At 64.9% G+C, this 57,671-nt stretch carries 45 protein-coding genes (2 of these 45 running past the window's edge); 32 read left to right on the top strand and 13 right to left on the bottom strand.

Annotation, left to right across the window (positions count from 1 at the left end):
- From WDO72_00760 to WDO72_00710, 11 genes are all read left to right on the top strand, one after another.
- Window positions 1-162 carry the end of an undecaprenyl-phosphate glucose phosphotransferase gene (locus WDO72_00760; protein ID MEJ0084187.1) on the top strand. 1,269 nt of this gene lie to the left of the window's left edge, so 162 of the gene's 1,431 nt are visible here — the last part of the coding sequence; its start codon lies beyond the left edge, outside the window; it ends in the stop codon at window positions 160-162.
- A gap of 135 nt (window positions 163-297) precedes the next feature.
- A complete protein-coding gene (locus WDO72_00755; protein MEJ0084186.1) occupies window positions 298-1,494 on the top strand; it encodes an O-antigen ligase family protein in 1,197 nt (398 codons plus the stop codon).
- Window positions 1,491-2,651 carry a glycosyltransferase family 4 protein gene (locus tag WDO72_00750; protein MEJ0084185.1) on the top strand — a complete coding sequence of 387 codons (1,161 nt, stop codon included), beginning with the start codon at window positions 1,491-1,493 and terminating at the stop codon, window positions 2,649-2,651. The genes WDO72_00755 and WDO72_00750 overlap by 4 nt, the downstream gene beginning before the upstream one ends.
- A complete protein-coding gene (locus tag WDO72_00745; GenBank protein MEJ0084184.1) occupies window positions 2,648-3,847 on the top strand; it encodes a glycosyltransferase in 1,200 nt (399 codons plus the stop codon). The genes WDO72_00750 and WDO72_00745 overlap by 4 nt, the downstream gene beginning before the upstream one ends.
- Window positions 3,844-5,004: a glycosyltransferase family 4 protein gene (locus WDO72_00740; GenBank protein ID MEJ0084183.1), complete on the top strand. Its 1,161-nt coding sequence runs from the start codon at window positions 3,844-3,846 to the stop codon at window positions 5,002-5,004. The genes WDO72_00745 and WDO72_00740 overlap by 4 nt, the downstream gene beginning before the upstream one ends.
- Complete coding sequence (locus WDO72_00735; GenBank protein ID MEJ0084182.1) at window positions 5,001-6,386, top strand: hypothetical protein; 1,386 nt, start codon at window positions 5,001-5,003, stop codon at window positions 6,384-6,386. Before WDO72_00740 ends, WDO72_00735 begins: the two co-directional genes overlap by 4 nt.
- An 11-nt stretch (window positions 6,387-6,397) precedes the next feature.
- Window positions 6,398-8,392 carry an alginate lyase family protein gene (locus tag WDO72_00730; protein ID MEJ0084181.1) on the top strand — a complete coding sequence of 665 codons (1,995 nt, stop codon included), beginning with the start codon at window positions 6,398-6,400 and terminating at the stop codon, window positions 8,390-8,392.
- Entirely contained in the window at window positions 8,382-10,532 is a 2,151-nt protein-coding gene (locus tag WDO72_00725) for a glycogen debranching N-terminal domain-containing protein (protein ID MEJ0084180.1), read from the top strand. The genes WDO72_00730 and WDO72_00725 overlap by 11 nt, the downstream gene beginning before the upstream one ends.
- A gap of 117 nt (window positions 10,533-10,649) precedes the next feature.
- Window positions 10,650-12,296, top strand: a complete 1,647-nt coding sequence (locus tag WDO72_00720) for a M28 family metallopeptidase (protein MEJ0084179.1) — start codon at window positions 10,650-10,652, stop codon at window positions 12,294-12,296.
- A 449-nt stretch (window positions 12,297-12,745) separates the two neighbouring features.
- On the top strand, window positions 12,746-18,241 hold the full coding sequence (locus WDO72_00715; GenBank protein ID MEJ0084178.1) for a HAMP domain-containing protein: 5,496 nt from the start codon (window positions 12,746-12,748) through the stop codon (window positions 18,239-18,241).
- 13 nt (window positions 18,242-18,254) lie between these two features.
- The gene (locus WDO72_00710; GenBank protein ID MEJ0084177.1) at window positions 18,255-19,982 is read left to right on the top strand and encodes a response regulator; all 1,728 of its coding nucleotides are present in this window, start codon (window positions 18,255-18,257) and stop codon (window positions 19,980-19,982) included.
- Window positions 19,983-20,006: 24 nt separating this feature from the next.
- Here WDO72_00710 and WDO72_00705 read toward each other — a convergent pair whose 3' ends face one another.
- Window positions 20,007-20,657 carry a transposase gene (locus WDO72_00705; GenBank protein MEJ0084176.1) on the bottom strand — a complete coding sequence of 217 codons (651 nt, stop codon included), beginning with the start codon at window positions 20,655-20,657 and terminating at the stop codon, window positions 20,007-20,009.
- A gap of 228 nt (window positions 20,658-20,885) precedes the next feature.
- On the opposite strand from WDO72_00705, the gene WDO72_00700 reads away from it, so the two are divergent.
- Both WDO72_00700 and WDO72_00695 read left to right on the top strand, forming a co-directional pair.
- Window positions 20,886-21,758, top strand: a complete 873-nt coding sequence (locus WDO72_00700) for a DUF2235 domain-containing protein (GenBank protein ID MEJ0084175.1) — start codon at window positions 20,886-20,888, stop codon at window positions 21,756-21,758.
- Entirely contained in the window at window positions 21,755-24,217 is a 2,463-nt protein-coding gene (locus WDO72_00695; GenBank protein MEJ0084174.1) for a hypothetical protein, read from the top strand. The genes WDO72_00700 and WDO72_00695 overlap by 4 nt, the downstream gene beginning before the upstream one ends.
- A 16-nt stretch (window positions 24,218-24,233) precedes the next feature.
- Here the strand turns inward: WDO72_00695 and WDO72_00690 are convergent, their stop codons facing one another.
- On the bottom strand, window positions 24,234-24,911 hold the full coding sequence (locus tag WDO72_00690) for a glutathione S-transferase N-terminal domain-containing protein (GenBank protein ID MEJ0084173.1): 678 nt from the start codon (window positions 24,909-24,911) through the stop codon (window positions 24,234-24,236).
- 79 nt (window positions 24,912-24,990) lie between these two features.
- Between WDO72_00690 and WDO72_00685 the strand changes: the two genes are divergently transcribed.
- The 5 genes from WDO72_00685 to WDO72_00665 all read left to right on the top strand — a co-directional run bounded on the left by WDO72_00685 (window position 24,991) and on the right by WDO72_00665 (window position 27,764).
- On the top strand, window positions 24,991-25,818 hold the full coding sequence (locus tag WDO72_00685; GenBank protein ID MEJ0084172.1) for a hypothetical protein: 828 nt from the start codon (window positions 24,991-24,993) through the stop codon (window positions 25,816-25,818).
- The gene (locus tag WDO72_00680; protein ID MEJ0084171.1) at window positions 25,815-26,303 is read left to right on the top strand and encodes an ATP-binding protein; all 489 of its coding nucleotides are present in this window, start codon (window positions 25,815-25,817) and stop codon (window positions 26,301-26,303) included. The genes WDO72_00685 and WDO72_00680 overlap by 4 nt, the downstream gene beginning before the upstream one ends.
- A gap of 262 nt (window positions 26,304-26,565) precedes the next feature.
- Window positions 26,566-26,727 (top strand): DUF1328 domain-containing protein, encoded by a 162-nt coding sequence (locus WDO72_00675; protein MEJ0084170.1) that lies wholly within the window; start codon window positions 26,566-26,568, stop codon window positions 26,725-26,727.
- A 9-nt stretch (window positions 26,728-26,736) separates the two neighbouring features.
- Window positions 26,737-27,285 carry a BON domain-containing protein gene (locus WDO72_00670; GenBank protein ID MEJ0084169.1) on the top strand — a complete coding sequence of 183 codons (549 nt, stop codon included), beginning with the start codon at window positions 26,737-26,739 and terminating at the stop codon, window positions 27,283-27,285.
- A gap of 173 nt (window positions 27,286-27,458) precedes the next feature.
- Complete coding sequence (locus WDO72_00665; protein ID MEJ0084168.1) at window positions 27,459-27,764, top strand: hypothetical protein; 306 nt, start codon at window positions 27,459-27,461, stop codon at window positions 27,762-27,764.
- Between the two features lie 112 nt (window positions 27,765-27,876).
- Here the strand turns inward: WDO72_00665 and WDO72_00660 are convergent, their stop codons facing one another.
- Window positions 27,877-29,130 (bottom strand): phospholipase D-like domain-containing protein, encoded by a 1,254-nt coding sequence (locus WDO72_00660; GenBank protein ID MEJ0084167.1) that lies wholly within the window; start codon window positions 29,128-29,130, stop codon window positions 27,877-27,879.
- A 385-nt stretch (window positions 29,131-29,515) separates the two neighbouring features.
- Here WDO72_00660 and WDO72_00655 point away from each other — a divergent pair, with 385 nt between their 5' ends.
- Genes WDO72_00655 through WDO72_00635 form a run of 5 tightly spaced genes read left to right on the top strand, consistent with a single transcriptional unit; the run spans window position 29,516 to window position 31,908 of the window.
- Window positions 29,516-29,854, top strand: a complete 339-nt coding sequence (locus WDO72_00655; GenBank protein MEJ0084166.1) for a DUF883 family protein — start codon at window positions 29,516-29,518, stop codon at window positions 29,852-29,854.
- Window positions 29,851-30,339, top strand: a complete 489-nt coding sequence (locus WDO72_00650) for a hypothetical protein (protein ID MEJ0084165.1) — start codon at window positions 29,851-29,853, stop codon at window positions 30,337-30,339. The genes WDO72_00655 and WDO72_00650 overlap by 4 nt, the downstream gene beginning before the upstream one ends.
- Window positions 30,323-30,565, top strand: a complete 243-nt coding sequence (locus WDO72_00645) for a hypothetical protein (protein ID MEJ0084164.1) — start codon at window positions 30,323-30,325, stop codon at window positions 30,563-30,565. The genes WDO72_00650 and WDO72_00645 overlap by 17 nt, the downstream gene beginning before the upstream one ends.
- Complete coding sequence (locus WDO72_00640; protein ID MEJ0084163.1) at window positions 30,562-31,137, top strand: ferritin-like domain-containing protein; 576 nt, start codon at window positions 30,562-30,564, stop codon at window positions 31,135-31,137. Before WDO72_00645 ends, WDO72_00640 begins: the two co-directional genes overlap by 4 nt.
- A 39-nt stretch (window positions 31,138-31,176) precedes the next feature.
- The gene (locus WDO72_00635; GenBank protein ID MEJ0084162.1) at window positions 31,177-31,908 is read left to right on the top strand and encodes a histidine kinase; all 732 of its coding nucleotides are present in this window, start codon (window positions 31,177-31,179) and stop codon (window positions 31,906-31,908) included.
- Here the strand turns inward: WDO72_00635 and WDO72_00630 are convergent.
- The 3 genes from WDO72_00630 to WDO72_00620 form a co-directional block, all read right to left on the bottom strand.
- Window positions 31,868-32,350, bottom strand: coding sequence for a response regulator (locus WDO72_00630; GenBank protein MEJ0084161.1), 483 nt, complete (start codon window positions 32,348-32,350; stop codon window positions 31,868-31,870). The two genes, WDO72_00635 and WDO72_00630, sit on opposite strands and share 41 nt — an antisense overlap.
- 27 nt (window positions 32,351-32,377) lie before the next feature.
- Window positions 32,378-33,016: a response regulator transcription factor gene (locus WDO72_00625; protein ID MEJ0084160.1), complete on the bottom strand. Its 639-nt coding sequence runs from the start codon at window positions 33,014-33,016 to the stop codon at window positions 32,378-32,380.
- Window positions 33,017-33,161: 145 nt separating this feature from the next.
- Window positions 33,162-33,815, bottom strand: a complete 654-nt coding sequence (locus tag WDO72_00620) for a superoxide dismutase (protein ID MEJ0084159.1) — start codon at window positions 33,813-33,815, stop codon at window positions 33,162-33,164.
- A 314-nt stretch (window positions 33,816-34,129) separates the two neighbouring features.
- On the opposite strand from WDO72_00620, the gene WDO72_00615 reads away from it, so the two are divergent.
- Entirely contained in the window at window positions 34,130-34,687 is a 558-nt protein-coding gene (locus WDO72_00615) for a porin family protein (GenBank protein MEJ0084158.1), read from the top strand.
- Between the two features lie 77 nt (window positions 34,688-34,764).
- Here the strand turns inward: WDO72_00615 and WDO72_00610 are convergent, their stop codons facing one another.
- Window positions 34,765-35,139 (bottom strand): response regulator transcription factor, encoded by a 375-nt coding sequence (locus tag WDO72_00610; GenBank protein MEJ0084157.1) that lies wholly within the window; start codon window positions 35,137-35,139, stop codon window positions 34,765-34,767.
- A gap of 100 nt (window positions 35,140-35,239) precedes the next feature.
- A complete protein-coding gene (locus WDO72_00605) occupies window positions 35,240-35,428 on the bottom strand; it encodes a hypothetical protein (protein ID MEJ0084156.1) in 189 nt (62 codons plus the stop codon).
- 181 nt (window positions 35,429-35,609) lie between these two features.
- Here WDO72_00605 and WDO72_00600 point away from each other — a divergent pair, with 181 nt between their 5' ends.
- The gene (locus tag WDO72_00600; protein MEJ0084155.1) at window positions 35,610-35,873 is read left to right on the top strand and encodes a hypothetical protein; all 264 of its coding nucleotides are present in this window, start codon (window positions 35,610-35,612) and stop codon (window positions 35,871-35,873) included.
- 57 nt (window positions 35,874-35,930) lie between these two features.
- Here WDO72_00600 and WDO72_00595 read toward each other — a convergent pair whose 3' ends face one another.
- The 4 genes from WDO72_00595 to WDO72_00580 form a co-directional block, all read right to left on the bottom strand.
- Complete coding sequence (locus WDO72_00595; GenBank protein ID MEJ0084154.1) at window positions 35,931-36,785, bottom strand: alpha/beta hydrolase; 855 nt, start codon at window positions 36,783-36,785, stop codon at window positions 35,931-35,933.
- Between the two features lie 25 nt (window positions 36,786-36,810).
- Window positions 36,811-39,228, bottom strand: a complete 2,418-nt coding sequence (gene pbpC / locus WDO72_00590; protein MEJ0084153.1) for a penicillin-binding protein 1C — start codon at window positions 39,226-39,228, stop codon at window positions 36,811-36,813.
- 3 nt (window positions 39,229-39,231) lie between these two features.
- Window positions 39,232-44,925 carry an MG2 domain-containing protein gene (locus WDO72_00585; protein MEJ0084152.1) on the bottom strand — a complete coding sequence of 1,898 codons (5,694 nt, stop codon included), beginning with the start codon at window positions 44,923-44,925 and terminating at the stop codon, window positions 39,232-39,234.
- Between the two features lie 340 nt (window positions 44,926-45,265).
- Window positions 45,266-46,048, bottom strand: coding sequence for an ROK family protein (locus WDO72_00580; GenBank protein ID MEJ0084151.1), 783 nt, complete (start codon window positions 46,046-46,048; stop codon window positions 45,266-45,268).
- A 204-nt stretch (window positions 46,049-46,252) separates the two neighbouring features.
- On the opposite strand from WDO72_00580, the gene WDO72_00575 reads away from it, so the two are divergent.
- From WDO72_00575 to WDO72_00550, 6 genes are read left to right on the top strand one after another with little or no spacing between them, the layout of a single operon-like run.
- Window positions 46,253-48,724 carry a glycogen/starch/alpha-glucan phosphorylase gene (locus WDO72_00575; GenBank protein ID MEJ0084150.1) on the top strand — a complete coding sequence of 824 codons (2,472 nt, stop codon included), beginning with the start codon at window positions 46,253-46,255 and terminating at the stop codon, window positions 48,722-48,724.
- 10 nt (window positions 48,725-48,734) lie between these two features.
- Window positions 48,735-50,957: a 1,4-alpha-glucan branching protein GlgB gene (glgB, locus tag WDO72_00570; protein ID MEJ0084149.1), complete on the top strand. Its 2,223-nt coding sequence runs from the start codon at window positions 48,735-48,737 to the stop codon at window positions 50,955-50,957.
- Window positions 50,954-53,023, top strand: coding sequence for a glycogen debranching protein GlgX (gene glgX / locus WDO72_00565; GenBank protein ID MEJ0084148.1), 2,070 nt, complete (start codon window positions 50,954-50,956; stop codon window positions 53,021-53,023). The genes glgB and glgX overlap by 4 nt, the downstream gene beginning before the upstream one ends.
- On the top strand, window positions 53,013-55,211 hold the full coding sequence (gene malQ / locus WDO72_00560) for a 4-alpha-glucanotransferase (GenBank protein MEJ0084147.1): 2,199 nt from the start codon (window positions 53,013-53,015) through the stop codon (window positions 55,209-55,211). The genes glgX and malQ overlap by 11 nt, the downstream gene beginning before the upstream one ends.
- Window positions 55,212-55,221: 10 nt before the next feature.
- Window positions 55,222-55,989 carry a 3'(2'),5'-bisphosphate nucleotidase CysQ gene (gene cysQ / locus WDO72_00555; GenBank protein ID MEJ0084146.1) on the top strand — a complete coding sequence of 256 codons (768 nt, stop codon included), beginning with the start codon at window positions 55,222-55,224 and terminating at the stop codon, window positions 55,987-55,989.
- Window positions 55,989-56,894, top strand: a complete 906-nt coding sequence (locus WDO72_00550; protein MEJ0084145.1) for a DMT family transporter — start codon at window positions 55,989-55,991, stop codon at window positions 56,892-56,894. The genes cysQ and WDO72_00550 overlap by 1 nt, the downstream gene beginning before the upstream one ends.
- A gap of 22 nt (window positions 56,895-56,916) precedes the next feature.
- On the opposite strand, the gene WDO72_00545 is transcribed toward WDO72_00550, so the two are convergent.
- The gene (locus tag WDO72_00545) at window positions 56,917-57,552 is read right to left on the bottom strand and encodes a hypothetical protein (GenBank protein MEJ0084144.1); all 636 of its coding nucleotides are present in this window, start codon (window positions 57,550-57,552) and stop codon (window positions 56,917-56,919) included.
- Between the two features lie 34 nt (window positions 57,553-57,586).
- Between WDO72_00545 and WDO72_00540 the strand changes: the two genes are divergently transcribed.
- A protein-coding gene (locus tag WDO72_00540; GenBank protein MEJ0084143.1) for a CoA-acylating methylmalonate-semialdehyde dehydrogenase crosses the window boundary here: on the top strand, window positions 57,587-57,671 show its beginning. It continues 1,439 nt past the right edge of the window; only the first 85 of its 1,524 coding nucleotides appear in the window; it begins with the start codon at window positions 57,587-57,589; its stop codon lies beyond the right edge, outside the window.

Below are 57,671 nucleotides of genomic sequence, written 5' to 3'. Positions count from 1 at the left end.
GCGCAGGTGCGGGGTTGCCGCGGTGAGACCACACGCGTCGAGGACATGGAAGCGCGCGTCGTGTTCGATCTCGAATACATGCGCAACTGGTCGCCGCTGCTGGATCTGCAGATTCTCGTGGCCACGGCCTTCGCCGTGATCAAGACGGATCGGGCGTACTGATGAATCGTTTGCAAGAAGGAATTTCGTCTGGCGACTCTGCTCGGTATCACTTCGTTCTTCCTGCTCGCGACCCAGGTACTGCGCTGGGATCTCACGATCACCACCGGCCTGTCCGCGAAGAATCTCGTCATCTACATGGTCGCGACTTTTCTCGCGCTGCGCCTGGTGATCGCGCGCAGCTCCATCGTCGCGGCGGGACAGATGCAGACCGCATTCCTGATCCAGATCGCCTACGCGATCTTCACCTGGCTGATCGCGGCGCTGGTGATCAAGTACCAGGGTTATGACCTGGTAGACAGCGGGATCAAGCTCAAGGGCAGCCTGATCGACTACTACATCTTTTTCCTCGTGTTCCTGTTCGGCGTGCAGAGCGTCGAGGACGGCACGAAGGTCATCAAGTGGATGTTGCTCGGTGTGATCTTCGCCAATGCCGCCACGGTGTTGGACGCCAGCGGCCTCATCGATCTGGGATACAAGGAACGCATCGACGGCCGCACCCAGGGCGCGTTGGGCGAGTCCAACCAGTACGCCGCGTACATCATCCTCTTCATCCCCGCCATGGTCGCCGCCGCGGTTGGTGCGCGCGGCCTGGTGCGGCTGTTCTGGGTCGGCGGCGTGTTCTCGTGTGCCGCGGCGTTGATGATGACGGCTTCGCGCGGCGGCTTCGTCGGTCTGCTCGTCGCCATCGCGGCCGGCGCCTATCTATACCGGCATCTCGTGTCGTACAACCGCATCGCCGGCTGGGTGCTCGGGTCGCTGGCGTTGTTCGTCATCGCGATGAGCCTGTCGAAGTACGGCGGCCTGCTCACCGAACGGGTGTTCGGCCAGAGCGGCAACATCGACGCCAACGAGGCGACGTCCGGCCGCACGGAGATCTGGGCCAACCTGTTCGAAACGATGTTCCACGCGCCGATCACGTTCATCACCGGTTTCGGCTGGGACGTGTACTGGTCGTTCCCGTTCCGCTTCTCGCCGCACAACCATTATTTCTCGCTGTGGTTCAACCTCGGCCTGGTCGGGCTGTTCACCGGCGCCTACCTACTGTTCTCGGCGATCGGCCGCGCGCGGCGTGCCAGCCTCGAGGCGGAGCCCGCGATCCGCCGGCAGCTCATCGCCTTCGTATTGGGAGGCACGGCGGTGTGTGTCGCCGTCTGCTTCGTCGAATTGCACGAACCCTGGATCTCCTTCTGGATGTACACCGGCGTCGTCATGCGGCTGATCTCGTGCGCGCAGGAAAGACCGGTGCCCTTGCCTGTACCAGACAGGCGTTCCATCCGGCCCGCGCTTCCACGCGACGCCTATGGCTGGGTCGGCGCGCAGGGGCGCAGATGAACACGAAAGTTCGCAAGGTTTGCATCGTCGGGCTGGATTCATACGGCATGTTGTCCGGCGACGGGTTGAAATACGTCGGCGGCGAGGCGGTGCAGCACGTGCTGCTGGCGCGCGCCTGGCGCGATCTCGGCCACGAAGTCTCGATGATAGTTTTCGACGAAGGCCCGCAGATGCGGCGCGAGATCGACGGCATCAAGGTCATTCCGGCGTACGCGCGTCAGGCGGGAATCCCCGGCCTGCGGTTTTTCCATCCGCGCGCGAGCAAGCTGGTGGCCGCGCTGTTCGCGGTCGACGCGGATGTGTACTACCAGTCACCGGCCGGAGCCAACACGGGCATCACGGCGTGGTTCTGCCGGATGACGGGCAAGAACTTCATCTTCCGTGTCGCGTCGGATTCCGACTGCGAGAAGGAGCACGGCCGGATCCGCTTCGGCCGCGACCGTATGTTGTACGACTTCGGACTCAAACGTGCCGACCTGGTGGCCGCGCAGACGGAATTCCAGGCGCAGCTGCTGCGCGAGCATCACGCGCTCGAATGCCCGGTCATCAACATGATGGTCGAGCCGCCGCAACGCGGCGCCGCTCCTGCGCGCAAGGACATCGACGTTCTGTGGGTCAGCAATCTGCGCGCGCTCAAGCGGCCGGAACTCGCGCTCGAGCTGGCGCGCCAATTGCCCGATATCGGGTTCACGCTGGCCGGCGGGCCGATGCCCGGTGGACAGACTTATTTCGATGACGTCGCCGCGGCCGCGGCGCGCCTGCCGAACGTGCGCATGCTGGGCGCGGTGAAATATGCCGACACTGGCGCGTTGTTCGACCGCGCGCGCGTGTTCCTCAACACCTCGAGTATCGAAGGGTTCCCCAACACCTTCCTGCAGGCGTGGATTCGCGGCGTGCCGGTGGTGAGCTTCTTCGACCCGGACGGCATGGTGCATCGGCTGCAACTCGGCCGCATCGCGACCTCGGTCGACGACATGCGCGAGGCGCTGCGCGGCCTGCTCGACGTGGACGTCTATCGCGAAACCGTCGGCCGGCGCGCGCGCGACTTCGCGTGCCGCGAATACACCAGCGGCGTCGCGGTGCGTTATCTCGAACTACTCGATGCCAGGCTCGAACGGCCGCAGGTTGGCGCCACCCACGGAGGAACGATTCAATGAACATTCGCGCGGTCGCGGACGCAGGCATATCCGGCCTCACGCCGGTGAAGACGGGCGTGGCGAACATGACGACACGACCCGATGGCCTGTTCCTGCTCAACAATCTCGGCGTCGGCGGATCGGAGCGCAAGATCGTGCGGCTCGCCAATCGCCTCAAGGATGAAGGCGTACACGTCTCGCTGGTTTCGCTCAATGGTCCTTACACCATCGAGCAGGGCATCCGGCGCGACGTGCCGCTGCGCAAGCTCGAGCGCCAGGGAAAGTTTTCCCTGCGGGCGCTGTGGCGGCTGCGCGAGATCATCGTGCGCGAGCGGCCCGCCACCGTGGTCGCGGTCAATCTCTACCAGGCGCTGTACGTGACGTTGGCTACGCTGCTGCTGCCGTACCGGCCGCGCACGGTGGCCCTGGTGAATACGTCGACCTTCCGCGGCCACCGGTTCATGAAGCGGCTGTACCAGGCGGTGCTGAGCCGGTTCAACCTCACGGTGCATGGCTCGGATGCGCAGCGGCACTTCTGGTTGAAACCGGATCGGCGCGCGGCGGACAACTCGACGGTCATCTACAACGGCGTCGATTCCGATCACTTCGAGCCCACCGGTTCGTTCGAGGCGGCGAAACGCCTGCGCGCCTCGCTCGGGCTCAAGCCCGATTCCTTTCTCATGGGCACCGTGGGCCGCCTCGCGCCGGAGAAGAACCAGGACGTGCTGTTGACGTCGTTGCGCCACCTGCGCCTGGCACGTGTCGACGCGCACCTCGTGCTGGCCGGCGGCGGGCCGTTGCGTGAAATGCTGCGGCGGCGCGCGCACGACCTGGCCATCGCCGACCGCGTGCACTTCATCGGCGAGATCGACGATGTGCGGCCGGTGCTGGCGGCGCTCGACGTGTTCGTATTGCCCTCGGTGGCGGTCGAATCGTTCTCGAACGCGGCGCTCGAAGCGATGTCCATGGGACGCCCGGTGATCCTGTCGAACATCGGCGGCGCGCGCGAAATGATCCAGGACGGGGTGGAAGGCTACGTCGTCTCGCACACCGAGCTGGCCGCGCGATTGCCGGCCCTTCTTTCCGCGCTGTATGCAGACCAACGCAAGCGGCAACTGATGGGGCGGGCGGCGCGCGCCCGCGCGGTCAGCTGCTTTTCAGTGCCGGCCATGGTCGCGGGCTACCGCGGCCTGCTCAATCACGGAGATTTGCAATGACCGCCAACCCCGGCACACCCGCCCGACACGTCAAGCCGTTCCCGGCGCGGCTCGCACCGATGCCGCCCGACGGCCGCGTGAAGGTGCTGCAGTTCGGTCCCAGCCTGTCGGTGAAGGGCGGCGTGACGTCGGTCGCGCAGCTCATCCTCGACTATCTACCGCCGTACGTATCGCTCGAACACATCCCGACGATGGAGGAGGGTTCCACCATCGCGAAGTATTCGACCTTCGCGCGCGCGCTGCAGATCCTGCGCCGCTCGCTCGAATCGCTCGAGCCGACCATCGTGCACATCCACATGGCGTCGCGCGGCAGCGCGCTGCGCAAGCTGATCCTCGCCGAGATGGTGGCGCGGGCCGGGCGGCCCCTGATCCTGCATGCGCATGGCTCGGAGTTCGACGGCTTTCACCGCAAGCTGCCGGCGGCGGTGCGCCGCAATGTCAATCGCTCGCTGCAGCGCGCGAACGTGTTCCTGACGTTGTCTTCGCAGTGGCGCGATTTTTATATCAACGAGTGCGAGCTGTCGCCCTCGCAGGTGGTGGTGTTGCCGAATCCGGTGCGGCTGCCCGCGGACGTGCCCGACCGTTCGGGTCGCACACAGCCCGTGCAGTTCCTGCACCTGGGCCGCCTCGGCGACCGCAAGGGCGGCTACGACCTCGTGAATGCCTTCGCGGGCCTGCCCGAGGCCCTGCGCAATCGTGCGCGCCTCGTGATGGCGGGCGACGGGGACGTCGAGGGAATGCGCAAGCTGGCCGCGCCGCTCGGTGACCGGGTGGTCGTGTATTCGTGGATCGAACGCGCCGAACGCGATCGCCTGCTCGCGCAGAGCGACGTGTTCGCATTGCCGTCGCGCGCCGAAGGCGTGCCGATGGCCTTGCTCGAGGCGATGGCCAACGGGCTGCCGTCGATCACCACGCCGGTGGGCGGCATTCCCGACGTGTTCACCGACGGCCAGGAAGGCGCGCTGGTGACGCCGGGCAATGTCGAGCAGATCCGCGCGGCGATGGTCCAGATGATCGCGCAGGATGACGCGCGGCTCGCGGCCGGCCGCGCCGCGCGCGAACGCGCGCGGCAGTTCGACGTGCACGTGTACGCGCGCCGGCTGGCCGACATCTATCAACGAATCGCCCCGGTGGCGGAGATGAAGGAAATCGCATGAGCGCGGCGCTGGCTTTCGTCGACCGTCTGAAACGACACGTGGTGGGCGAGAGTCTCGTGCGGCGCAACCCGTTCTACTATGAACGGTCGCGCCGGCTGCTGGATCGGCTCGCCGCCGAAGGCCTGGAAGAACGCCGTGCCTTCTCCCGTCAGCAACTCGCGCGCACCTTGAGCCTGGCGCGCGCCACCGACTACGGCGCGAGCGTGCGCGGCAGCGACGACATCAACAGCTGGCCGTTGCTCGACAAGGAGCTGTTGCGCAATCGGCTGCAGGCCTTCACCACCGGCGCGGACTGGTTGTCGGCCTCGGCCAATACCGGCGGCACCTCGGGCGTGCCCTTGAAGCTGGTGCGGTCGTTCGAAGGCATCGTGTTCGAGCAGGCGGTGCTCGATCGCATGATGAACCTGGTCAGCGTGCATCCGCGCAACACTCGCACCGCGCTGCTGCGCGGCGACAACGTGATCGATCCGCGGATTCTCGACAGCCCGGACGGGATCAGCGCCGATGGCGGCCGGCAACGCATCTACTGCGCACACTCGGTGTCGCCGCAGAATGTCGACCGGCTGGTCGATTCGCTGGAGAAGTTTGCGCCGCAACTGCTGTGCGCATATCCGAGCGCGCTCGAAAATCTCTGCCGGCTGCTGCAGGAACGCGGCCGCACGCTCAAGGTCGGCTCGGTCACGACCTCATCCGAAGTGTTGCGGCCCGCCTCCTGGAAAATGGCCAGCGAGACGCTGGGATGCCGCCTGGTCGACTACTACGGCCAGGCGGAACGCTGCGCCTTTGCTTACGCCAGCGCGCCGCGCGAGTACCGCTTCATGCCGGGATACTCCCACGTGGAATTCAAGCCGCACGATTCCAGCATATTGCCGATGGGCAGCAACGAGCGCCTGTACGAGATCATCGGCACCACGTTCTGGAATACATTGATGCCGCTGGTGCGTTATCGCACCGGCGACCTCATCATGCTGCCGGCGGACTGGGGCAAGGCGGAGCTCGAACAGCTGGCGCTCGGGCTGCGCACCTTCCGCGGCGTGCTCGGCCGCGAGCAGGAAATTCTCGTCACTCCGCGGGCGATCCGCCTGACCGGATTCGACCGGCTGCCGCATGAAGTGGATCACGTGTTGCGCCTGCAGGTGGTGCAGGACACATTGCACTCGGCCCGCATCATGGTCATCCCCGCGCCGGGTTTCGGTACCGAAGAGGCCGGCAAACTACTCGAGAATGCGCGCTCGCGCGTGCCCGAGGACATCCACCTGACGGTCGAGATCGCCACCTGGCTCAAGCGCACGCCGCGCGGCAAGACGCCGCTGCTCGTGCACCAGCCAGCGGTCCATGAGGCATTGCGCCGCGCGGGCGTGGAGCCCGCGACGACGCTCTGAGCGCGGCGCCCATGCAGCAACCCGCCTGGTACCTCCGGCGCTTGAGGCGCATGTCGGGCGCCGAGGTCGTGCACCGGCTGGCGCGCGGCGTGCGCACCGTGTCCTCCCAGTTCACGTCGAGCTCCCTGCCGCCGCGCGACGCGCTCGCCACCGATTTCCGTTTTCTGCCGCCGTTCATCGCCTTGTCGCCGGATGTATTGCTCGCCGCGGCCGATCGCGTGCTCGCGGGCCGGTATTCGCTGTTCGATCTCGACGATTGCGAGCTCGGCGATCCGCCGCAGTGGAATCGCGACCCGCTGACTCACCGCGTCGCGGGCGTGCGACGGGCGAATGCGATCGACTATCGCGACGAGCGCGAAGTCGGAAACATCAAGTATCTGTGGGAGGCAAACCGACATCTGCATTTGGCGACATTGGCGCAGGCCCATGCGCTTACCGGAGACTCGCGCTATGCGTTTTGCATTCAGCGGCAGGTCGATTCGTGGATAGAGCAGTGCCCCGTGGGCCGCGGGCCCAACTGGGTGAGTTCGCTCGAGCTCGGAATCCGGCTCATCAACTGGAGTTTCGCCTGGCAGCTGCTCGGCGGCTCGCGCGCGAAACTGTTCGCGACCCCGGAGGGCGCGGCTTTTCGCGATCGCTGGTTGCACTCGGTGTACGAACAGACCCGCATGGTGGCCGGCAACCTGTCGCGCTTCTCGTCGGCCAACAATCACCTGATCGGCGAAGCCGCCGGCATCTACATCGCCGCCTCGACCTGGCCGCTGTGGCCCCAGATGCATGTCTGGGGCGAACGGTGCCGCGAGATCCTCGAAGTGGAATGCCACAAGCAGAACGCGCCCGATGGCGGCAACCGCGAGCAGGCGTTCGCTTACCAGATCTTCGTGCTCGACTTCCTGTTGATCGCCGGGCTCGCGGCGCGCGCGCGCGGCGAGGATTTCTCGCCTGTCTACTGGCGGCGGCTCGAACAGATGGTTGATTTCCTTGCCTCCATGACCAGTTATGCGGGCCGCCTGCCCATGATCGGCGACGGTGACGACGGGCAGGTGGTGCGAGTCGCGCCCGAGCCGGGCTTCTCGCCGCACGGATCGTTGCTCGCCACCGGCGCGGTGCTTTTCGACCGGCCGGATCTGGCCGTGAAAGCCGGCGCGCTCGACGGCAAGACCGCCACCTTGTTAGGCGTGGAGGCGGTACGCCGCCTCGCGCACCTGCGGCAACGCGGCCGCGCCGGTTTCCGGCCGCAGACGCAGTTCTCCGAATCGGGGTACTACCTGCTCGGTACTGCATTCGAGACGCCGGACGAAGTGCGGCTGCTGGTCGACGCGGGGCCGCTCGGCTACCTGAGTCTCGCCGCGCACGGGCATGCCGACGCGTTGGCCTTCACGCTCGAGATCGGCGACAAGGAGATCCTGATCGATCCGGGCACATACTCCTATCACACCGATCCGGCGTGGCGGCGCTACTTCCGCAGCACGCTGGCGCACAACACCGTCGGCATCGACGGCGAAGACCAGTCGCAGCAGGCCGGCAATTTCATGTGGAGCGAACACGCGCGCGCGCGCTGCATCGAGTTCCAGGCCGGCGCGGGGCGGCAGCGTTTCGTCGGCGAACACTACGGCTATGAGCGGCTGGCGGATCCGGTGGTTCACCGCCGCGAGATCGTATTCGACTCGGACGAACAATCGATCGAGGTGAACGACCGGCTGCGTTGCAGCGGCGAACACAGCGCCCGGCGCGCCTGGCACTTCGCGGAGAACTGCCAGGTCGAACCGGCCGACGGCGGACTCAAAGTCACGCAGGGCACGACCCAGTTGTATTTCGAGTCGCTCGATGAGCTGCAACGCGTCGAGATTCATCGCGGCGGGAGCCCCGAGCAGGGCGGGTGGATCTCGCGCCACTTCGGCCGCAAGGTGCCTTGCACCACCGTCCTGTGGTACTCCCGCGTGCGCGGCGATACCGCGCTGCGGACCCGTATCACCTTCACGAGGTCGCGTTTCAGTGGCGTCTGAACACGCAGTCTCACAGGGCACGGCGCACCAGGTCGTCACTGCGGACGTACAGGGCAACGACAAGCAGCTGACGCTCAAACACGACGACTGCTTCGGGCTGTTCAATGAAATCGGCGACATCGATGCCGAGGCGCGCACGGAAGCCGGGTTGTACCGTGCCGGCGTGCGGCATCTGTCGCGATTGACGCTCACCGTCAATTCGTTCCGGCCCTTGCTGCTCGCGGCCTCGCCGCGCGAAGACAATGTGTTGCTGACCGTGAACCTCACCAACCCCGACGTGCGCGGCGAGGGCGGCCGCGTCGTCCTGCCGCGCGGCACGTTGTACATCACGCGCACGCGTTTCATCTGGAACGGGGTCTGCCACGAGAAGATCAGGGTGCGCAACTTCGCGTTGACCAGCATCAACGTCGAGCTCGCGATCCGCTTCGGCTCGGACTTCGAGAACATCATCGACGTGCGTGCGCAGCGCCGCATCGACGCCGGCCGCGGGCGTTTCGAGCGCGTCGAACGCGACAGCGTGACGCAGGGTTATCTGGGCGCCGACGAGGTGGTGCGCGAGACCGTGGTCGACTGCCACACGCCGCCGGATTCCATTTCGTCCGACGCGCTGCGCTACAAGCTGCAGATCGGCAGCCGCGGCGAGAAGACCATCGCGATCGCCATCGGCTGCCGCTCCGCCAGCAATCCGGTGCAGATTGCGAGTTACGCACGTTCACTGGCCGCGGCCGAAGAACTGGCGCGCACCGAGAGCCGCCCGAAGACGCAGATCGATTCGACCGACACGCTGTTCAACCAGTGGCTGCAACGCTCGACCGCCGACATCGGCATGATGCTGACGGCCACACCGCACGGCCGCATTCCCGCTGCCGGACTGCCGTGGCTCGATGCCGCCTTCGGCCGCGACGCCATCCTCACGGCACTGCAGACCCTGTGGGCCTGGCCACAGATCGCGCGCGACGTATTGCGGCACCTCGCGGCCACCCAGAGCGCCGACAGTTTTCCGGCCAACGGCGCCGAACCAGGCAAGATCCTCAACGAGGCGCGCGGCGGCGACATCGCGCCCAACTATTTCGGCGTCGACACCACGCCCTTGTTCGTATTGCTGGCGAGCGCGTACTACGCCCGCACCGCGGATCTGGATTTCATCGCCGAACTGTGGCCGGCGATCTCGTCCGCGTTGAGCTGGATCGACGTGTACGGCGACATCGACGGGGACGGCTTCGTCGAATCGCGGCCGGCGCGCGCCGGACACCCGGCGCAAACCGGCTGGAAGAGCTCGGCCGATGCCGTCTTCCATGCCGACGGGCGCGTGGCCACCGGACCGCTGGCGTTGTGCGAAGTGCAGGGCTACGTGTACGGCGCGAAGCTTGGCGCGGCGCGCATCGCGCGTTCGCTCGGCGAGATGCCGCGCGCGATCGCGCTGGTCGAAGCCGCGCAGGAACTGCAGGCGAAGTTCAACGCGGCGTTCTGGTGCCCCGACATCGAGACCTTCGCGCCGGCGCTCGACGGCGAGAAGCTGCGTTGCTGCGTGCGTACCTCGAACCCGGGGCATTGCCTGTATACCGGCATCGCACACGCCGAGCGCGGGCGGCAGGTGATCGCGAGCCTCGGAGACGAGCAGATGTTCTCGGGCTGGGGCGTGCGCACGGTGGCCGAGAGCGAGCTGCGTTTCAACCCGATGTCGTATCACAACGGCTCGATCTGGCCGCACGACAACGCGTTGCTCGCCGCCGGCGCCGCGCGTTATGACGACAAGACCTTCGCCTTGCGCGTGTTGACCGCGCAGTTCGACGCGGCGCGGCAGTTCGATCTGCTGCGTCTGCCCGAGCTGATGTGCGGCTTCCGGCGGCGCGGGCGTGAAGCACCGCTGCAGTTTCCGGTGGCCTGTTCGCCGCAGTCGGTGTCGGCGGCCGCGCCATTCCTGCTGCTGCAGAGTGTGCTCGGGATATCGATCGATGCGCTCGACCGGCAGATCGTGCTGGCGCATCCGGTGGTGCCCGAGGGGTTCGACGAGATTCGCGTCAGGAATCTCGAAGTGGGTGAGGCGTCGGTGGACTTCACCGTGCGGCGCAATGGCGGCTCCGTGAGTGTCAGCGTGGAACGCCGCGAAGGAAAGCTGGATCTCGTGATTCGCAGTTGAAGCGCTGCTTTTGCAGCGGCGCGCGTGTGCGGTCGGGCGCGAGGCAGGATCGGATTGGCGCAGCGGTGTTGCGTCGGGCTTGCCCGCCAGCGGCAACTCGCCGATGATCGGCCGCCTATGCGTACTCTTACCTTGTTAGTCAGCGCCACCACCGTGCTCGTTTGCGGCACCGTCGCGGCCCAATCCACCGAGCCGGCGTTTTCAGCGGACCGCGTTCGCGCCCACGTGGCCTTCCTCGCCGACGATCTGCTCGAGGGCCGGGATACCGGCAGCCGCGGCAACGAGATCGCCGCGCGGTACGTGGCAAACCAGTTCGCCAGTTTCGGTCTGAAGCCGGGCGGCGAGAACGGCACCTGGTATCAACGGGTCACGTTCCAGCAAACGAAGCGCACGGCAGATGCGGGGTCGATCACCATCAGCGGACCCGCGGGCGAGAAGAATTTTCCGCACGCAGGAGACGTGCTGGTCGGGCTCAACGGCCGTGAACCGAAGCTCGATATTTCTGCGCCGCTGGTATTCGTGGGCTACGGCGTCGAAGACGCGCGCTTCAAACTAGACGATTACCGCGGGCTCGACGTGAAGGGCAAGATCGTCGTCGTCCTGCGCGGCTTCCCGAAAGGCCTGCCGAGTGAAGAAGGCGCGCACATGGCAGCGAACAAGGACAAGGTGGCCGAGAAACACGGCGCCATCGGCATGTTGGCCGTGAGCACGCTGCAGGCCGAGAAGACCACTCCCTGGAAAGTGGCGCTGCAATACGCCAGCGATCCGGATTTCAGCTGGGTCGGTCCCGACGGTGTGGTGTTCTCGGAAGCGCCGGCAATCCGCATCGGCGGGTTGCTCAACGGCCCTGCTGCGGAAGCGGTTTTCGCCGACAGCGGCCACACGTTCGCGGCGATCCGCAAGGAAGCCGACAAGAAGCTGGCCTCGCCGCGCGGCTTCGCGCTCAAGACACGAGTTCAGATCAGGAGTGTGAGCACCTCGGAGCGCGTGACCAGCCCGAACGTCATCGCCATCCTGCCCGGCTCGGATTCCAAGCTCGCCTCGCAGTACGTGGTGCTGTCCGCGCATCTCGATCATCTCGGCATCAAGGTCGTGGCGGGCGACGACAAGACCGATGGCGATCACATCTATAACGGCGCGCTCGACAACGCGGCCGGCATCGCCACCCTGCTGGAAGTGGCGCGCGCGGCCGCCGCCGCGCCGGACAAGCCTCGCCGCTCGATTCTGTTCCTGGCGTCGACCGCCGAGGAGAAGGGGCTGCTCGGCGCCGACTACTACGCACGCCATCCCACCGTGCCCATCGGCCAGATCGTCGGCAACGTCGACCTCGACATGCCGCTGCTGCTGTATCCGTTCACCGATGTGGTCGCGTTCGGCGCCAATCATTCCACGCTCGGCAAGCTGGTGGCGCAGGCCGTCGCGCCGATGAACATCCAGCTGTCGCCGGACCCGATGCCGGAGCAGGGCGTGTTCACCCGCTCGGATCACTACATGTTCGTCAAACAGGGCGTGCCCGCGGTTTTCTTTGCCACCGGATTCGCGAATGGCGGCGAGCAGAAGTGGAGCGAGTTCTTCGAGAAGGGCTACCACAGTCCGAAGGACGACATGGATCAGAAGATCGATTGGGAGGCGGGGGCGAGGTTCGCGGAAGCTAACTATCGGGTTACGCGGGCGATGGCGGATTCGGAGGAGCCGCCGTTGTGGATTCGGGGGGATTATTTCGGCGATACGTTCGCGCCGCAGGCGGCGCGGGCGCCTCAGTAGTAGCGGCATGCGGCCGGCGTGATGCGCGGGGTGAGTTTGAACCCTTCGATCGCGCTCAAGGGAGCGCGCCCTTCGGGTGCCGGAAAACGAGGCTACGAAAAGCTACATCTTCAGAAATAGAGCGCTGAGCGGCACTAGGGGCTTTTCGCTTTACGCCTCGTTTTCCGCGCGCTCCATTCGCGCGATCGAAGGGTTCAAACTCACCCCGCGCATCACGCCGGCCGCATGCCGCCCGCGCTGCAATGCCCGCGCCGCTCTTTGGCGTGGTGGCAGTTCGGAGCAGATTCGCGCGGATGCGTGACGGTGACGTTCGAAAATCCGCCGCGCTGGCTTGTGGCGCTCGCGTTTCTGCGCCACGCCGTGTCCGATCTTTCCTACACAACCCCCAGAAGAAGTCAGCGGTCCGCAGGCTTTAGACTCTGACGACCTCGTAGGATGGGCATACCGCAATGGACATTTCCGCACGCGGGCGTTCTTCGCCGCGCCGCCGCACGCCAGCGGTTTCCAAGATCCCCAAGATCAAGGTAACGAACGGCAATGGAGGGAACGGACACGCCGTTGCGGCGGAGTTCGATCTCAAGAAGTTGTTGCGCGCGGTGCAGGCGGTGCGCGAAGGCGATTTCAGCGTGCGCCTTGCTACCGACCAGACGGGGCTGGGCGGAAAGATAGCCGATGCGTTCAATGAAATGGTCAGCGCCAACGAACGCATGGCCTCCGAGCTCGAACGCGCCGGGCAGATGGTCGGCAAGGAAGGCAAGACGCGGATCCGGGTCGCGAGCGAGCGCCGCACCGGTGCGTGGGGCGAGATGGAATCGTCGGTCAACACATTGATCGATGACCTGTTGTGGCCGACGGCCGAAGTGACCCGCACCATCACCGCGGTTGCCAAGGGCGATCTCACGCAGAGCATGCGGCTCGAAGCCGATGGCCGGCCGCTCAAGGGCGAATTCCTGCGTTCGGCCAACGTGGTCAACGAGATGATCACTCAGATGGGCGTGTTCACGTCCGAAGTGACGCGCGTGGCGCGCGAAGTGGGCACCGAAGGAAAACTTGGTGGTCAGGCCGCGGTGCTCGGCGCCAGCGGCGTGTGGAAAGACCTGACCGACAACGTGAATTCCATGGCTGCCAACCTGACCGGCCAGGTGCGCAACATTTCCGAAGTGACCATCGCGGTGGCCAACGGCGATCTGAGCCGCAAGATCTCGGTGGACGTGCGCGGCGAAATCCTGCAGCTCAAGGAAGCCATCAACACGATGGTGGACCAGCTGCGTTCGTTCGCCTCCGAAGTGACGCGCGTGGCGCGTGAAGTCGGCACGGAAGGGAAGTTAGGCGGCCAGGCCATCGTGCCCGGCGTCGCGGGCACCTGGAAAGATCTCACCGACAACGTGAACTTCATGGCCGGCAACCTGACCGGCCAGGTGCGCAATATCGCGGAAGTCACCACCGCCGTCGCGAACGGCGACTTGAGCCGCAAGATCACGGTGGACGTGCGCGGCGAAATCCTGCTGCTCAAGGAAACCATCAACACGATGGTGGATCAGCTGCGCTCCTTTGCGTCCGAAGTGACGCGTGTGGCGCGCGAGGTGGGCACCGAAGGCAAACTCGGCGGACAGGCGGCCGTGCCCGGTGTCGCCGGCACGTGGAAGGATCTCACCGACAACGTGAACTCCATGGCGGCGAACCTGACCGGCCAAGTGCGCAACATCTCGGAAGTGACCATCGCGGTGGCGAGCGGCGACCTGAGCCGCAAGATCACGGTGGACGTGCGTGGCGAAATCCTGCAGCTCAAGGAAACCATCAACACGATGGTGGACCAGCTGCGCTCCTTCGCCTCCGAAGTGACGCGCGTGGCGCGCGAAGTCGGCACGGAAGGAAAGTTAGGCGGCCAGGCCATCGTGCCCGGCATCGCCGGCACGTGGAAGGATCTGACCGACAATGTGAATTCGATGGCCGGCAACCTGACCGGCCAGGTGCGCAACATCGCCGAGGTGACCACGGCGGTGGCCAACGGCGACCTCTCCCGCAAGATCACGGTGGACGTGCGCGGCGAAATCCTGCAGCTGAAGGAAGCCATCAACACGATGGTGGACCAGCTGCGTTCGTTCGCCTCGGAAGTGACGCGCGTGGCGCGCGAGGTGGGCTCCGAAGGCAAGCTCGGTGGCCAGGCCGAAGTGCAGGGCGTGTCGGGTGTGTGGAAGGACCTGACCGACAACGTGAACTCCATGGCGAGCAACCTGACCAACCAGGTGCGCAACATCGCCGAGGTGACGACGGCCGTGGCGCGCGGCGATTTGTCGCGCAAGATCACGGTGGACGTGCGCGGCGAAATCCTGCTGCTCAAGGAAACCATCAACACGATGGTGGACCAGCTGAACGGCTTCGCGGCCGAAGTGACGCGCGTGGCGCGCGAAGTCGGCACGGAAGGAAAACTCGGCGGTCAGGCGACCGTGACCGGCGTCGCCGGCACCTGGAAGGATCTGACCGACTCGGTCAACGCGATGGCCACCAACCTCACGTCGCAAGTGCGCAATATCGCGGAGGTGACCACCGCGGTAGCCAGGGGAGATCTGTCGCGCAAGATCACGGTGGACGTGCGCGGCGAAATCCTCGAGCTCAAGGAAACCATGAACACCATGGTGGACCAGCTCAACAGCTTCGCGGCCGAAGTGACGCGCGTGGCGCGCGAGGTCGGTACCGAGGGAAAGCTCGGTGGCCAGGCCAACGTGAAAGACGTGTCGGGCGTGTGGAAAGACCTGACAGAAAACGTCAACGTCATGGCCAACAACCTCACCGACCAGGTGCGCGGCATCGTCAAGGTCGTGACCGCGGTTGCCACGGGCGACCTGCGCCAGCGACTCACCGTCGAATCGAAGGGCGAAGTCGCCGCGCTCGGCGAAACCATCAACTCCATGACCGGCACGCTCGCCATCTTCGCCGACCAGGTGACCTCGGTGGCGCGCGAAGTGGGCGTGGAAGGCCGGCTCGGCGGCCAGGCGCACGTGGCCGGCGCGGCTGGCACCTGGAAGGACCTGGTCGCGAACGTGAACATGCTCGCGGCGAACCTGACAACCCAGGTGCGCGCGATCGCGGAAGTCGCGACCGCCGTCACCAAGGGCGATCTGACGCGTTCGATCCAGGTCGAAGCGCGCGGCGAAGTGTCCGAGCTCAAGGACAACATCAACGCGATGATCCACAACCTGCGTCACACGACGGAGCGCAACACCGAGCAGGACTGGCTCAAGACCAACCTCGCGAAGTTCAGCCGCATGATGCAGGGCCAGCGCGACCTCGTCACGCTCGGCGAATTGCTGCTGGCCGAATTCGCCCCGCTGGTGAACGCGCACCAGGGTGTCATCTACATCGTCGGCTACGAAGACGGCCAGCGTTATCTCAAGCAGCTCGCCAGTTACGCCGACGTACGCGATTCGGCCGAACCGCGCCGTTACCGCTTCGGTGAAGGCTTCGTCGGCGAATGCGCGGTGCAGCGCCAGCGGTTGTTGCTGGCGCGTGTGCCGCCCGAGGACATCCGCCTCGGCAGCGGCCTGGTCGAAGCGCAACCGCGCAATGTCATCGTGCTGCCGGTGCTGTACGAGGGCGAGATCAAGGCCGTCATCGAACTGGCCTCGATGTATGAATTCACCGCGCCGCACCTGGCGTTCCTCGAGCAGCTCACGGGCTCCATCGGCGTGGTGCTGAACACCATCGAAGCGACGATGCGCACCGAAGGCCTGTTGAAACAGTCGCAGGAACTCGCCGGCGAGTTGCAGGCGCAGCAGGTGGAGCTGCAGACCACGAACGAGGAGATGGCCTCCAAGGCGCGGCTGCTCGCCGAACAGAACGCCGAGGTGGAGCGCAAGAACAACGAAATCGAGCAGGCCCGCAAGGCGCTCGAAGAGAAGGCAGCGGAGCTCGCGCTCACCTCGCGTTACAAGACCGAGTTCCTGGCGAACATGTCGCACGAGCTGCGCACCCCGCTCAACAGCATCCTGATCCTCGGGCAGCAGCTGTCGGAGAATCCGGAGAACAATCTCACCGGCCGACAAGTGGAGTTCGCCAAGACGATCCACGCGGCCGGCACCGATCTGCTCAATCTCATCAGCGACATTCTCGATCTGTCGAAGATCGAGTCGGGCACGGTCACGGTCGAGAGCGAGGAACTGGCGTTCTCGCAGCTGCGCGAAACGATCGAGCGCAATTTCCGCCACGAGGCCGAGTCGCGCCATCTCATGTTCACCGCGGATTTCGACCCGCGCCTCGGGCGCACAATGGTCACGGACGCCAAGCGCCTCATGCAGATCGTGAAGAACCTGCTGTCGAACGCGATGAAATTCACCGCGCAGGGCAGCGTGCGCCTGCACGTCGGTCCCGCGATGCTGGGCTGGAGCGCGGATCACCCGGTACTGTCGCAGGCGAAGAATGTCATCGAATTCTCGGTCACGGATACCGGCATCGGCATCTCGCCCGAGAAGCAGCGCATCATCTTCGAGGCGTTCCAGCAGGCGGATGCGGGTACCGCCCGCAAGTATGGCGGCACGGGATTGGGTCTCGCGATCAGCCGCGAACTGGCGCACCTGCTGGGCGGCGAAATCCGCCTCAAGAGCTCCCCGGGCGCGGGCAGCACCTTCACGCTCTATCTACCCATGGCGTACCAGGGCGCGGCCTATGGCCGTGGCAATGCACCCGTGCATGCGAAGCCATCGGCGGCGCTGCCTGCGCTGCCCGCCCCGCACATCGAGGTGGTCGAGGATGACCGTGAAACGATCGACCCGGGTGACAGCACGGTGATGATCGTCGAGGACGAGCCGCGCTACGCGAAGATGTTGCTGGAGGCGGCGCACGGCAAGGGCTTCAAGGTGCTGGTGGCGCAGAACGGCGCGGATGCATTGTCGCTGGCGCGCAAATTCCATCCGCGCGCCATCACGCTCGACGTGTTCCTGCCGGACATGCTGGGCTGGACGGTGCTGAATCAGCTCAAGCACGATCCGGCGACGCGGCATATCCCGGTGCAGGTGCTCACGGTCGAGGAAGAGCGGCAATACGGCCTGGAGCGCGGCGCCTTCTCGTTCATGACCAAGCCGTCGACCGTCGAAGGGCTGGCGGCGGTGTTCGAACGAATCCAGGAATTCATCGCGCCGCGGGTGCGCGAATTGCTGGTGATCGAGGACGACTCGGCCGAGCAGATGAGCATCGCCGCGCTGATCGGCGCGGACGACATCCAGATCACCAAGGCGGCCAGCGGCGCGGAAGCCCTTGCGCTGCTGCGCGAGACAAAGTTCGACTGCGTGATCCTCGATCTGAAGCTTCCCGACATCTCCGGTTTCGAGCTGCTGTCGGAGATCCAGCGCGACGAGCGCCTGCGCGACATGCCCATCATCGTGTTCACCGGGCGCGAGCTCACGCCGGAAGAGGAAACCGAGCTGCGCCAGCGCGCGAAGAGCATCGTGTTGAAGGGCGTGCAGTCGCCCGAACGCCTGCTCGACGAGACTGCGTTGTTCCTGCATCGCGTGATCGCGGATCTTCCGGAAGCCAAGCAGCGCATGATCGAGAAGCTGCACGACAGCGACGAGCCGCTGCGCGACCGCAAGGTGCTGGTGGTGGACGACGACGTGCGCAACATCTTCGCGTTGAACAGCCTGCTCGAACGGCACGGCATGAACGTCATCACGGCGACCAACGGCCATGACGCGATCGAACTACTGGACAGCAACCCCGATCTGTCACTCATCCTGACCGACGTCATGATGCCGGAGATGGACGGCTACGAAACGATGCGGCGAATCCGCGAGATTCCGGCTTTCCGCTCGCTGCCGATCATCGCGTTGACGGCCAAGGCCATGAAGGGCGACCGCGAAAAATGCCTGCAGGCCGGTGCTTCCGATTACGTTGCCAAACCCGTGAACACCACGCAGCTGCTGTCGCTGGTGCGCATGTGGTTGCAGCCGTAGGGATAGATACTCAATGAATGCACCTGTTCCAGCCCTGCCGCACGGCCGCGAGGCCGCCAATATCCTGATGGTGGACGACCAGCCGGCGCGGCTGCTGACCTATCGCGCCATCCTCGAGCCGCTGGGGCACAACTTGGTGGCGGTCAACTCCGGCCTCGAAGCGCTCGAAGCGCTGATGAAGCAGGAGTTCGCGGTGGTGCTGCTCGACGTGAAGATGCCGGGGATGGACGGCTTCGAGACGGCGGCGCTCATCCACGACCATCCGCGCTTCGAGACCACGCCGATCATTTTCGTCACCGGTGTGCACGTCACCGAGTTCGACCGGCTCAAGGGGTACAAGGCCGGCGCGATCGACTACGTGTACATCCCGGTGGTGCCGGAGATCCTGCGCAGCAAAGTGGCGGTGCTCATCGAGCTCGACCGCCAGCGCCGCGCGCTGCAGAGCGTGAACAAGGAACTGGCCGAGTCGAACCGCCGGCTCGAAGAGGCTAACTACAACCTGCAGTCGGAGAAGACCCGCGAGCTCGAGGAGATCAACGGCCACCTGCAGAAGGCGAACGATGAGCTGCAGCACTCGCTGCGTTCGCTCGAAACCGAGATCCGCGAGCGGATCCGCGCGGAAAATTCACTCAAGGAGGCCGTCGTCAAGCGGGACGAGTTCCTCGCTATGTTGTCGCACGAGCTGCGTAATCCGTTGTCGCCCTTGCGTAATGCCTCGCACATGTTGATGCAGGGCGAGACGCAGGATCCGAAGATCATCTGGTCGCGCGGGGTCATCGCGCGGCAGCTCAAACACATGATCCGGCTGGTCGACGACCTGCTGGATGTGTCGCGCATCGCGCGCGGCAAGATCGTGCTGGTGAGTGAGGCGGTGCAGGTTGCGGATGTGATCGCCGCCGCGGTGGAGACCGTGCAGCCGCTGCTCGATCAGAAGAAGCAGCGCCTGGAGATCGACTCGGCGCGGTCTGCTTTGACGGTGCGCGGCGATCCGGTGCGTCTCGCGCAGGTGGTCGGCAACCTGTTGCACAACGCGGCGAAGTACACGGGTGAGGGCGGGCAGATCGTGCTCGCGACGCGTTCGAACGACGGCCGGGCGGAGATCGTGGTGCGCGACAGCGGCATCGGCATCCCGCCGGAATCCATGCCGCATATCTTCGAGCTGTTCACGCAGATTCCGAGCGAACGCGCGTCGACCAGCGGCGGTCTGGGAATCGGGCTGGCGCTGGTGCGCGCATTGGTCGAGCTGCATGGCGGCGAAATCGGTGCGGCCAGCCCCGGCGCGGATCAGGGCAGCGAATTCACGGTGCGGCTGCCGCTGTTCGATCAGGACGAGGCTGCGCGCGAGGCGCCATCAACACAAAGGAGCGAGCCGGTCATGCAGGTACGCCGCAATATTCTGATCGCCGATGACAACCAGGATGCGCTCGAGAGCCTGGCGCTGATGCTGCGGATGGAAGGTCACGAGGTGACCTGCGCGTCGGATGGCGAAGAAGCGCTGGCGCTGGCCGGGCAGACGCGGCCCGAGATCGTGGTGCTGGATGTCGGCATGCCGAAGCTCGATGGTTGTGAGGTTGCGAGGAGAATACGCGCGGAGAGCTGGGGCCGCGGCGCGGTGCTCGTGGCGCTCACCGGGTGGGGACAGGATGTCGATCGCCGCCGCTCCCGCGAAGCGGGTTTCGACATGCACCTCGTGAAGCCCGTAGACCCCGCCACCCTCTGCGACATGCTCGTCACCCAATAAAAGGGGACATGCCTATTTTTCCGACTACAGATCCAGCGGCATGGTGGTCGGTATTTCCCCCGGCTGCTTTCGTGGACGGCCTCTCGGTCGGATAGAGAACTCGACTCCAAGCGTCTTGGCGGTAGTTTCAACCCAGTCTGTCGCGCCAATGGGTCGCTGACGTCGAATGGAGTTCCGCAAGTCGTCCAGTTCGGCCGCCGTCTGAGGCTGATTGACCCTCCTGGTCCAGTCGTCCGGCAGCGCGACCGGCGGCACGTCCGGGCTCACCAGCGGGTGATTCGCGATCCGCCAGTTCAAACTACCCCACTGCCAGTTCTCTGCCCGAGTGACCAGCCCCGCACGCAAGGCATTGCGTTCCACGTAGCGCATCACGCGCAGCAGATGGTGGTCTTGCTGGATTGCGGACGCCTTGAAGCGGTTCTGCCAAAGCCTTCCGGTCGTGGCGTACTTTCTGTGGTGCCGGGCTGCATGATTGGTGAACAACCAATGCGTCCATCTGGAGATTGCATCGTCGTCCGATGGCCGCAGCACGAAGTGCACGTGATTCGGCATGAGGCAGGTTGCCAGGACTCCCAGCGGGAATCTCTGCTGCGCTGCGGCCATGAAACACACCATGGCTGCGTAGTCCGAGGAGTCGTGAAAAATTCGCTCCTTGTTGTTCGCGCGATTCATCACGTGATAGCAGTAGCCTGCGACGATGGCTCGAGCTCTGCGTGGCATCCCTCCAAGCTACCGGCGCAGCAGGAGTTTGTCGCGCGGGATAACTGATGCGTCTGTGCCGATTCACGCGATGAAGAAACACGGCGGTAAAAAGTCGCAGCAATTCGAATCCGTCCGCTGCCGAATAAATAGGCATGTCCCCTTTAATGTATTCTTCGCGCCTCTGCTGGGAGGCGGATCACCATGGCGCTATATGCGTTCGACGGAACCTGGAACTCGGAAAAGGATGCCGGTCGCTACGACCTGAACACCAACGTGGTGAGGTTCAAGGATCTCTACACTGGTACGAAATTCTTCTACAAAGGCGTCGGCACCAAACACGGCACGCTCGGAAAATTCATGGGCGGTGCCTTCGGCGTCGGCGGCCATGACCGCATCGAAGACGCGCAGCGCGACATGGCGAAACAATTCGCCGCCGGCGATCGCGACATCGACATCGTCGGCTTCAGCCGCGGTGCCGCGCTGGCGGTGCACTTCGCCAACGTCGTCACCGACGATGGCGTCAAGGTCGACGGCAAGGTCGAGAAACCGCAGATCCGTTTCCTCGGCGTGTGGGACATCGTCGCGGCTTTCGGCATTCCCATCAACCTGCCGGGCTTCAATTTCAACCGCATCAATCTCGGTTATCACCTCGGTTTGCCGAAGGCCGTGAAGTATTGCTACCACGCACTCGCGCTCGACGAGGCGCGCCAGACCTTCCGCCCGACCCGCGTCAAAGGCGGCTGCGAGGTGTGGTTCCGTGGCGTGCATTCGGATGTCGGCGGCGGCAACAACAACCACGCGCTCAACGACATCACGTTGCGCTGGATGCTCCACAAGGCCATCGCGAGCGGCCTGCCGATGCAGACCGATTGCATCGGCACGAGCTGCGCGCGCGCCGACATCGACGGCAAGATCGGCGAGAACTTCGATCCTATCCACAATCGCTGGCGCGAGCCCAAGCCCGGCGACCGGTTTCACTACACGGTCGGGCAGCGCCCGAAACACGCCAATCCACCCGACCCTTGCACGCGCGAAAGCGAGCTCGAAGAAACGCAGGCGTGGGGTGGGGCATGAGCGGCGGCGAAATGGACGCGATCGCACAACTCGAAGGCGACCAGGTGCACGTCTTCGACGGGTTCCTCCAGCAGGAGCGCAGCGCCCTCGATCTACCCTGCGCGAAAGCTGATCTCGCCGTGCCCTGCGGCGCAGCGCTGGCGATCTCCGGCGGCGGCATCCGTTCGGCTTCGTTCGCGCTCGGCGTCATCCAGACGTTCATGAACGAGAAACCCGGCGACACGCCCGCGGACGCGGCGGACAGCTGCTTCGACCGCTTCGATTACATGTCGACCGTGTCCGGCGGCGGCTACATCGGCGGTGCGGTTTCCTGGCTCAAGTTCCACTTCCGCAAGGACGGCGCGTACCGGCGTTTTCTCGGCGCGGCGGATCTCGGCGCGCGCAGCGCGGAGTTCCTCGCCAGCAAGACCGAACATGCCGAGGGCAGCCGCTTCACCTGGCTCGACTACTTCCGGCAACACGGCAACTACCTCAAGCCCTCGAGCATGTCGACGATGTCGCTGCTCGGGGTGGCGCTGCGCGGCACGTTGATCACGCTGTGTGTGTACACGTCCATCCTCGCGGCGATGTTGTGGGCCATGGAGGTCGGTGGAATCCTGCCGGCGAGTGACGGCCCGGCCGCATGGCAGGGGCATCCGCAGCGCATCGAATCGCTGCTGCTGTTCCTCGGCCTCATCGTTACGGGCGCATTCCTGTTGTTCGGCGTTGCGAGCTGGCTAGGCAGCATTCCGACCCGGGCCGCGGTGTTCATCGGCGCCGTGCCACCCGTCCTGTTCATCGTCGCGGCGGTGCGGCTGCTGCGGCATCCGGATGGCAGCGTCGCGATCAATCCGGCGGATCTGCATTGGCGCTGGCCCGTGGGCGTGGGTTTTCTGGTCGCGGCGGCCGCGTGCCTGGTGCTGCTGTGGTGGGCGCGCGCGGACTACGAGCAGGCGCGCGACGGTTCACACGTGGTGCACAAGTGGCAATACCGCGTGCGCATCCTCTACCAGCAGGTCCTCGGGCCGTTGCTGACTGGCCTGGTGTTGTTGGCCGCCGTGTGGAGCGTGCCGTACGCGTTTCGATTCATCGAGGCGAAGATCGGCGGCGTATCCGCGGGGTTGTCGAGCTCGCTGCTGGGCGTGCTCGGCGCTATCTACCAGTTCATCGCCGGCCGCGACAAGAAGTCCACCTCGTCCGTCTTCTCCACGGTGCGCATCCTGCTGACCGCGGTGTTGCTGGTGTACGGCATCCTGCTGGTCGCGTATTCGATCGTGCAGTCACTGCATGGCGACGAGTACGACGTGGAGATCGCGCACCTGACGTTCTCGATGCTGGCCGTGGTCGGTGTGCTGGGTGTGTTCGCCGGCTTCATCGTCAATGCCAACTACATCGGCATCGGGCGCATGTACCGCGACCGCCTGATGGAACTGTTCATGCCCGACAAGGACGCGATCCGCGACAACCAGTGGAAACGCGCCGGTACCGCCGACCAGTTCGACCTGGTCAAACTGGTCGACGAGAAGGGCGGTCCGCAACGGCCGCTGCATCTCGTGAACTGCAACGTGGTGATGGTGGGCGCGCGGCAGGACCGCTTCCGTGGCCGCGGCGGCGACAGCTTCGTGTTGTCGCAGCGTTTCAGCGGCAGCAGCGCGACCGGCTGGATCGACACGCGGAATCTCGGCGATGGCCATTTCACGCTGGCCACCGCGGTGGCCTGTTCGGGCGCCGCGGCGAGTCCGCACGCCGGCGTGGCGGGGCGCGGCATCACGCGTAATGCGCTGGTGTCGTTGTTGCTGTCGCTGACCAATGTGCGGCTCGGGTACTGGGTACGTAACCCGCATGCTTCGCGCGTGCCAAAGGCGTGGCACAAATGGTTTCCGCCCAACTTGCTGGCGCCCGGCATTCGCCAGGGCTTGTTCGGCAGCGGCACCACCGAGAACGCGTTCTTCATCGAGCTGACGGACGGCGGCCACTTCGACAACACCGGCATTTACGAGCTGATTCGCCGCCGAGTAAAGGTAATCGTGTTGTCGCAGGCGAGCCAGGACGTGTCTTTCGCGATGGAGGATCTCGCCAACACCATCCAGCGCGTGCGCGTCGATTTCGGCGTCCACATCCGCTTCACCAGCGAGGACTATCCACTCGACGTATTGCGGCCGGCGCAGCTCGGCGCGGCCGCGAAGCGGGGCTGGGCGGTGGGAACCATCAAGTATCCGGGCACCAGCGAGCTCGGCATCATCCTGTACCTGCAGGCGGCGCCGATTGCCGGCATGAATGCCGACACCTCCTCGTACTGGCGGCGCAACGTGGATTTCCCCAATCAGACTACCGCCGATCAGTTCTTCGACGAGGAGCAGCTCGAGGCCTATCGTGAGCTCGGCATGGCGATCGCGCAGGAAGCCATCGCGGCGCTCAAGGCGCAACACGGGCCGCGCGATGCGCCGATGGTGGCATTACGCAAGACGTTTGGCTGGTAGCGGCGCGACCGGAATCCTACTTGAGGTCCTGATCGCGAAATCCGAACAGGCGCTTCTTGTCCTCGTCCGTCGCGGCCGGAGCCGCGTTCATGAGATCCGCGCCCACGGCGGCGCCGCGCTGCACGGCCGGGCGGGCGCCGACGCTTTCGAACCAGCGTTTGACGTTGGGAAAATCCTCTAACTTCTGTCCCTGCCAGTCGTACCGGACCACCCACGGCCAGGCGGCGATGTCGGCGATGGAGTAGTCGCCCGCGATGTACTCGGACTTGCCGAGCTGCGTGTCGAGCACCTTGTAGAGCCGCGCGACCTCGGTCTGGAAGCGATGCATGGCGTATTCGATCTTCTGCGGCGAGTACTTGAGGAAGTGGTGTGCCTGGCCGGCCATCGGGCCGAGACCGCCGACCTGCCAGTACAACCACTGCAGCACTCGGTATTTACCGAGGGTATCGGCGGGTAAGAGTTTCCCCGTCTTCTCGGCGAGGTATTGCAGGATCGCGCCGGACTCGAAGATCGCGATGCCGCCGTCGACCATGGCGGGCATCTTGTTGTTAGGACTTAGCGCAAGGAAATCGTCTTTGAACTGATCTCCCTTATTAATGTTCACGGGGAAGATGCGATATTGCAGCCCGGTTTCCTCGAGCATGATGGTGATCTTCTTGCCATTGCCCGTGGGCCAGAAGTAGAGGTCGATCACTGGGTACTCCGCGCGTCGAGAGAATGGCCGGGAGTATAGTTCGCCGCATAACGGCGAAAACGACAGGGAGTGCAATGAAATGCCGAAGCCCGTAAAGCGGGTCTCCGATGGGCGGCCGAAACAGGCCGTTTTTGCCGCCAGCGTCCGGCAATTTCCCAAACGGCTGATCGTCGTCAGCGAGGGGGATTCCTGGTTCAGTTACCCGCTCAACGCGAACCTCGCCGACTACGTGGAGATGATGAGCGACTTCTCGATGCTGCGGCTCGAGCACAACGGCGACGAAGCGCGCGACATCCTCGGAAACGGCAGCGAGCAGCTGAAGAAGCTCAAGTACTACCTCAAGAACTACGCAGTCGATCTGCTCATGATGAGCGCCGGCGGCAACGATCTCGTGGCCCGCGAATTGGGCAAGGTGCTCAACCCGAAGGCGGCCGGCGCGACCTGGCAGAGCGCCGTCAAGCTCGGCGCACTAACTACCGTGCTGGACGACATCGTGGCGGCGTATTCGCGGCTGCTCGACGCGCGTGACGTGTTGCGGCCCAAATGCGTGGTGGTCGCGCACAGCTATTGTTATTTCCAACCTACCGGCCGCAAGGCCACCGGCCCGTTCGGACTGCTCAAGGCGGGTCCGTGGATGCGCCCGGTGCTGCTGTCGAAGGGGATCGAGCCGGACACCGAAGGGCGCGAAGTCGCGAAATACCTGGTCGACGAGCTACACGCCCGGCTCCGGGCGCTGGCCGCGGCCCGGCCCCGGTTCCACGTGGTGGACATGCGCGCCGCCTTGCCGGTCGACGATGTGCACTGGGCCGACGAAATTCATCCCAGCGGTACAGGTTTCCGCCGGCTGGCCGAAGACTTCTGGCGGCCATTGCTCAGATCGCAGTTTCCGGGGCGAGGTTTCGAATGATGCACGATGAACAATTGAAGCCGGTGCTCGACCGCCTGCTGGCCACGCGCCGCGCCAAGGTCGAAGGCAGCCAGGCCGGCGTCTGCCGGGGGCTGCGCGTGTTGTTCACCGGCCCTTCGGGCAGGAACAAGCTGCTCGCGGCGCAATTGTTCGCGAACGAGCTGTCGGTCGACCTGTTCGAAATCGACCTGCAGCGCATCGTCAGCAAGTACGTCGGCGATACCGAGAAGAACCTCGACGCATTCTTCAAGGCGGCGGAAGCGTCCGATGCCGTGCTGCTGTTCGACGATACGGATCACCTGTTCGGGGAAAGCATGCCGGCGGCGGAAGACTCCGGGCGCTTTCCCAATCTCAACGTCGCGCAGCTGCGGCAGCGGATCGAGAGCTACGACGGCGTCGTTGTGCTGGGCGCCGACGATCGCGCGCACATCGATCCGAATCTCGCCAGGCAATGCGACGAGGTCGTCGAGCTCAACGACGACTAGTTTGGCGCCTTGTTTGGTGTCAGGTGGGACTTGCGGGAACTGGCACCCGCCAGTGCCAAATTCGCGCGCCAGGCCCCCAGTTCCCGCAAGTCCCACCTGACACCAACCTCCCACGGTTGTAATCCCCGGGCCTTACAGCCATGTGGGCATCCACCTACGTTCGTTGCGCCCACCAGCCTGCATAGGCCAACTGGCACTCCGCCCATCATGCGCTCCGCCGGCACCGAAGTTCCGGTGCGTTCCAACTAGTGCGGAGATATCGATGCTTCACTACGCAGTCATCTTTTTCGTAATCGCGCTCATCGCAGCCGTGTTCGGCTTTGCCGGCATCGCCGCAGGCGCAGCGGGTATTGCGAAGATCCTGTTCTTCGTCTTCCTGATCCTCGCGGTAGTCAGTTTCATTGCCAATACGGCTCGGAGATAAGAGGTTTATATGCAGAAATCAAAAGGTTTTGTCGGTGCGGTTGCTTTCGTGATGTCCCTCGCGATGGTCGCCTGCGCGTCCACGCGCACGCAGAAGTCGCCTGGTGAGCAGGTCGACGATTCGGTGACCACGGGCCGCGTGAAGGCGGCGTTGATCGCGGATCCGGTCACCAAAGCCCACCAGATCGACGTCGAGACCTTCAAGGGTACCGTTCAGCTGAACGGCTTCGTCGACACGTCGGCCAGCAAGGATCGCGCTTCGCAGGTTGCGAAGAGCACCAAGGGCGTGACCGCGGTGCACAACAATCTGACGGTCAAGACGACCGGCCGCACGGGTGAAGAAGTCATCGACGATGGCGCCATCACCGCGAAGGTGAAGGCCGCGCTCGCCGGCGACCCGCGCACCAAGGCGCACCAGGTGAACGTCGAGACGCGTGAGGGCAAAGTGCAGCTGTCCGGCTTCGTGGATTCTTCGGAAGCGAAGTCCACCGCCGAAGAGCTGGCCCGCGCTGTCGACAACGTCAAGAGCGTGGACAACGAGCTCGACGTCAAGAAGTAAGTCAGGCGAGAAGCCTTTTAGCGAGGCGCAAGTGACGGGGCCGGAGTAATCCTCCGGCCCCGTTTTGTTTTGGCCTACAGGATCGGGGTGCGGGCGCCGACTGATGGCGGCGCCCGGCTTGCGCACAGTGGCCCCTCGCCGCGCCAAGCGGCCCTTCCGATCAGGAGAACGCGATGTCCATCAGCAACAGAATCGAGCGTTTCACCACGCACTGGCAGAGCAAGTTCAAGGACGAGCCGTATTACAACTCCCGGTACGAGTGGGATGACTACGACCCGGCGTATCGCTATGCGCAGAGGTCGTATGAGGAAAATCCCAATGCGCGCTTCGAAGATGTCGAGACCCGTCTCGAGGCCGGCTGGGACATCGCCAAGGGCAAGTCGAAACTCGCCTGGGCCGACGCGAAGCAGGCGATCCGCTCGGCCTGGAACAGCGTCGAGCGCGTGATCCCCGGCGACTCGGACCGCGACGGCCGCTGACGGGTCGGTGCCGGTCGGTGTCAGGTGGGACTTGCGGGAACTGGCGCAGCGTTGAAGCTGCGCTAGTTCCCGCAAGTCCCACCTGACACCCCGGCACCAGCACCTACGTCATTTACAACCAGTACTGGATCGGCAGCCACAGCAGCTCCTTGAAGCGCTCGCGCAGGCCGCGCTTCTTCCACTGCGCCAGCGTGATCTCCTTCGAATCGGCCAGATCCTTCGCGAAGGCTGCGTTCATCTGCTGCGCGAAGCCCGCGTCGATCACGCACACGCTGATCTCGTTGTTGTGCACGAAGCTGCGCCAGTCGAAATTCGTCGATCCGATCGACGACCACACGCCGTCGACCACGATGCTCTTCGAGTGCAGGAAGGCGTCCTCCAGCTCATACAACTTGACGCCGTCGTCCAGCAGCTCGCGGTAGTGAGCCCGGCCGGCGTAGAACACGCCCGAGAAATCGCTGTACGAGGGCAGGATGATACGTACCTGCACGCCACGCTTCGCGGCGGCGCGCAACGCATTTTCGAGCGTGTCGTCGGGCACGAAATACGCCATCGTGATGTCGATGCTGCGCTGCGCGTACGTGATCACCGACAACAACGTGGCGTAGATGTCATTGGTCTCGTCGTCGGGCGTGCTCGCGACGATCTGGACGATCGTGTCGCCGCCCTTGACGGCATCCTCGCGGAACGCCGGCAGCACCGCACCCTGGCACTCGGCCCGTCTCCAGGTTTCGCGGAACAGGCTTTCCAGATGTTTCGCCGCCGTGCCACGCAGGGCGATGTGGGTATCGCGCCATCCCTGGTGCAGCGCGTTCTGCCGCGAAAGGCCGCGACGCCGCGCCTGACCCGACGCGATGCGATATGCGTTGCTGAAATTGACGCCGCCCGCGAATGCCGTGACGCCGTCGACCACCACGATCTTGCGATGATCGCGCTGATTGAGGCCGGCGAAGCGGTGATCGAAGGGATTGAGCGGATTGAACGCGCACAGCGAGATGCCCGCCTCGCCGAGGCCGCCGAGGAATTTCGCGTCGGTCGTCAGGGAGCCGATCGCGTCGTAGAGCACGTATACGTGCACGCCGCGTTGCGCGGCCTGTTGCAACACGCCGCTCAGCTTCCGGTCGCCATGAATCGCCTCCTCGAAGATGAAGCTCTCGACCAGCACGTATTCCCGGGCCTGCTCGATGGCGGTGAACATCGCCTCGTACGTGCGCGGGCCATCGATCAGTAGTTCGACGCCGTTGCCGGTCAGCAGTGGCGGCGCGCCGATGTCGCGCATCGCGGCAAGGTGATAGTCGAGCAGCGAGGTGTCGCCGGTCGCCGCGAGTTTGCGCGTCAGGCGGATGCTGGCCGCGCGTCCGACCATGCCGTCGGCGCTCTCGAGATCGACGGGCGCGCTGGACCGCGAGAGGGGCAGGCTTCTGGCGAAGCGGACTTCGGGGAGGACTTTGCAGCCCCCGAGCAGGGAGGCGCCGCCTAACAATACAAAAAAAAGAACCGCCCATCGGGGTCGATGGGCGGTTTGTTGCGTGGTCAGATGACGCGAAACAATATCGAGGGGAGGGGCTCGTCGCGTCACTCTTCCACTTCTCCACTGGACGGGACGCAGTATCCCGCACCAACCGGCTGCGCGCTCCAAGATGGAGCGCCGGGTTGGCGTCAGCGATTTCCTACATGGCGTGCGCTGCAAATCCGAATGTGACGTACCATTCCCGGGTCCATCCTGCACTGCATATAGAAGAGGACTCGCCATGCATGTACCCGCCAATCAACCGGAGTTCAGCGCCGCCGTGGAACCCGCCGTCGAAGAATTGAATCGCATCGTAGACCAGGCGGAGACGTTGTTGCGCTCGCTTGGAGCCGAAGGTGGAGAGGCCGCTGAAGCGGTGCGCCAGCGCGTAACGCAGACGCTGAACCAGGCCAAGGCCAAACTCGCCGCGACCGCCACGGACGCCGAGGCAGTGGCTACCAGTCTGGCGGACCGTGCCGATGGTTTCGTGCGCGCGAATCCGTGGCAATCGATCGCCATCGCCGCCTTGTTAGGCAGTGTCGTCACGCTGCTCATTTCCAAGTCGCTCAACAAATCGTGATGGAGCCGGCCGGCGAAAAGGCGCCGGGGAACGGCTTCGATCCCGAGCCGCATCCCGCGCGCGAAATGTCGCTGCACTTGTTGCGCATGCTCGAGACGCGCATGGATGCCGCCGGCATCGCATTCCAGGCCGAGACTCAGCGCGTCATGGCGCGGCTGCAGCTGAAGTTGCTGGCCGCGGCGGCGATCTTCATCGCGATCTGGGGTGGCATCGTGCTGCTCGCGATCTCGCTGCCGGAAAACCTGCGCGTGCCGGTGTTGTCCGCGGTGGTGATCGGCTTCGTCATCGCCGGTGTTGCCTGCCAGCTCGTTGCCAGGCGCAAGGCGTCCACGCGCGAGGTCGGTTCGCTCGCCTGGTTCCTCGACAGTCTGCGGCTGGATCTCGAAGTGTTGTCGCGCACGCTGGCGCGTTCGCAGGCGCAGCCGCAGGAACCACAACCACAACCCGAACCCGAAAGGAATCCGCCCAGTGATATCGCCGCTTGAACGGGCGCGTCTGCTGGACGCGGAAATGCAGCTGCAACGAGCCTGGCTCGAACTCAACCTGCGCGAACTGCAGGGCGCGGCGCGCGAGTCGCTGTGGTCGAAACTGCAACCACTCAAGCTCGGCATGCTGGGCATGTCGTTATTCAAGAACCGATCGTTGTGGCTTGCCGCGGTCAGCTTGCTGATCAATTTCTACCGGCGCCAGACGCACAAGGAGAAGTCATGAACGCGAATCTGAAAGACCAGGTGCCGGCGGGAGACAAGGCATTCATTTCGGATCTGAGCGCGCTGCGCAAACGTGCCCGCGAGCAGATGATGAAAGGTGCGGTCACGCCGAGTTATCCGGAGGCGGACCGCCTCGCCATCGTCGAACTACTGCAGACGGCGCTGGCCACCGAGCTGGTGTGTGTGTTGCGGTACAAGCGGCACTATTTCGTCACACATGGCATCCGCGCGAAGTTCGTCTCGGCCGAGTTCCTCGAACACGCGGGTGAGGAACAGGAACATGCCGACAAGATCGCGGAGCGCATCGTGCAGCTGGGTGAAGACCCGGATCTGAATCCAGCGACGCTGCTGTCGCGCAGTCACTCCGAATACGACGAAGCCACGTCCTTGCGTGCCATGCTCGAGGCCGACCTGTTCGCCGAACGGATCGCCATCGAGAGTTATCGCGAGATGGTCAATTTCATCGGCCAGCGCGATTCGACCACGCGGCGGATTCTCGAATCGATCCTGGCGCAGGAAGAAGAACACGCCGAAGACCTCGTTGATTTGCTCGAGGATTTGCCGAAGGATTGATCGCCCTCGGAGCGGGGGGTTCGCGAGGCGACCATGACGATGGCTGACAAAGAGCCGGGCGTGAGCCCGGCCGGTGTGCAATACGATCCCGAACTCGAGGCCCGCGTCGCCGCGCGCACCGAAGAGTTGTCGCTGCTTTCGACAGAGTTGTTGCGCCTCATGGAGGCGGAGCGTTCGCAGCTCGCCAAGGAGCTGCATGATGAGCTCGGCGGTCTCATCACCGCGGCGAAGATGGACATGGCCTGGCTGCAATCACATATCGGCGCGACGCTCGATGGTCCGGGGCAGGAAAAATTCCGCTCCGTCTTGCAGATGTTGAACCAGGCGATGACGCTCAAGCGGCGCGTGGTCGAGAACCTGCGGCCATCCTTGCTCGATCACTTCGGGTTACCGGTCGCGCTGCGCAGCCATTTCGAAGAGGCGTGTCGCGCCGCACAGGTGGAGTGCATCGTCACCTTGCCCGAAGATCTGCCCGATCTCGAATCGACCGCGCAGCTCACGCTGTTTCGGGTCGCGCAGGAAGCGCTGATCAATCTGTTGAAACGCGGCGGCGCGAAACACGTGGAATTGGTGATCGAGCCGCAAGGCGAGGGTTACCTCATGACCGTCGGCGATGACAGTGCCGCCATGGACGAAGCGCAACAACGTGCGCTCACGGGCATGCGGCACCGGATGTCCGGTGCCGGCGGCAATCTGTCGGTGGCCGCATCGCCCGGCCAGGGCAACCGGATTACGGCTTACGTGCCGCGATCCCCAGCAGGATCGGAATGAGCTGGTCGATCTCGCGCATCTTGTCGAGGAAGTGATCGGCGCCGGCCTGCATGCAGCGCTCACGCACGGTCGGCAGATCGTAGTTGGTCAGCACGATGATCCAGACGTGGCCGCCGTCCCCGCTCGCCTTGTTGCGGGCGCGAGCCTGGCGGATGACGCCGATGCCGCTGCCCGGGCGCAGTTCCACGTCGACGACGATGGCGTCGTAAGGCACCGAGTCGAGTTTCTCCACCGCTTCGGCTTCCGCCGCGGCGAGGCCAGTCACCTTGAAGGCCGCATGCTGCGACAGCATGTTTTCCAGGCGCCCACGCAGCAGCGGCGAATCCTCGACCAGCAGGATTCTCAACGGTTTGCCTGGCGCGCCGTTCTTGCGTGCCGCATTGGCGGCCGGCTGGCCGCGAGACGCGGCCGAAGGTGCTGACGTCGACTGCTGGTATTCCATCACCCCATCCACGGCCTGCGGCCCTAACTATTGAACGAGGTTATTCCGTAGCGCATAGGTCGTGATGTCAGCATTACTCTTCATGGACATCTTCTCGAGGATGCGACTGCGGTAGGTGCTCACCGTCTTCACGCTCAGGAACAGGCGATTCGCGATTTCCGACACCGACTCGCCTTGCGCGAGTTTGCAGAAGATCTGGAACTCACGTTCCGAGAGGATGCTGTGCAACGGGGCGTTCGGGTCGCCGCGAACGCCGGCGACCAGCAGGTCGGCGAGGTCGGGCCCCACGTAACGGCCACCGCGGGCCACCGTGCGGATGGCGCGGAAGAGCTCGGATTCTTCCGTGCCTTTGCCGACGAAGCCGCTGGCACCGCCGCGCAACACGTTCAAGCCGTATTGCGCCTCGGGGAACGCGCTCAGGATGAGCACACCCACCGACTCGTAATGCGCCTTCGCGTGTTTGAGCACGTCGAGGCCGGAGACATCCGGCAGCGACAGGTCGAGCAGCAACACGTCGATGGTGTGTTGTCTGAGCTGATCCATCGCGTCGCGACCTGAAGTTGCCTCGGCGACGACCGCGAGGTCGGGCTGCGCATTGATCAGGGTTCGTAGGCCGGCGCGGACAACCTGGTGGTCATCCACAATCATGACTCTGGTGCGATTCATGGCCCGGGGCTGCTCCACAACTTGTTGGTTTATCTCGTGCATTGCTGAAGTCTACATTTGTGAGATGACCCGCCTGTCCGGCAGACTTCCGCTACGCGCGTCAGAAGTTTCCTACAGCGATGGAGCGTCGTGCAACGCCGCTGCCTCACGCCGCCGCCTTCGCGCTCACGAACAATTCGTCCGCGTGCGCCCAATTGGCCACGTTCCAGAACGCTTCGATGAATTCGGGCCGCCGGTTCTGGAATTTGAGGTAGTACGCGTGCTCCCAGACATCGAGGATCAACACCGCCGTTTTGTCGCCCGGTCGGGGCACGGTGTGATCTTTCAGAGCTTCGATCGCGAGTTTCCGCGTGGCGTGTTCGACGGTCAGCGCCACCCAGCCGCTGGCGAAATGTCCGGCGGCGGCAGCACTGAACTTCTTGCGGAAGTCTTCGAGCGAACCGAAGGAATCGTTCAACGCCTTGCCGAATGCGCTCGACGGCGCTTTCGCCGGCGCGGGCGCCAGCGAATTCCAGAACAGGTCGTGCAGCAGGTGGCCGCCACCATTGTTGATCACGGCGGTGCGCACGGCCGGCGGTAGTTTGTCGGGGTCGCGCAGCAATTGCGCGAGTGTGAGCTGCTGGAGCGTTTCTTCCTTCGCCAACGCTTCGTTGAGTTTCTTCACGTAGGTGGCGTGGTGCTCGCGATGATGCAGCTGCAATGTTTTCTGATCGAGGTGCGGCTCCAGCGCGTCGTATGCGTAGGGCAGATCGGGAAGCGTGAACGGATATTTCTGTCGGGTGACGTCGGCTGACACCATGATATTTCTCCTTGTTAGCGAGGCACGAATCGTAAGGCCGCAGGGGAGTTTTCTTAAGACTCGCGGCGCGAGTGACTGCGGTAAGACTTTTCCGGCGTCGTTTGGTGCTCACGCGGGCGATTCGTTGGCGGGGCGCCACGAAATTCCGGCGCACCGACAGAGAACCCTCACGCAAGGCGCCGACAGCCGGGGCCGACACCGATGCGTGGCCGCCACTGAGTGGCGGGTCCGGGGTCGCCGCGTAACGTGCCGCCGCAGTTCGACCACTCAAGGAAGTACCAATGAATGTGAAACTAGCTGCAGCGATCGCTGCCTTGACGACGGGGGCTCTGGCGCCGGCGGCGTATGCGCAGGCACAGGATGAAGTGTCCGGCTTTTACGTCGGCGGCGGCGTCGGGCAATTCAATGCGGGCATCGACGACGTCGACGATGTGGACGACACGGTGGAAGGCTGGGACGACGATGACACCGCGTACAAGTTCTTCGCGGGGTATCGCCTGAATCGTTTCCTGGCGTTCGAGCTCGACTACATCAATCTCGGTGAGCCATCCGGCGCCGTGGTACCGGGGTTCAATGTGGATGCCTCGGTCGACGGCTTCGCACCGTACGTGGTCGGCACCATTCCGCTGGGCCCGTACTTCGAGGTCTATGGCCGCCTTGGTTATTACTTCTATGACGCGAACGTGGGTGTCGAGAACGAGATCGATGGCCGCGCCGAGTTCGACGAGGAGTCCGAGGATCTGGTGTATGGCGCGGGCATCGGCGCCAACATCGGCGAGAAGCTCAACATCCGCTTCGAGTACGAGAAGTTCGACCTGCAGGGTCTGGATGACTCCGACGCGTTGTGGCTGACCGCCGCCTGGCGATTCTAGTTAGTTAGCTGTTACGGAAGGAAAAGGGGACATGCCTATTTATTGGCGGCCCAATAAATAGGCATGTCCCCTTTTCCTCAGACGCGTTTGTCGCGGATCGCGTCTAGCAGCAATTCGAAATCGCCGTTTTTGGGCACATAGGCATCCGCACCCGCGGCCAGCGTGTGACGAATCATCTCCGGGTGCGCGTGGCCTGAGAACACGATGATCGATATGTTGTGACCGGCAGTCCGCACGGCTCTCAACACGTCGATGCTCGAGCGGCCCTGCAGTTCGAGATCGAGCACCAGCACATCCGCCTTGTGCTCGGCGGTGCTGGCGATGACGGCGTCCACGTCGGAAGCCGTGCCCACACACTTCATGTCGGATTCCGCGGAAACCAGTGTGACCAGCAGGTCACGCAGGTCGTCGTTGTCTTCGGCAATCAGGACGCGAAGCGGATGCGCGGTCATGTCGCTCAAAGCCTGCCTGCCAACACGGGGCGCGTATTGTCGCAAGCCTACCGGCCCGCATTCAATGGATTCTTGCGGGCAGGGGTCCGTCGCAACGGGACTAAAGGAGCGAGCGCTCCAGGCCGGCGCGAACGTCGTCCAGCAGATCGTTGCCGCCGTCGTTGCGCAAGGCCTCGATCACCGCGCGCAGCTCGAGCAGCCGATCGAGCTTGTATTGCTCGAGGTCGGCCGGGGATGCGCCCGCCGCGGCGAGCTCGCCGAACGCGAGGTGTCCGGCTTCTGCAGTCATTGATCGGCCCATGTCGAAAAGCTCCAGGAATCAATCCTTGATTCGATGGGACCAGTGTGCCGAACGCCAGGTTCCGCCGAAGCGTCTCGCCAACTGATTGTGTCGTAGGACTGCGCCGCACCGTGCGAATTCTCCGCGAAATATCCGCTCTAATGACAACACGTCGCACACGAGGTGAAGCATGGCCAACGAAGACAAAGTTCAGGGCGAAGGGGATTACGAAGCGGCAAGGCGTTTCCGCAAACGGAGTGAGAACTACGTCGCGAACAACGACGTCGAAAAGGCTGCGTTACGCGCGGCACCGCAAACCAGCCGCGAAGCCGAAGACTTGGAGGCCGCGGAAGCGGCCGGAAAGAAACGCGCGAAGGGTGAAGACCCGGCGCTGCGGCCGCGCTCCGCGCCGCGCGTGGAACCTTCCACCGGCGGAAAGGCCTCGCAGAAGTAGGGCTAACAACAGGCGGTGGACCGTCACCGCCTGTAGTTTTTACAGACGACTGTCAAATCAGCCGAAGAACTTCCGCAGCGCTTCGTAGGTGGCGTCGGGCGCTTCTTCCGCCAGCATATGGCCGCTGTCGAGCTCCCCGCCGCGGACATCGCTCGCCCAGTCTTTCCAGACGCCGACCGGGTCGTACCACTTGGGAATCACGCCCTTGCTGCCCCATAACACGAGCGTCGGGCATTCGATCTTGCGGATGCCACGATCGGCCTGGTCCTGCTGGAAGTCCACGCTCACCGCCGCGCGATAGTCCTCGCACATGGCGTGGATCGCCTTGGGATCGCGCGCGTTCTGCAGGAAGTCCTCATAGGCTTCGAAGTCCGACGACGCCTGCCCGTGGCGAAACAGGAACGCGATCGGATCCGCGCTGATCATGCGTTCGGGCAGCGGGTGCGCCTGCGCCAGTAAAAACCAATGCCAGTAACCCATGCCGAAACGCCAGTCCGCGCGGCGCAGGGTGTCGCCGGTCGGCACGATATCGAGCACGGCGAGTTTGCTGACCGAGCCCGGTGAATCGAGCGCCAGTCGATAGGCGCAGCGGCCGCCGCGGTCGTGACCCGCGACGAAGAACTTGTCGAAGCCCAGCTTCTTCATGACTTCGATCTGGTCGCGCGCCATCGCGCGCTTGGAATACGTTTCGTGGTTGGTGCTGGATTCCGGTTTGCCGCTGCCGCCGTAACCGCGCAGATCCGGGCAGACGACCGTGTAGTGCTGTGCCAGGCGCGGGGCGATCTTCGACCACATCGCGTGGGTCTGCGGAAAGCCGTGCAGCAGCAGCAGCGGCGGGCCGGAGCCGCCATGCCGCAGGCGGATCGCGACTTCGTTCGTCTCCATGGTTGTTAGCGTGAATCCGTCGAACACGGCCTCGTCTCCAGGATCGCGTGTGTCAGTTGCGCGTGGCGAGGACCTGAAAGCGTCGTGCGACCCGTTCCCCCTCGTCATCCACCAGGGTCAGTATGTGAGGCCCCGGCTCGATGTCCAACGATTGCTGGTGGAAAGTGTGCGTTGCGCCCAGGTATTGGTCGTCGAGATGCCAGTAGATGGTCGCGTCCGGACGGCGGGAAACGGCCTCGAACACCGTGCGGCCGCGCTCGCCGTTGAGCTCCCGGGGGATCAGCACGCGTGCATTCGGATCTGGATAGATCACCGCCAGCGAGCCGCGCGCGGCGGCCGTGACGGCGCAATCGGCGCGCAGCGCGGGCAGGGGCCGGTATTCGGTGTGTTGACGCCGGTAGAAATACTCCTGGGCGGGTGGCAGGACGAACCAGTTCGCGTGGGTCATGGCGCCCGGGGACTCGCAGTCGCCGTCGACACGGCGGCCGCCGGCGGCGTCGAGGTTGACCCACAGGTTGTGAGGACTCAGGGCGTCGAAGCGGCTGTCGCGCGGCACCCAGCTTTGTTCGGCCTCACAACCTTCGATGGCGAGGTAGCCGTCGTTCACGCAGGTGTCGATACGGCGCAGCGACCAGGTGGGAATGTCGATGAAGCCCGAGGTGGGCAGGCCGTTGAACAGCGCGAACATCAGCGGTGCGGCCATCGCGGAGCCCGTGAGGCCGGGGCGGCCTTCGCCGCTCGCGTTGCCGGCCCACACACCCACCGTGTAGCGGCGCGTGTTGCCCACGGCCCAGCCATCGCGCAGACCCCAGCTGGTGCCGGTCTTCCAGGCGATGGCGCGGCTGGAGGCGAACTTTTTCCAGTTGCCTTCTTCGCCGGGGCGCGGCACTTCGAGCAATGCGTCGAGCGTGAGCCACGCGGCGCCGGGCGTGATCGGAGTCGGCGGGTGCGCATGTTCGGCTTGACCGACGAGCACGTGCAGGTCGCGGAAGCGCGGCGCCGGGTCCGCTGCGCCCGCGCGAGCGATGTGTACGAGGCCCGCGTACATCTGCGAGATGTCCCAGAGGTTGCCCTCGGCGCCACCGAGGATGAGCGTGAGGCCGTAGTCGTCGGCCGGGCGCGTGAGGGTGGTCATGCCGGCATTGCGCAACACGTCGGCGAAGCGTGCCACGCCGTAGGTCTTGAGCATGTGGACCGCGGGTAGATTGAGCGAGTGCGCCAGCGCTTCGTCGGCGCGCACGGCGCCGCGATATTGGCGGTCGAAGTTTTCGGGCGTGAAACCTTCGTAGTGCGTCGGCACGTCGGGCAGCAGCATGCGCGGCGTGAGCGCGCCGTCCTGGAGCATGGCGGCATACAGCAGCGGTTTGAGAATGCTGCCCGTGCTGCGCGGCCGTCGAATGATGTCAACCGCATACCCGCGATTAAAGGGGACATGCCTATTTTCCGCGGCGTCGCTCGGAAAAACAGGCATGTCCCCTTTTCCGTTGCCGACGTAGGCGAGGACTTCGAAGGTCAGGTTGTCGATGACGATTGCGGCGGCGTTGTAAACCTGCTGCCGCGACAGGTTCGCCGAGTGTTCGCGCAGCAGTTGTGAGGCTTCGGCCTGCAGCCGCGGATCGAGCGTGGTGCGGAACCGGTGTTGCGCGGGGTTCTGCGCGCGCAGGGTCTCGAGCAGATGCGGCGCGAGATCGGGAAGGTCGCGCGGCGCGGCGGTCAGCGGTTCGCTCAGGGCAAGCGCGAGGTCGAGTGCGCTCAACGCGCCGCTGGCATGTAGTTTGCGCAGCACGAAGTTGCGCTTCGCCTCGAGCTTGTCGCGACGCTGGCTGAGCGTGACCAGCGCCGGGTTGTTGGGCAGCACCGCGAGCGTCGCCGCCTCCGCCCACGACAACGATTCGGGATCGCGTCCGAAATAGCGCCAGGCGGCGGCTTCGAGCCCAACCACGTTGCCGCCGAACGGCGCATGGCCCGCATACAACGCGAGGATGTGTTCCTTGTCGTAAGCCGATTCGATGCGCAACGCGAGCGCGGCTTCGATGAGTTTTGCCCGCAGCGTGCGTTCGTCGCGTTCCCCGCGCAGCGCCAGCCGCGCCAGCTGCATGGTCAACGTGCTGCCGCCGCTGACGACATGACCCGCGCGCGTGTTGAGGCGCACCGCGCGCGCGACAGCCAAGGGATCCACGCCGATGTGCGCCTCGAACCGCTTGTCCTCGAATGCGAGCAGCGCCGCCTTGAACTTGGCCGGCACGGCTGCGCGCGGCGGAAAGCGCCATTGCCCGTCCTGTGCGATGCGCGCGCCCAGCAACGTGCCGTCGCGCGCCTCGAGCACGTACGACAGAGGCTGCGCGAACAGCGGTGCGGGCAGCAGCGCCCAGAACCACAGGCCCACGGCCACGGCGCACGCGGCTCCGAGCGCCAACAGGACTTTCGTCCGGCGGCGCAGCGGGCGCAGATGTCGTCGCAGGGCCTGCATGGACTACCGCTTCCCGGGCACCACGTCGACCCACTGGCCCTTGAGCCGCGCATGCTGGGTCGCGTCGTACATCGCCTCGACCGACGTGCCGGGTAGATAGTAGTGCCCGAGGTACGCCGCGTTCAGGCGCGTGCGAAATGTGATGCTGTCGCCCGCGCGCAGGCTGAAATACTGCATCACGCGGTCATCGCGGATGTCGACGTATTCGGCCGTGCGGCGCGTGGCGTCGGCCGAGCCATCCGGCATCCACCACCAGTCGCCGGAACGCTGGGTATTCGGATCGGGCATGGTTACACCCAGCGCATCGCCGCCATCCATGCGTTCGTTGCGGATCTCCCAGCCCGCGGGCACGAGCTGCGTCAGCGCCAGGTTGTCGAGCTTGCGGCGCGAGGTATTACGCACCGTGATCTCGGCGATCAGGTCGTTGCCCTGCGTGAGGCGGCTGACACCGTCAAGCACCTTGCCACCGGCATCCTGGTACTGGATGTCGAGCTCGAGCCCGTTCGCGGATGCGTCTTCTTCGCCGCTCTTGGCGATGCCGCGCACCGCGACGATTGCGTACAACGTGCGGTTCGAGACATTGCGCACCGCGAGCGGCGTTCCCGCCGCCGACGGCGCCGGCAGATCGGCCTTCGCCGCCGGTGTCTCGCTGCGCAGCCGCGTGGCCCGTGCGCCTCCCGCGGAATACTCGAATTCGTACGCCTCGAGCGGCCTGGCCTTCACGTAGCGCGCCACGGCCACCAGCGAAAACGCCACCGATTGCGTGCTGAACCAGGTCTCGTTCGACAGCTGCGCCGAGATGTCCTGCAGGAGCCTGGCGGCATCGGCATCGCGATTGAGGATGGTCAGGCCCTGCAGCACGATGGCGCGATCTCGCAGGTCCGAGCCGAACGTGTATTCGTCCGCGCGGCTCGCGGTGATCGCGTCCAGCTTGTCGCCCTTGACGAGCGCGGCGGCGGCATCGGGCTGATTCGCGAGCTGGTACGCCGAGGCGAGCAGCCAGCGTTCACCCGCAGACATCGTCGGAGTTTCGCGCAGACGGTTCATCGCGCCCAGGTCCGGCTGGCCGGCGAGGGCGAGCGTGAACAGGCGGTACGCCTGCTGATAACGCGCGCCTTCAGCTACGCCCGCACTGATGTTCGCGGCATTACGCACCGCGCCCGCGTCCCAGCGTTGCGCCGCGCCTTTCTGGAACCGCAGCCAGCTGGCCTTCATGTCTCCCGGCACCACGAACCCGGCGCGTTCGGCTTCGAGCAGGAAGTGGCCGGCATACGTCGTGCCCCAGTCCTCGCGCCAGCCAAGGTTCGCGGATGGATAGAACCCGCCCGGCCAGTAGACGAAGCCGCCGTTGGGCTGCTGGAAGCCGCGCAGCCGCGCGATGCCGGCGCGCACGTTGGCCTCGGCCTCGGCACGTTTCTGCGGTGCGAGCGTCATCAGCCGCGGTAGATAGACCTGCGGAAACGCGCCCGAGATCGTCTGCTCGAGGCAGCCGTGCGGGTAGTGGATGAGGTATTCCATCCGGCCGTCGAGATTGAGCGGCGGCAGCGCAGACACCTCGAGCACCGCGGACTGGGTGCCTTCGAGTCCGAAGCCTTTCAGATCGGTTTTCCAGCTGTCGCCGGCGTTGATGGTGGCGCGTGTCACGCGCGTCACGGGCACGTTGGGCGAGCGGACCTCGAGCCAGATGTCCGCTTCGGCTTTGAACTTGCCGCCGACCGCGGATACATGGATCTTGCCGGTACCCAGTTTCGTACCCGACGCGATCGTCAGGAACCCGAGTTTCTCCTCGGGCTTCGTGAACGTCACACGCGTCGACTTCTCGCCGATGACCGTGAACCGCGGATCCACCGTCACGGTGACCGCGACATCCCGGATCGACGCATCGGTCGCGAACACCGACACCGGCATCGTGATCTGTTCGCCGGGGCCGACCACGCGCGGCAGCGTCGGCAGGATCATCAGCGGCTGGCGCACGAACACGGATTTCTCCGCCGAGCCATACGCCGCGCCATCGCCGGCCACGAGCATCACGCGCACCGCGCCCACGTACTGTGGCAGGTCGATCTGGTGCGAGCGTTTTTCGCCGGCCTTCAGCGCGAACGGGCCGATGAACCGCACCACGGGCGGGAAGCGGGATTTGTCCTGGTCCGGATTCACCGGCGTGCCGGCATCCGAGCCGCCCAGCGCCAGCAACCGGTCGAGCTGGCCGCCGTACGCGCCGGCCACTTCGTCGAACAGATCCCAGGTGGCGATGCCGAGCGCCTCGCGCTTGTAGAACTGGTCGTGCAGGTTCGGCGTCCTGAAGTTGGTGAGGCCTAACAAACCTTCGTCCACCACGGCCAGCGTGTAGTTCATCGCGCGGCCGCTGGTCTCGGCCACCGTGATCGAAGGCCTCGAGCGCGGCGCCCATTCCGGCGCGGTGCCGACCACGGGCAGCAGCTTCGTCTGCGGGTCGGAGGCCTTCAGCGGAATGACGCCATAGAGCCTTATCGGCCGGTCGTTTTGCTTGTTCGCGTGCGGCTGCACCAGCGTCACGGCCGCGTACACGTTCGGCGCCATCGCGCTCGTGATCGGAATGCGCACGCGATTTTCCTTCGGCTTCGCCTCGATCCAGCGGTACTCGATGATGTTGCTGCCGTTCTCGAGCGTCAGCAGCGCGCGGCCCTGCGCGGCCTCGGGCAGCTGCAGCACCGCCGTTTCGCCGACCTGGTACGACTCCTTGTCCGTGGTCAGGGTGAGGATATTGGCCGCGGGACCGGACTGGTCGCGCGCATTGCCGGCCCAGCTCGGCCAGTCGATGTAGAACACGCGGCCCGTGCAGTGCCCGCCCGCGACATCGCAGGCGCGCACCAGATAGCGGCCCCATTCGGGATATTTCACCTCGAGTGTCCACTGGCCCTTGCCGTCCTTTGTGGCGACCGTCTCCTGCTGGATGGCGTGCTGGCTTTCGCGCTGCGCGTACTGCGCCAGTGAATCGCCGTTCTGGTCCCACCACCATTTCCACTCGATCTTGTACAGCGTGACCTCGATCTTCGGCACGCTCACCGGGTTGCCCGCGGCGTCGAGCGTCGCGAGCTCGACCACGTGCTTCGTGTCCGTCATCAGCATGTCGCGCGCGGCGTCGCCCTTCGGGAGGCGCAGGCCCACGTAGCGATCGAACGCCGCCACGGTGCGGGTGTCGCGCGCGATGCTGAACGCGCCGCCGTTCTCGAACACGCGCGTGACGAAGGTCGCGTTCAGCATGCCGGGCACGTCCTTCGGCAGATCGAGGTTCTTTTCGAAGCTCACGTTGCCGTCGTCGTCGAGCGGGCCGTCGAAGACTTCGATCGGCTCGCCCGAGAACGAGCGCGCCGGGTCGTCGAAGACGAAGTCCGTGTTGCGCGTGAACTTCGTGGTGGCGGGCACGAGACGCAGCTCGACCGTGGCGCGCAGATTCGCGGCGGTGGCGCCTGACAACCACTGGGAACTCAAGCCAACCTTGAGCGGAGAGATGTCCAGTGCGGGCGCGTCGTCGAGCTTGAGCTCGATCTTGAGCCGGTTCGGCATCACCGTTTCGATCTTGAGCGTCTTCGCGAACGTGGTGCCGCCGACCAGCGCCGTCGCAGTCCAGTCACCGGTCATCGCGTCCGCCGCGGTCTTCAATTCGAAGGCATAGAACTGGCCGACCGGCGCGGTGTTGGTCAACGTCTGGACCAGCTGGTTGCGCGGATTGCGCAATTCCACCGTCACCGGGTGATCGGGCGGCAGCGTCTTGTCCTTGTCCTGCAGCGCGAACGTCAGGTAGATAGTGTCGCCGGGGCGCCATACACCGCGGTCGCCATAGAGAAAACCCTTCAAGCCGGCAACGATGGTTTCGCCGCCCACGTCGAAATGACTGATCGGCAAGGCGCCGCCATTCGTGACGCGCAGGTAACCCTTGCGGCCATCCTTGGTGGCTACCAGCGCGAAGGGCTGGCCCTGGAGGTCGATCTCCGCCATGCCATCGCCATTGGTGGAGCCGCTGGCCAGCACCTGGTTCTGGAAATTGACGGCGTCGATCCTGACGCCCGACAGCGGCTTCGAGGAGTCCAGCGCCGTCGAGACCACCAGTAGTTTGCCGCGCGAGCCGCGCTTGGCGATGAGTCCGATGTTGGACGCCAGCAGGTTGCGCGCGGCGCGCGTGTTGGGCTGGAAGCGGTAGTAAGACGGCTCGCAGGGGTTGTCGCGCAGGTTCCAGTCGGTGGTTTCTCCTTCGAAATACGACTGCACGTAGTCCCAGTTGGTCGGGTCGTAGCTGTCGCCGTCTTCCTGGTTCTTGAGCGCGGTGTCCTCGACGCGCGCGGTCTCGGCCTGGCCGGCACAATCCCAGAGGCCGTCGCCCGGCGCGAGCGAGAGCTGCAGCTGGAACAGGCCGCCCGGGTGTTCCTTCATGAGCTGCGTGACGTCGAGGTCGTAACGTGTCCAGCGGCCCGGGATCGGCGCGGTGAGCGGCACGGTCTTGCGCCACAGGATGCGGCCCACGCGGCCCATCTCTTGCGAGCCGTCGAGCTTGTTGACCTGCAGGAACTGCGGGATGTTCTCCTGGTACACCTGCAACGCGGTTACGCGTACGGCGCGCGCGCTCACCGCTTCGAACGGCACCGTGAGTTTGTCCGCGTCTGGCAGGATCACGCCCTTGCCGACGAAGCGCACCTGCGGCTTCGTGCTGGTGAACGTCAAGGGAAAAGTCTTGTCCTCGGCCAGGCGATCACCGGCGCGATTGCGCAGGGCCTTGTCGAGCGAGAGCGTGACGTCGCCCACGATGTCCTGGTTGACGTACAGCGTAAGGACATTCGCGCGCACGTTGGTCGAGAACTCGCCCTGCGATAACCGCACGAGGCCTTTGAGGTCCTGGCGCGGGTCGAGGTTGTCCGAGAACTGCACGATGATCTGGCGCTGGTTGCTCTCTTCGTACGCCTGCGCCTGCGTGACGGTGAATTCCTGTTTGCCGGGAACTTCGATTTCGCGGCGTTCGGTTTGTTTGACCGCGAGCGGCGTGCCGTCCCAGGCCAGCTCGAGCTTCTGCGTCGTGTCGGCGCGGGTGATACCAGCAACCATGAAGGCGTGATCGTGCTGCTCGGCATGGTGCGTCCAGGTGATCGGCAGATCCTTGCCATTCAGCGTGGCGCGCAGGATCTTCGCCACGGCGTCGCCGTTTTCGACGTCGGCGGTCGTGACCGAACCGCGCAACACCATGTGTGTTTCGTCGGCGGGATCCACGTCCAGACCGATCGTCGTGACGTCGAAGTTCGGTTCGAGGGTCTTCACCAGGAATTCATACGCGCCCAACTTCTCGCTGACGCCCTGCAACCCCCGCGGCAAGATGGAGACCTTGTAAGTGGCGCCTGGCGCAAGCTCGCGGGAATCAGGGGATACCAGGATGTCGCGCTGGCTCGCGAAGGTCGCCCTGGCTTTGATCGCCGGCTCGATCCGGATGCTGGCTGACGCGTCAGAGCCAACCTTGTCGAGCGGAACGATGTCGCCCGTGAAGCTCACGCGGATCGGCGAGCGGCGCGAGATGGCGCCGGCACTGTGCGCGGAGATGATTTGCGACCAGGCCGGATCGGCCACCCTGATCGACGGTTTTTCGAGCGGGCCGGGCGTCTTGGCGCAGGAGACGAGGAACAGGGCGAGGGCCGCGTACACGTATTGAGCGAAGGCGGTTGAAGGGCGCTTCATGGAGACTCCGAAGGAAAGGTGGCTCGACGCACGTTCATTTGAAGCGGGTGCCGTGGCGAAGTCGTGCGGCAATTGTGGCAGTTGCTGACGCGGGCGAAGTCGTACCGGGAGGGGATGATCGGTCTCACCGGAGGCCAACGTCCAGCACAGACATTTTGCTTGCTTGCGCGTGCGCGATGAGTGGACGGTGCGCCTCGCCACGCTTGTTTTCCGTCGTCCCCTGGGCTACTGCACCGGCAGAGATTGGGGTTTCGCGCCGATCGTCTCGCAGACTCCGAGCAACCAGCACCGGGTCGGCCAGCGCTGGGTCGCGCAGCGGCGCTAGATAGACGTGCGCGGGCTACTTGCCCGCGACCTTCTGTTGCTTGTCGATCCACGCGCCGGTGTGGAGCGTGGTCGCATACGCGGCGCCCACGATGCCGGCGTCGGCGCGTAATGCGCCCAACTTCAGCGGGCAGGGCACGACCAGGTCTTCGCACAGGTTCGGATGATCCGCGGTGATACCGCCACACAGCACCATGAGGTCCGGCCAGAACAACGCGTGTGTCCGCTGCAGCACGTACGACAGTTCCTTCACGTAGGCGGACCAATCGAGCTTGCGCTCGATGCGCGCGCGGCCCGAGGCGCGCGCTTCGGCTTCCATGCCGTCGAATTCCAGGTGACCCAGCTCGGTGTTGGGCACGAGTTTGCCGTCGACGAACAGCGCGCTGCCGATACCGGTACCAAGGCTCAACACCAGCACGGTGCCCATGACGTCGCGCGCCGCGCCGAATTTCACTTCGGCAAGCCCCGCCGCGTCGGCATCGTTGATCGCGATGACCTGGCGTTTGAGCTTGGCCGCCGCGGGTTCCGCCAGTGGCTGACCGATCCACGACTTCGCCACGTTGGCGGCGCTATGCACGGTGCCGGCAACGACGACGCCGGGGAACGTGACGCCGGCGGCGAGCTGCTCCGTGCCTTCGGGAACGGCCGTGGCCATCGCGTGCAACATCTCGCTGACGGCGGACATGGCGGGTGAAGGGACCGAATGGCGCTCACCGACCAGACAACCTCGCGTCAGGTCAACCACGGCAGCCTTGATCGACGAGCCGCCGATATCGATACCAATTGCTTGTCGGTGCATTCCGCGTTAACTCGAAGCCAATGTGGTGCAGCGCGGTGGCGCGATACCCAGCACGGTTAGGTAACCGTGCCCCCTCGTTGCGAGGTGCCTATGATACCGGTCTGCAGGCGCCGTCATAAGAACTTGCGTCAATTTGCGTGGATTGTCGGTGGCGTCATGAATAATGTCCTGAAATGTCTCGTGGAAGAGTGAAGGGTAGTTCGAGTGCTGAATGATTCGACTCAGATAGCTGGCGCGATCCTTCGACGCGGCAGCCTGCGCGCCGCAATTTACGACCGCCTGACGCGTTCGCTGGGCAAAGAGCCCGAGACCGCGACGCCGCGCGACATCTACGACGCCTTATCGCTCGCGGTGCGGGAGGAGCTGTCCGCACGCTGGCTCGCGACACAGCGGCGCGTTGCGCGCGCGCGGGTGAAGCGGCTGTGTTACCTGTCGGTGGAATTCCTGCCGGGCCGTTCGCTGGTCAACGCGCTCTCGAGCCTCGATTCCGAGTTGATCGACGAAGCGCGCGCCACGATCGCCGGCCTGGGTCACGACTTCGATTCGGTCGTCGCGCTCGAAGTGGATCCGGGACTGGGCAACGGCGGACTCGGAAGATTGGCGGCGTGTTTCCTGGACTCGCTGGCCACTCTGCAGTATCCGGCGACCGGTTATGGCATCCGTTACGACTACGGCATCTTCACGCAATCGATCGACACCGACGGTGGACAACGCGAATCCGCCAGCACCTGGTTGCGGCTCCACAATGTGTGGGAAACACCGCGCTCCGATGCGCGCTACATCGTGCGTTTCGGCGGGCGGGTGCTGAGCACGCAGGACGCCGGCGCGGGCCAGCGCTCGCGCTGGGTCGAGACCACCGATGTACTTGCCGTGGGCTTCGATCAGCTGGTGCCCGGCAATCGCAGTCCGACGGTGAATCATTTGCGCCTGTGGTCGGCGCGCGCGCTGCAGCCGTTCCACATCGAAGACTTCAACGCCGGCAACTATCCGGCCGCGGTCGAAGACCAGGTCGAAGCGAAGAACCTGTCGCGCGTGCTGTATCCCGACGACTCCACGCCGCAGGGCAAGGAATTGCGTTTCAAGCAGCAGTACTTCTTCGTCAGCGCGAGTATCCAGGACATCCTCGCCACGCATCTGTCCGAGGAACGCACGCTCGAGGAATTGCCGAGCGCGCTCGCCGTGCAGATGAACGACACACATCCCACGCTCGCCATCCCTGAGTTGATGCGCCTGCTGCTGGATCAGTACGACATGCCGTGGAGCCAGGCCTGGGACATCTGCCGCAATGTGTTCGGCTACACCAACCACACGTTGTTGCCCGAGGCGCTCGAAACCTGGCCGGTGCATTTCTTCGAGCAGTTCCTGCCGCGGCATCTCGAGATCATCTATCGCATCAACGAAGAGTTCCTGCTGGAAGTCGAAAAGCGGTTCAAGGGCGACGGCGCGGCCAAGACCACGTTGTCGATCATCGGGGAGTCCTACGGCCGACGCGTCCGCATGGCGCACCTCGCGGTGGTCGGCTCGCACAAGGTGAACGGCGTCGCCAAGCTACATTCCGAATTGATGCAGAAGACGATCTTCTCCGGTTTCGCGCAGATGTTCCCCGACCGCTTCACCAACGTCACCAACGGCATCACGGTGCGCCGCTGGCTCAAGCAATCGAACCCGCGCCTGTCGCGCCTGCTGACGGAACGGCTGGGGTCGGCCTGGGAGAACGACCTCGAGGAGATCGAGCGGCTGCGCTGGGCCGCGGACGATCCGGCCTTTCGCGCGTTGTTCCGCGACATCAAGCGGGCCAACAAGGTGGCGCTCGCCGAGGAAGTGGACCGGCGTACCGGCATCGACGTGAGCGTGGATTCGCTGTTCGACGTGCAGGTGAAGCGCATCCACGAATACAAGCGCCAGCTGCTCAACATTCTCTACGTCATCACGCGTTACAACCGCATCAAGGCCAAACCCGATGAAAACTGGGTGCCGCGCACCGTGTTCTTCGCCGGCAAGGCGGCGCCCGGTTATGTCATCGCCAAGGCCATCATCCGGCTCATCAATAATGTGTCCACGACGATCAACCAGGATCCGGTCACGCTGACCAAGCTCAAGTGCGTGTTCCTGCCGGATTACGACGTGTCGCTGGCGCAGACCATCATGCCGGCGGCCGATCTGTCGCAACAGATTTCGACCGCGGGCATGGAAGCGTCGGGCACCGGCAACATGAAGCTCGCGCTCAACGGGGCATTGACCATCGGCACCCTCGATGGGGCGAACATCGAGATACGTGACTGTGTCGGGGCCGACAACATCTTCATCTTCGGCATGACGGCGGACGAAGTCTCCGCGCGGCGCGCGAACGGTTATCGCCCGGCCGAGATCGTCGCCGCGAACCCGGAACTGGCGCGCACGCTCGACATGATCCGCAGCGGCGCCTTCGCCCGTGGCGGCTCCGACGACGCGCGTTTGCTGGTCGACCGGCTCACTTCCGAAGGCGAGCCATTCCTCGTGCTCGCCGATTTCGCTGCCTACGCCGCGGCCCAGGATCGCGTCGATGCGTTGTATCGCACGCCGGAGGAGTGGAGCCGGCGCGCGGTATTGAATACCGTGGGCATGGGGCCGTTCTCGAGCGATCGCAGCGTGCGTGAATACGCGGATCGGATCTGGAACATCCGGTCGGTCATGTGATGATGCACACATGGCCATGAAAACCGGCAAGTTGACCAAGGGCGAGATCGGCGCGTTGATCAGCGCCACGCATCACGAGCCGCGTTCGCTGCTCGGTTATCACGAATTCGCACGCGAGGATGCCCCTCCGCTGTGCATGGTGCGCGTGCTGGAGCCGGGTGCCGAATCGGTTGCCGTGTTCTGGGAAGACGACCAGGCCGATGAGGCGCACGAGCTCAAGCGTATCCACGAGGCCGGGTTGTTCGAGGGCAGCATCGCGTACCGCCGGCCGGTCATGCCGTACCGGTTGCGCGTGCGTTTTCCGGGCGGCAACGAGGTGGTCAAACACGACACGTATTTCTTCTCGCACGAGCTGTCGGATTTCGATCTCTATCTATTCGGGCAGGGTCGCCACTACGCCTTGTACAACAAGTTCGGTGCGCAATTACGCGTGCGCGACGGCGTTGCCGGCACGCAGTTCGCGGTATGGGCGCCGAATGCCAAACGCGTGAGCGTGGTCGGCAGTTTCAATTTCTGGGATGGCCGCAAACATCCGATGCAGGCGCGCGGCGGCTCGGGGGTGTGGGAACTGTTCGTGCCCGGCGTCGGCGAGGGCGCGGAATACAAATACGAGATCCGCACGCAGTCCGATACGATCGTGCTCAAGTCGGATCCCTTCGGCTTTCAAATGCAGCTGCGCCCGGAGACCGCCTCCATCGTCGCCTCGCTCGATGGCTACGAATGGGGCGATGAAACCTGGATGCGCGAACGTGCGCAGCGCGACTGGCGGCGCACGCCTATCAATGTGTACGAAGTGCACCTGCCGAGCTGGCAACACTCCTGGGATCGGCAGCCGCCGTTCTTCACCTGGGCGGAAGCGGCGGAGCGGCTCATTCCGTACGTCGTCGACATGGGTTACACGCACATCGAGCTGATGGGTGTGGCCGAACATCCGTTCGACGGTTCCTGGGGATACCAGGTCGTAGGCTACTTCGCGCCGACCTCCCGGCATGGCGGTCCGAAGGACTTCATGGCCTTCGTCGACAAGTGCCACCAGGCGGGCATCGGCGTGTTCCTGGACTGGGTACCCGCGCATTTTCCGAAGGATTCGCACGGACTCGCGGAGTTCGACGGATCCGCGTTGTACGAACACGCGGACAAACGCCTGGGCGAACACATGGACTGGGGCACGAAGATCTTCAACTTCGGCCGCCACGAAGTGAAGAACTTCCTGGTCGCGAACGGCCTGTACTGGTTCGAGCGATATCACGTCGATGGATTACGCGTGGATGCGGTGGCATCGATGCTGTACCTGGACTACAGCCGCAACGCGGGTGAATGGCTGCCTAACAAGTACGGCGGGCGCGAGAATCTCGAAGCGCTCGATTTCCTGCGCGAGTTCAATACCGTGGCGCACCGCGAACATCCCGGCATCCTGACGATCGCCGAGGAATCCACCGCGTTCCCGGGCGTGTCGCGCCCCGTGCATCTGGGCGGCGTCGGCTTCTCGTTCAAGTGGAACATGGGGTGGATGAACGATTCGCTCGAGTACTTCACCAAGGATCCGGTGTACCGCCGGCACGAACACAACAAGATCACGTTCTCGTTCGTGTATGCGTGGACCGAGAATTTCATGTTGCCGATCTCGCACGACGAAGTCGTGCACGGCAAGAAATCGCTGCTCGACAAGATGCCGGGCGACGAGTGGCAGAAGCGGGCAAACTATCGGCTGTTCCTGAGCTACATGACGGCGCATCCCGGCAAGAAGCTGATGTTCATGGGCTCGGAGTTCGGCCAGTGGCACGAGTGGCGCGAAACGCAGCAGCTCGACTGGCCCCTGCTGCAGGATCCGAAGCATCGGGGCCTGCAGGATCTCAATCGCGAGCTCGCGCGCTTGTACCGCGCCTTGCCTCAGTTTCACGCCAGCGATTGCGACCCGGCGGGATTCCGCTGGATCGATCTGCACAATTCCGACGAGAGCGTATTCGCGTTCGTCCGCGAGGAACACGGGCACGCGCCCATCGTCTGCGCCTTCAACGCGACGCCGGTACCGCGCGACGACTACTGGTTAGGTGTGCCGGACGCCGGCCGTTACGACGTGGTGTTCGATTCCGATTTCCCCGGCTTCGGCGGCGCGGGTTTCGCCGGGGTCGCAAGTTATGAGGCCTTCGCGCACGTGGTGCACGGCTTCCCGTACGCGCTGCGCATCCGCCTTCCGCCGCTGGCCGCGGTGTTTCTGAGGCGCGCTGAATGAAGGCAGGATCGCCTGCGACCCTTGGAGCCACCTTCACTGGCGACGGAGTCAACTTCGCCATCCAGTCGCGCGCCGCGACCCGCGTCGAGGTATGCCTCTACGATTCCACCGGCGAACGCGAGACCGCGCGGCTTACCTTGCCGGGCCGTACCGGCGCCGTGTTTCACGGCTTCGTCGAACAGGAACTCGCGCGCGTCGGCACGCTGTACGGCATCCGCGTGTACGGCGCCTACGATCCGCGCGAAGGGTATCGCTTCAACGGCAACAAGCTGCTGCTCGACCCCTGGGCGCGCGACATCGTCGGCGACGTCAAACCGCACCCGAGCATTCTCGGCTTCGACCCGAAGGACGGCGAGGGGCTCAAACCCGATCTGACCGACAGCGCGGCCGCGATGCCACGTTGCCGCGTCATCGATGGAAAATTCGACTGGGCGGGCGACCGGGCGCCGGCGGTGCCATGGCGCGACACCTTCATCTACGAGCTGCACGTGAAAGGTTTCACGCAGCTGCACCCGGCGGTGCCGCCGGAATGGCGCGGCAAATATCTCGCGCTCACGGTGCCCGCGGTGCTCGATCACCTGAAGTCGCTGGGTGTCACGGCGGTGGAGCTGATGCCGGTGCACGCCTTCACCAGCGAAGGGTTCCTGCACGAACGCGGCCTCACCAACTACTGGGGCTACAACACCATCGGCTGGTTCGCGCCGTCGAACCGGTACGCCGTCAAGGACCCGGTGGTGGAGCTCAAGCAGGCCGTGAAGGCGCTGCACGCCGCGGGCATCGAGGTATTGCTCGACGTGGTCTACAACCACACGGCCGAGGGCAACCACCTGGGGCCCACGTTGTCGTACCGCGGCATCGACAACCGGGCTTACTACTTTCATCGCGCCAACGACCGGCGTTTCTACGACGACGTCACCGGCGTCGGCAACACCGTGGCCTGCGACCATCCGATCGTGCAGGCGGACATCCTCGCGTCCTTGCGCTACTTCGCCGAGGAATATCGCATCGACGGCTTCCGCTTCGATCTCGCCACGGTGCTGGGCCGCGACCGCTCGGGCTTCAATGCGAATTCGCCGTTCTTCGCGGCGTTGCGCGCCGATCCGGTGCTGGCGTACGTCAAACTCATCGCCGAGCCCTGGGACGTCGGCCTCGGTGGCTACCAGCTCGGCAATTTTCCGGCCGGCTGGTCGGAGTGGAACGACCGTTACCGCGACACGATGCGCGCGTTCTGGCATGGCGGTCGCCGGATGTTAGGCGGCTTCGCCGAACGTTTCGCCGGCTCGAGCGACCTGTTCCGCCGCAACGGGCGCAAACCCACCGCCAGCATCAATTTCGTCGCCGCGCATGATGGTTTCACGTTGCGCGACACGGTGTCGTACAACGAACGGCACAACGAGGCGAATCTCGAAGAAAACCGCGACGGGCATTCGCACAATCAAAGCTGGAACTGCGGCGTCGAAGGGCCCACCGACGACGTGCAGATCATCGCGCTGCGCCGCCGCCAGGTGCGCAACATGCTGACCACGCTGTTCTTCGCGCAGGGCGTGCCGATGCTGCTGGCCGGCGACGAGCTGTATCGCACGCAGAACGGCAACAACAATGCGTACTGCCAGGACAACGAGATCAGCTGGGTGAATTGGACCGGCCTCAAGGCCGACGATTCGCTGCTGCAGTTCGTGCGCGGGCTGTCGGCATTGCGCCGCACGCACGGCGAGCTGCGCCGCGAGACATTTCTCAAGGGAGCGCTGCAGGCGAGCCACGCGCGCGATATCTCGTGGTGGCATGCCAGCGGTCACGAGCTGGCCGACAGCGAGTGGAACGACCCGGATCTGCGCACGCTCGCCGTGGGCCTCGGCGGCACTGCATCCTCGCCCGATCTGCTGCTGTTGCTGAATCCCACCGAAACCGAATGCGAATTCCAGCTGCCGTCGTTCAACTCCCAGTACCACTGGGATGTGGTGCTCGACACCGCCCATCCGGTCGGAATCCTGTCGGGCGCGCGGCTGCCCGCGGGACCGGTGAAGGTCGGTCCCTACCAGACGCTGGCGCTGCAGCGTGTCATCTGACGAGCTGACACCGCTCATCGAGCGGCTGGCGCGGGCGCGCGGGATTGGCGACGCCTACTACTCTTACAAGGGCGAGCTCAAGCAGTTCTCGCTCGCGACCAAGGCCGCGATCCTGCACGCCATGCATTGCCGGCTCGACGACGTGGCGGCGCTGCGCGCGCAGATCGGCGAATCGGAGTCCGCACATCCGGAAAAGTTGTTAGGCGAAGTGGCGGTGGCGCGGGCCGGCGCGTGCATCGTGCGCGTGAATACCCCGGCGATCGAACACAACGCGTTGCTGCGCTGGACGGTACGTCTGGAGGGCGGCAAGGAAATCACCGGCGAGGTGCGCGCCTGGGATCTGGCCGAGCGCGGTTCGCACAACCACGCGGGCCGCTGGTGGGTGTTGCGCGACCTGCCGCTGCCGGCCGATGTGCCGCCCGGGTATCACCGCCTGGAGATCGATCTCGAACTGGCTGGCCGCGAAAGCTGCCCGCTCATCGTTGCGCCGGACCGGTGTTATGAGCCGGCGGATATTTCCCGCGGCGCGAAACTGTGGGGCGTCGCCGTCCAGCTGTACGCACTGCGCTCCGAAAACAACTGGGGCATTGGCGATTTCACCGATCTCGCCGAATTGCTGCGCCTGGCCGCTGCGACGGGCGCCGGCTTCGTCGGCATCAGCCCGGTGCACGCGTTGTTCTTCTCCGACCCCACGTTGTATTCGCCGTACTCGGCCTCGAGCCGCCACGCGCTCAACGTGATGTTCATCGACGTGTCGGCGGTGCTCGAAGTGCAGGGCTCGCGCCGCGCGCAGGCAATCATGTCGGATGCGGGCTTTCGCGGCCGGCTCGCCGCGGTGCGCGCCGCGACACACGTGGACTATCCGGCCGTTGCCAGTCTGAAAGTCGCCGTGCTCGAGGCCGCCTTCGAGCGCTTTCGCACCGAGCACCTGGCGCGAAACAGTGCGCGGGCCGCGGCCTGCCGCAATTTCCTGCGCGAGCGCGGTGAACCGCTGCGGCTGCACACCTTGTTCGATGCGCTCGACACCTGGCTGCGGCGCACCCTTGGCAGCGGCGCGGGCTGGCACAACTGGCCCGCGGAGTACCGCGACCCCGGCAGCGAGGCGGTGCGCCGTTTCGCGGCAGAACATGCGGACGACGTCGACTTCCACGGTTACCTGCAATGGATCGCAAGCGAGCAGCTCGGCGCGGTGCGCGCGCTGGCGCGCGAGTTGAAGCTCTCGGTCGGCGTGTACGGCGACTACGCGGTGGGAGTGAACGCCTCAGGGTCCGAAACCTGGTCCGACCAGTCGCTGTATTGCATGGGCGCGGCGATCGGTGCGCCGCCCGATCCGATCGGCGTGGGCGGGCAGGAGTGGGGCATTCCACCGCAGGATCCGCGCGAGCTGCGGCGCACCGCGTATGCGCCGTTCGTCGCGCTGGTCCGCGCCAGCATGCGCAACTGCGGCGCGTTGCGGCTCGATCACGTGATGGCGCTGTTCCGGCAATGGTGGGTGCCGCGCGGCTTCAAGTCCGCCGATGGCGGCTACGTGCATTACCCGCTCGACGACTTGTTAGGCATCGTGGCGCTCGAAAGCCACCGGCAGCAATGCCTGGTGGTGGGCGAAGATCTCGGCGTCGTGCCCGACGAGATCCGCCGCGCGCTGCCGCAATTCGGCGTGTATCACTACAAGGTGGTGCTGTTCGAACAGAAGAACGGCGAATTCGTGCCGCCCGCCGAATACACCCGGCCGGCGCTGGCGGCCGTCACCACGCACGACCTGCCGACACTGCGCGGCTGGTGGACCGGTCACGACATCGACCTGTGGGAGAAACTCGGCTTCTATACCGACCCTTCGATGGGCGAACGCATCCGCGCCGAGCGCGCGACGGATCGCGCGCGGCTGCTGCGCGCGTTGCGCCGTGAGAATTTGTGGCCGGCCGCGGAGGAGGGCAGCGAGGAGACAGTTCCTCCATATTCCGCGGAACTGGCCCGTGCATTGCACCTGTATCTGGGCAAGAGTCAGTCGATCCTGGTGACGGTGCAGCTCGAAGACATGATCGGCATGCTGGAGCCGGTCAACGTGCCGGGCACGAGCCACGAATATTCCAACTGGACGCGGCGCATGACGGCGAGCGCGCGCGAAATCTTCGTGCGACCCGACGTTCATGCGTTGGCGGCCGCGATGCTCGAAGCACGCGCGAAATGAGTAACACGCCATGTTGCAGTCGCTGATCCATTCCGCGCAGCGCGCCGGCGCGGCCATCATGGCGGTCTACGCCACGGACTTCGCCGTGCGCGACAAGGCGGATGCTTCGCCCGTCACCGTCGCCGACGAAGCGGCGGAGAAAATACTGCTGGCGGATCTGGCCGCGATCGCGCCCGGAGTTCCGGTTGTCGCCGAAGAGGCCGTGGCGGCCGGGCATGTGCCGGTGGTGGCGGATCGTTTCTTCCTGGTCGATCCGCTGGATGGCACACGCGAGTTCGTCAGCCATCGCGACGAGTTCACCGTCAATGTCGCATTGATCGAAGCCGGCGAGCCGGTGCTCGGCGTGGTGTTCGCGCCCGCACGGCGCGAGTTGTACTGGGGCGATGTGAAGGCCGGGCGTGCCGGCAGCATCGACGCCGATCCCGACGGCACGATGCCGTCGCTCGGCGCCAGCATCGCGGCGCGCGTGGCGCCGGCGCACGGCTTGACCGCCGTGGCATCGCGTTCGCATCGCACGCCCGAGACCGACGCCTTCCTCACCAACTATTCGATCGCCGAGTTCCGCTCCATCGGCTCGTCGCTGAAGTTCTGCCTCGTCGCTGCCGGCCAGGCGGACATCTATCCGCGCATCGGCACCACGATGGAGTGGGACACCGCGGCCGGGCACGCCGTATTGCTGGCGGCCGGCGGCCGCGTCACCGGCCTCGATGGCGAACCGTTCCGCTACGGCAAGCCCGGTTTCAGGAACGGCAACTTCGTGGCCTGGGGACGGCGGTAGTGGCCGACGACGCGCCGCGCGCCGCGGCCGCGGGAATTGCGGACTTCGGCCGCCTCGTGGCGGTCCCCGCGATCTGGGGCGGCACTTTCGTGGGGGGCAAATACGTCGTCGGGACTTTCTCCGCGCTGATGGGTTCGTTCGAGCGTTACGTCATCGCCTGTGTCGCGCTGCTGGTCGCCGCCTTTGCGCTGGAAGGCGGGTTGCCGCGGCTCACTCGCCAGCAATGGTTCACCACCTTCGTGCTCGGATTGTTAGGCGTGTTCGCCTACAACCTGTTCTTCATGGGAGCGCTCGAGCGCCTGCCGGCCAGCCGCGCGGCGCTGGTCATCGCGCTCAATCCGGTCATCACGATCACGATTTCATCGCTGGTGTTGAAGGAGCGCCTGAGCCCGCGTCGCTGGGCGGGTGTCGCAATCGCGCTCGCCGGCGTGTGGATCGTGATCTCGCATGGCGACATCACCAGCATCGCCTCGGCTGGAGTGGGCCTCGGCGAGTTGTTCATGTTGTGCGCGGGGACTTCCTGGGCGCTGTACACCATCATCGGCCGCAAAGTGCTGGCGGGCCTGTCGCCCATCGCCGCCACCAACTACGCCGCGTTGTTCGGCACCTTGCTGCTCGGGCTGGTTGCGGCGCCGGAATTCTCTACGCTGCGCGCCGCGCAGTTCGACTGGAAGATGATCGCCACCCTGCTGTACCTCGGTGTGGGCGGCACGGCGGTCGCCTTCGTCTGGTACTACACCTCGATCAGAAAATTCGGCCCGTCGGTGGCGAGCATCTTCAGCAACCTGGTGCCGGTGTTCGGTGTCGCCATCGGCGTGCTGGTGCTCGGTGAACAGCTGCTGCCGTCGATGCTGGTCGGCGGCGCGGTGGCCATCGTCGGCGTGTTCATGGTGTCGCGCACCTGAGCTGCCGCGCGGCCGGCGTGATTCAACTCCGCTCGCCGTACAGCACCACCATGTTTTCCAGGTGCTGGTGCAGGATGCGGTAGTTCACGACTCGCATCGGCAGCTCGAGCACCGCGCCGTCCGCCGCGCGAACTTCCAGCACGCCATCGCGCGCGCGTTCGTGCAGGCTGCGGATGCTCGCCCAGCGCATCGCGCCCACGCGCAAGGTGCTCCACCGCGCGCCGTTGCTGGTCGACATCATTCCTTCGGTGTCGAAACGGATGGAAAAGCTGCGCTGGAACGACAGCGCGGTGAACAACGCGGTACACGCGCCGGCAAACGCCGCCACGATCCACAGGTTGACCGGCGTGCCGGCGACGATCACCGCGGGACGGTCAAGACCTTCGAGTACCGCGAACAGACAGACCGCGGCCGAGATCACGCAGCCCGTGGCGGTGAAGAATCCCGGCAGCAGCGGGTCGTGGAATTCGAGCACGAGATTGCCGCGGGGGCGTGGCGCGCTGCCCTCGAGTTCGCGCGCCATGTCGCGCAGCTCCGGCGCGTCGAGGCGTGCGCGCAGGCGCAGCAATTCGGCGCGCGCGGCTTCGTCGGGCGCTTCGGCCAGGAGTCGATCGATTTCCCGCAGCGTCTTGCTGTGTTCGTTCGGCGGCTGATTCATCGCGACGCATTATAGGGGTTACACTCGCGGCCCAATGACTCAAGACCGCGTCAGCGTCTATCCCCATTTCATCGGCGGCCGTGCCACACCCGGCACCTCCGGAAGAGCCGCCGACGTGT

The sequence above is a fragment of the Pseudomonadota bacterium genome (genome assembly GCA_037200975.1).
GTDB lineage: Bacteria > Pseudomonadota > Gammaproteobacteria > Steroidobacterales > Steroidobacteraceae > CADEED01.
This window is presented reverse-complemented; position numbering and strand designations above follow the sequence as displayed.

What these genes read in the sequence shown, in the direction of transcription:
- WDO72_00755 (MEJ0084186.1), top strand. Translation starts at nt 298, where the DNA reads ATGGTCGCGACTTTTCTCGCGCTGCGCCTGGTGATCGCGCGCAGCTCC.
- WDO72_00750 (MEJ0084185.1), top strand. Translation starts at nt 1,491, where the DNA reads ATGAACACGAAAGTTCGCAAGGTTTGCATCGTCGGGCTGGATTCATAC.
- WDO72_00745 (MEJ0084184.1), top strand. Translation starts at nt 2,648, where the DNA reads ATGAACATTCGCGCGGTCGCGGACGCAGGCATATCCGGCCTCACGCCG.
- WDO72_00740 (MEJ0084183.1), top strand. Translation starts at nt 3,844, where the DNA reads ATGACCGCCAACCCCGGCACACCCGCCCGACACGTCAAGCCGTTCCCG.
- WDO72_00735 (MEJ0084182.1), top strand. Translation starts at nt 5,001, where the DNA reads ATGAGCGCGGCGCTGGCTTTCGTCGACCGTCTGAAACGACACGTGGTG.
- WDO72_00730 (MEJ0084181.1), top strand. Translation starts at nt 6,398, where the DNA reads ATGCAGCAACCCGCCTGGTACCTCCGGCGCTTGAGGCGCATGTCGGGC.
- WDO72_00720 (MEJ0084179.1), top strand. Translation starts at nt 10,650, where the DNA reads ATGCGTACTCTTACCTTGTTAGTCAGCGCCACCACCGTGCTCGTTTGC.
- WDO72_00715 (MEJ0084178.1), top strand. Translation starts at nt 12,746, where the DNA reads ATGGACATTTCCGCACGCGGGCGTTCTTCGCCGCGCCGCCGCACGCCA.
- WDO72_00710 (MEJ0084177.1), top strand. Translation starts at nt 18,255, where the DNA reads ATGAATGCACCTGTTCCAGCCCTGCCGCACGGCCGCGAGGCCGCCAAT.
- WDO72_00700 (MEJ0084175.1), top strand. Translation starts at nt 20,886, where the DNA reads ATGGCGCTATATGCGTTCGACGGAACCTGGAACTCGGAAAAGGATGCC.
- WDO72_00695 (MEJ0084174.1), top strand. Translation starts at nt 21,755, where the DNA reads ATGAGCGGCGGCGAAATGGACGCGATCGCACAACTCGAAGGCGACCAG.
- WDO72_00685 (MEJ0084172.1), top strand. Translation starts at nt 24,991, where the DNA reads ATGCCGAAGCCCGTAAAGCGGGTCTCCGATGGGCGGCCGAAACAGGCC.
- WDO72_00680 (MEJ0084171.1), top strand. Translation starts at nt 25,815, where the DNA reads ATGATGCACGATGAACAATTGAAGCCGGTGCTCGACCGCCTGCTGGCC.
- WDO72_00675 (MEJ0084170.1), top strand. Translation starts at nt 26,566, where the DNA reads ATGCTTCACTACGCAGTCATCTTTTTCGTAATCGCGCTCATCGCAGCC.
- WDO72_00670 (MEJ0084169.1), top strand. Translation starts at nt 26,737, where the DNA reads ATGCAGAAATCAAAAGGTTTTGTCGGTGCGGTTGCTTTCGTGATGTCC.
- WDO72_00665 (MEJ0084168.1), top strand. Translation starts at nt 27,459, where the DNA reads ATGTCCATCAGCAACAGAATCGAGCGTTTCACCACGCACTGGCAGAGC.
- WDO72_00660 (MEJ0084167.1), bottom strand. Translation starts at nt 29,130, where the DNA reads ATGGTCGGACGCGCGGCCAGCATCCGCCTGACGCGCAAACTCGCGGCG.
- WDO72_00655 (MEJ0084166.1), top strand. Translation starts at nt 29,516, where the DNA reads ATGCATGTACCCGCCAATCAACCGGAGTTCAGCGCCGCCGTGGAACCC.
- WDO72_00640 (MEJ0084163.1), top strand. Translation starts at nt 30,562, where the DNA reads ATGAACGCGAATCTGAAAGACCAGGTGCCGGCGGGAGACAAGGCATTC.
- WDO72_00635 (MEJ0084162.1), top strand. Translation starts at nt 31,177, where the DNA reads ATGGCTGACAAAGAGCCGGGCGTGAGCCCGGCCGGTGTGCAATACGAT.
- WDO72_00630 (MEJ0084161.1), bottom strand. Translation starts at nt 32,350, where the DNA reads ATGGAATACCAGCAGTCGACGTCAGCACCTTCGGCCGCGTCTCGCGGC.
- WDO72_00625 (MEJ0084160.1), bottom strand. Translation starts at nt 33,016, where the DNA reads ATGAATCGCACCAGAGTCATGATTGTGGATGACCACCAGGTTGTCCGC.
- WDO72_00620 (MEJ0084159.1), bottom strand. Translation starts at nt 33,815, where the DNA reads ATGGTGTCAGCCGACGTCACCCGACAGAAATATCCGTTCACGCTTCCC.
- WDO72_00610 (MEJ0084157.1), bottom strand. Translation starts at nt 35,139, where the DNA reads ATGACCGCGCATCCGCTTCGCGTCCTGATTGCCGAAGACAACGACGAC.
- WDO72_00605 (MEJ0084156.1), bottom strand. Translation starts at nt 35,428, where the DNA reads ATGACTGCAGAAGCCGGACACCTCGCGTTCGGCGAGCTCGCCGCGGCG.
- WDO72_00600 (MEJ0084155.1), top strand. Translation starts at nt 35,610, where the DNA reads ATGGCCAACGAAGACAAAGTTCAGGGCGAAGGGGATTACGAAGCGGCA.
- pbpC (MEJ0084153.1), bottom strand. Translation starts at nt 39,228, where the DNA reads ATGCAGGCCCTGCGACGACATCTGCGCCCGCTGCGCCGCCGGACGAAA.
- WDO72_00585 (MEJ0084152.1), bottom strand. Translation starts at nt 44,925, where the DNA reads ATGAAGCGCCCTTCAACCGCCTTCGCTCAATACGTGTACGCGGCCCTC.
- WDO72_00580 (MEJ0084151.1), bottom strand. Translation starts at nt 46,048, where the DNA reads ATGCACCGACAAGCAATTGGTATCGATATCGGCGGCTCGTCGATCAAG.
- glgB (MEJ0084149.1), top strand. Translation starts at nt 48,735, where the DNA reads ATGGCCATGAAAACCGGCAAGTTGACCAAGGGCGAGATCGGCGCGTTG.
- glgX (MEJ0084148.1), top strand. Translation starts at nt 50,954, where the DNA reads ATGAAGGCAGGATCGCCTGCGACCCTTGGAGCCACCTTCACTGGCGAC.
- cysQ (MEJ0084146.1), top strand. Translation starts at nt 55,222, where the DNA reads ATGTTGCAGTCGCTGATCCATTCCGCGCAGCGCGCCGGCGCGGCCATC.
- WDO72_00545 (MEJ0084144.1), bottom strand. Translation starts at nt 57,552, where the DNA reads ATGAATCAGCCGCCGAACGAACACAGCAAGACGCTGCGGGAAATCGAT.